Below are 48,432 nucleotides of genomic sequence, written 5' to 3'. Positions count from 1 at the left end.
GGGTTGGGCCGCGTTGCAGTTCTGATCGGCAGCCGGGCTGATTCGCGGCGTTCGATCCCGTCACGCCGGACAGCCCCCTCCCCCGCAAGCGGGAGAGGGGGTAATCCGGTGTGAGGGATAAGCCTCCTACGAAAGGGCAAACCCCGCGTAGGGTGGATGACGGCGCAGCCTCATCCACCGAAACACCCGAGGGGTCAGTGCGACTTGAGCCCCGCCGCCGTCAGTACCAGGCGCAGCACCCAGGCCACCACGCCCAGTGCCACCAGGCTGCAGGCCCAGATGCCGGCCATCCAGGCCAGCCGCTGCCAGAGCGGCTTGTTGTCCGCGGGATTGGGTTCGCGCGAGCGGCCGGGCATCAGTGGTAGCCCTCCCCCGCGCGTACCTTGCCGCGGAACACGTAGTAGCCCCAGAAGGTGTACATCAGGGTGATGGGGATGATGAACAGGGTGCCGATGAGCAGGAACAGCTGGCTCTGCGGCGGCGACGAGGCCTCCCAGATGGAAACCGCCGGCGGGATGATGTTCGGCCAGAGGCTGATGCCCAGACCGCTGTAGCCGAGGAAGATCAGCGCCAGGGTCAGCAGGAAGGGCGCGTGGTGCGAATCCTCGCGCAGGATGGCGCGCAGCAGGGCCAGGGTCACCACGCCGACCAGGATCGGCACTGGCAGGAACCAGACCAGGTTGGGCATGCTGAACCAGCGGGCGGAAATGGCCGCCTGGCTCAGCGGGGTCCAGATGCTCACCACCGCGGTAAAGGCCAGCAGCAGGAACAGCAGCGGCTTGGTCAGGCGGCGCATGGTCGCCTGCAGCGGACCCTCGGTCTTCATGATCAGCCAGGTGCTGCCCAACAGCGCATAGGCAGCGATCACGCCCAGGCCGCAGAACACCGAGAAGGGCGTCAGCCAGTCCAGCGGACCGCCGACGTACTGGCGATTTTCCACCGGGAAACCTTCGATGAAGGCACCCAGGGCCACGCCCTGGCAGAAGCTGGCCAGCAGCGAGCCGAAGATGAAGGACTTGTCCCACAGGGCTTCCTTGCCTTCCTGGACCTTGAAGCGGAATTCGAAGGCCACGCCGCGGAAGATCAGGCCGATCAGCATGAAGATCAGCGGCAGGTACAGCGCCGGCAGGATGATCGAGTAGGCCAGCGGGAAGGCGCCATAGAGCCCCGCCCCGCCGAGTACCAGCCAGGTCTCGTTGCCGTCCCAGATGGGCGCCACGGTGTTCATCATGACGTCGCGGTCTTCCTTGCCCTTGACGAAGGGAAAGAGGATGCCGATGCCCAGGTCGAAGCCGTCCATGACCACGTACATCATGAGGCCGAAGATGATGATGATCGCCCAGATCAGCGGGAGGTCGATGCCAGGGATGCCGTTCATGTGCGGTCTCCGGTCAGCTGGTCGGTGGGGTTGTCTTCTTCCAGGCCGCCATCGGCGCCGGACAGCGGACGCTTGGGATGGCGATCGGTGCCCGGGCCGCCGGAGGTGGGCAGGTCGCCTTCACCGGTGTGCGGACCCTTGCCGATCATGCGCAGCGCATAGAGGGTGCCGATGCCGAACACGGCGAAGTAGACCACCACGAAGGCCACCAGGGTGATGCTGAGCTGGGTGACGCTGTGGTTGGACACCCCGTCCTTGGTGCGCAACAGGCCGTAGACGATCCACGGCTGACGGCCCACCTCGGTGGTGAACCAGCCGGCCAGCAGGGCGATGAGACCGACCGGCCCCATGCAGGTGACCAGGCGCAGGAAGGCGCGGGTCTCGAACAGCTTGCCGCGCCAGCGCAGCCAGGCGCTCCACAGGCCGGCGGCGATCATCAGCATGCCCAGGGCGACCATGATGCGGAACGACCAGAACACCACATAGGCCGGCGGCCGGTCTTCCTTGGGGAAGTCCTTGAGCGCCGGGATCGGCTCGGTGAGGCTGTGCTTGAGGATCAGGCTGCCCAGTACCGGGATTTCCACCTTGAAGCGGGTTTCCTCGCGCTCCATATCCGGCCAGCCGAACAGGATCAGCGGGGTCGCTTCGCCCGGGGGGTTCTCCCAGTGGCCTTCCATTGCGGCGATCTTGGCCGGCTGGTGCTCCAGGGTGTTGAGGCCATGGGCGTCGCCGACGAAGGCCTGCACCGGGGCCACCAGCAGGGCCATCCACATGGCCATGGAAAACATCTTGCGCACCGCCGGGTTGTCGTTGCCGCGCAGCAGGTGCCAGGCCGCCGAGGCGCCGACCAGGAAGGCCACCGACAGGTAGGCGGCGATGGTCATGTGCGCCCAGCGGAAGGGGAAGGACGGGTTGAAGATCACCGCCAGCCAGTCCACCGGGACGATACGCCCATCGACGATCTCGTAGCCGCTCGGGGTGTGCATCCAGCTGTTGGAGGACAGGATCCAGAAGGTCGACATCAGGGTGCCGATGGCCACCATCACCGTCGAGAAGAAGTGCAGGCCGCGGCCCACGCGATTCCAGCCGAACAGCATGACGCCGAGGAAGCCGGCTTCGATGAAGAAGGCGGTCAGCACCTCGTAGGTCAGCAGCGGACCGGTCACGGCGCCTGCATAGTCGGCGAAGCCGCTCCAGTTGGTGCCGAACTCATAGGCCATCACCAGACCGGACACCACGCCCATGCCAAAGAAGATCGCGAAGATCTTCAGCCAGAAGTGATACAGATCCTTGTAGACGTGGTTGTCGGTCTTCAGCCACAGCCCTTCGAGCACGGCGAGAAAGCTCGCGGTACCGATGGACAGCGCCGGGAAGACGATGTGGAAGGACACGGTGAAGGCGAACTGGATCCGGGCGAGATCCAGGGCTTCGAGGCCGAACATAGCTTTTCCTCTCAGGCACGCCGGCCATCGAGGGTAGCCGGTCGATTTGACGCTGACCGAGGTTCGAACCTCCGCGTCGCCTGGGGTTCTAGCGGGACGCTAAAAAGGCGCCACCGCCGCTAGCCCATTGGACCAGGTCGGAAGCTGACGTGGATCAACGTCAGGCTTTAGGATAGACCTCCTCGATACATTTGCTTACGTGGTTGGATGTCGCATCGGGCAGGCTGTCGCACCCCGCAGTTGTATGACGATCAGTCCCCGGGTGGCTTAAGATGCCGCCTCTGTCCCTGCGAGCCCCAGTCATGTCCGGCGATACCCTGCAGCTGCGTCACCACCGTCCCTTCGTCGCCTTCTGGTTCGCCCGCATCTGCACCGCCGGCAGTTTCCAGATGCTCACCGTCGCCATCGGCTGGCACCTCTATTCCCTCACCGGCAACGTGCTCGATCTCGGCCTGGTGGGGCTGGTGGAATTCCTGCCGCGGGTACTGTTCATGCTGCACACCGGGCATGTCGCCGATCGCTACGACCGCCGCCGGGTCGCCGCCCTCTGCCAGACCGGCCAGGGCCTGATCGCCCTGGTGCTGCTGGTGGGCAGCCTCAATCAGGCGGTGACCCGCGAACTGATCTTCATCCTGGCCTTCTGCCTGGGTACCGCGCGCGCCTTCGAACAGCCCACCACCCAGGCGCTGCTGCCCAACATCGTGCCGCCGGCGATCTTTCCCCGCGCCATCGCCGCCGCGGCCTCGGCCATGCAGGGCGCCACCATCATCGCCCCCGCCCTGGGCGGCCTGCTCTATGCCCTGGGCGCCGCCTGGGTCTATGGCCCGGCGCTGGTGCTCTATGGCATCGCCATCCTGCTGGTCTCCAGCCTGCCGGCGCGGCAGACGCCCAGCCAGAAGGAAAAGCCGACCCTGGACAACCTGCTGGCCGGCATCCGCTTCATCAAGAGTCGCCCGGACGTGCTCGGCGCCATCTCCCTGGATCTCTTCGCCGTGCTCCTGGGCGGTGCCACCGCCCTGCTCCCGGTGTTCGCCGCCGACATCCTGCTCACCGGCCCCTGGGGCCTGGGCCTGTTGCGCTCGGCACCGGCCGTGGGCGCCCTGGGCATGTCCTTTCTGCTCGCCTACGTCAGCCTCAATCGCCACGTGGGCCGCATCATGTTCGGTTCGGTGGCGCTGTTCGGCGTCGCCACCATCGCCTTCGGACTGTCCACCTCGCTGTGGTTCTCGCTGGCCACCCTGGTGGTGCTGGGCGCCGCCGACATGGTCAGCGTGGTGATCCGCAGTTCCTTCGTCCAGCTGGAAACCCCCGATGCCATGCGCGGCCGGGTCAGTGCGGTCAACGGCCTGTTCATCGGCGCCTCCAACCAGCTCGGCGAGTTCGAGTCGGGGGTTACCGCGCACTTCTTCGGCACGGTGCCGGCGGTGGTGCTGGGGGGTGTCGGTACCCTGGTGATCACCGGGGTCTGGATGAAGCTGTTCCCCGGTCTGGCCAGGCGTGACCGGCTGACGGAGCCGCGCCAGGACAGTTGAATCCAGCCCTGCCGCCAACGGGCCATTCATACCTGGGGGATGACCGCTCGGCCCGAAGTAAACTTATCGCGCAAACCTTTAACGCAAAATGTGATCCATGTCACACACTTTGAAGCGTTGAGGTTTTCATGCGTACCCCTCTTTCCATGGCCGCCCGCCTGGGCCTGGGCTTCGGCCTGATCCTGGTGCTGATGCTGCTGATCACCCTCGTCGGCGTCCAGCGCGTCGGCGTCATCGATGACACCCTGACCGCCGTCAGCCAGGGCGCCAGCGTCAAGCAGCGCTACGCCATCAACTTCCGCGGCAGCGTGCACGACCGCGCCATCGCCATCCGCGATACGGTGCTGATCCACGACGCCGCGCCCCTGGCCAGTCGCCTGGCCGACATCGATCGGCTCAAGGCCTTCTATCGCCAGTCCGCCGAGCCCATGGATCAGCTGTTCGCCAGCCAGGGCGCCACGGCCGAGGAACAGCGCCTGCTGGCGGCCATCAAGGACATCGAAGGCACCGCCCTGCCGCTGACCGAGCGCCTGCTGCAGCTGCGCCAGGCCGGCGATCTGGAAGGCGCCCGGGTGTTCCTGCTGGAGCGCGTCTCGCCGGCCTATGTCGAGTGGCTCAAGCGCATCAATGCGCTCATCGATCACGAAGAAGCCATCGCCAGCGGCCACCTGGGCGAGGTCCGCGGCATCGCCGGCGGCTTCCGCTGGCTGATGCTGGTCACCTGCGCCCTCGCCCTGCTGCTGAGCGTCACCGTCTCCATCCTGATCATTCGCCAGATGGGTGCCACCCTGGGCGGCGAACCCCACGCCGTGGCCGCCGCCATCCGCCGGCTGGCCGAGGGCCGCCTGGACGAGCGCCCCGCCACCCGCCATCCGGACAGCGTCATGGGCACCCTGGGCAGCGCCACCGCGCACCTCGGCGAGACCATCGTCCAGGTACGCCATACCGCCAGCTCGGTCGCCGCGGCGGCAGCCCAGCTGCAAGGCACCGCCCAGACCAACCAGCGCCACACCGATGTGCAATCCAACCAGGCCCAGCACATGGCCGCCGCGGTCACCGAGCTGGCCGCCACCATCGGCGAGGTCGCCGGCTACGCGGCCCAGGCCGCCCAGGCCACCGGCAATGCCAGCGCCCAGGTGGACACCGGCAACCGGCTGGTCGCCAGCTCCGGCCAGGCCATCGGCCAGCTGGTGCAGGCCCTGGAACAGGCCAGCGTCACCGTGCAGCAAGTCTCCAGCGACAGCGCCAGCATCGAGAACATCGTCGCCGTCATCAACGGCATCGCCGAGCAGACCAACCTGCTGGCGCTGAACGCCGCCATCGAGGCGGCCCGGGCCGGCGAGCAGGGTCGCGGCTTCGCCGTGGTCGCCGACGAGGTCCGCAACCTGGCCACCCGCACCCAGGAATCGACCCGCGAGATCCGCGCCATGATCGCCACCCTCCAGGAAGGCGCCGGACGCGCCGCGGCGCAGATGGAAGAGAGTCGCGGCCAGGCCCACGAGACCGCCGAACTGACCCAGCGCGCCGTCGCGGCCCTGGCGGCCATCCAGGCGGACGTCGGCTCGGTGAACGCCATGAATGCCCAGATCGCCACCGCCGCGGCCCAGCAGACCGCCGTGGCCGAAGAGGTCAACGAGAACATCAACCGCATCCACGCGGCCACCCTGGAAACCGCCAGCGGTTCGCAGCAGATCGCCGGCGCCAGTCGCCAGCTGGCCGAATTGGCCGAGGACCTGGAGCGCCGCATGAGCCTGTTCCGCACGGCCTCGGCCTGAATATCCGGCAACGCTCGCGGGCTGAACCTAGACGCGCGCGTGACGGTCAGCAGTCAGACACCTTTTCCCGTGCAGGAGTCTGGACATGCAGCTTTCCCTCAACGGCCAGGTCGCCCTGGTCACCGGCGGCAGCTCCGGGATCGGCGCCGCCGTCGCCGAGGCCCTGGCCAAGGCCGGTGCCGCCGTCGCCATCAACTACCATTCCAGCGCCGAACCGGCCGAGGAACTGGCCAAGCGCATCCAGGACGCCGGCGGTCGCGCCATCGCCGTTGGCGGTGACGTCGGCGACGAGGCCGCGGTCCAGGCGCTGTTCGACCGCACCCTGGAAGCCTTCGGCCGGCTGGACATCCTGGTCGCCAACTCCGGCCTGCAAAAGGATGCGGCCGTGGCCGACATGTCGCTCAAGGACTGGAACACGGTGATCAACACCAACCTCACCGGGCAGTTCCTTTGCGCCCGGGCGGCGATCCGCCAGTTCCGCAAGCAGGGCCGCGACGAAAGCATCTCCCGCGCCCTGGGCAAGATCATCCATATGAGCTCGGTCCACGAGGTCATTCCCTGGGCTGGCCACGTCAACTACGCCGCCTCCAAGGGCGGGGTCAATCTGCTGATGCGCAGCCTGGCCCAGGAAGTCGCTGCCGAGGGCATTCGCGTCAACAGCATCGCCCCGGGCGCCATCGCCACCGCCATCAACGAAGAGGTGACCGGTGACGAGGCCAAGGCCCGCGAACTGCTCAAGCTGATCCCCTACAAGCGTGTCGGCCACGTCGACGACGTGGGCAATGTGGCGGTCTTTCTCGCCAGCGACCTGGCCGACTACATCGTCGGCACCACCCTGTTCGTCGACGGCGGCATGTGCCTCTATCCGGGATTCGAAGACAATGGCTGATTCCACCTCCGTGCACGCCCGCCGCAGTATCGGCGCCCACGGTGTCATCGGCGACCTGCGCACCTGCGCCCTGGTCGCCACCGACGGCACCATCGACCACTTCTGCTGGCCGAATCTGGACAGCCCCTCGGTATTCGCCGCCCTGCTCGACTCGGAAAAGGCCGGCTACTTCAGCCTGGCGCCGGTCTGGGAAGACGCCCGCGAGCAGCAGCTCTATCTGCCGGACACCAATATCCTGCAGACCCGTTGGCTGTCGGCGGAAGGCGTCGCCGAGATCACCGATCTGATGCCGGTGTGCAGCAGCGAGGACACCCAGCCGCGCATCGTCCGCCGCGTGCAGGTGGTGGCCGGACGCTGCCGCTTCCGCCTGGTCTGCGCCCCGGCCCACGACTATGCCCGCGCCGAGACCCGCGCCCGCCTGGTGGACGGCGGCGCCCTGTTCGAGGCCGCGGGCCAGCCGACCCTGCGCCTGGCGTCGAGCGTCACCCTGCAGGTGGAAGGCAACGCCGCCCTGGCCGAATTCGAACTGGAACAGGGTGAGCAGCTGGATTTCGTCTTTGGCTGCGAGAAGGACGACAAGGTCGTCGCCGGCCAGAGCGATCTCTGCTTCGAGGACACCCTGACCTACTGGACCTCCTGGGCCGCCAAGAGCCACTACCAGGGGCGCTGGCGCGAGATGGTCACCCGCTCGGCCCTGGCGCTGAAGCTGCTGACCTCCTGCAAGCACGGCTCCATCGCCGCGGCCGCCACCTTCAGCCTACCCGAAGCCCTGGGCGGTGAACGCAACTGGGACTATCGCGCCTCCTGGATTCGCGACGCCTCCTTTACCGTCTATGCCTTCATGCGCCTGGGCTACACCCAGGAAGCCAAGGACTTCACCCACTGGGTGGGCCAGTGCGTGGAAAACAGCCACAGCGCCCCGGAAAAGCTGCAGATCATGTATCGCCTGGACGGTGGCCTGGACCTGCCCGAGGAAACCCTCGACCACCTGGCCGGCTATGCCGACTCGAGTCCGGTGCGCATCGGCAATGAGGCCTACAAGCAGATCCAGCTGGACATCTATGGCGAGCTGATGGACGCCATCTACCTGTCCAACAAGTATGGCGAAGCCATCTCCCACCAGGGCTGGAAGGAGGTGGTGCGGATGATCGACCACGTCTGCGAGCACTGGAACCAGCCCGACGCCGGGATCTGGGAGATGCGCGGCGATCCCGAGCACTTCCTGCATTCGCGGCTGATGTGCTGGGTGGCCATCGACCGCGCCATGCGGCTGTCGGTCAAGCGCTCGCTGCCGATGCCCTACGAACGCTGGTACGCCGCCCGCGCCGCCATCCAGGAAGACATCTGGGATAACTTCTGGAACGCCGAGCTGGGTCATTTCACCTCGACCCGTCACGGCAAGAGCCTGGACGCCGCCCTGCTGCTGATGCCGCTGGTGCGCTTCGTCAGCGCCACCGATCCCATGTGGCTGTCCACCCTGGACGCCATCAAGACCAACCTGGCCTACGACGGCATGATCCGCCGCTACAACCCGGCGGACACGCCAGCGGACAACCTCAAGGGCGAAGAAGGCGCCTTCGTCGCCTGCTCCTTCTGGTACGTCGAATGCCTGGCCCGCGCCGGTCGCGTCGACGAAGCCCACCTGGAGTTCGAAAAGCTGCTGGGCTACGCCAACCCCCTGGGTCTCTATGCCGAGGAACTGGACAAGCGCGGCTACCCCCTCGGCAACCTGCCCCAGGCCCTGTCGCACCTGGCGCTGATCAGCACCGCCTTCTTCCTGGATCGCAAGCTGAGCGGCAAGGATCCGCAGTGGCAGCCGTAGGGCGAGCCGATGCGGCCGCCCCTGCGGGTGCAGCCCGATAGCTGATCACAATCCTGCCGGAGCGGATAAAGCCAGAAACCCACTCGGATAGCCCCCTCTCCCCTTGGGAGAGGGTTGGGGTGAGGGCACAGCGTGGTACGAAGCTACCTTCCCGATAACAGACGCAATTGTTCCAGAAGTTCGGGCAGGGCGGTAACGACGGTTTCCCAGACCACATCGAGGTTGATGTCGAAATAACCGTGGGCGATACGATTACGCATGCCTCTCATATTGCGCCACGGGATGTTTGGATGCACCTGGGTGAAGGCTTCGTCCACAGCCATGATCTTGGTTGCCGCTTCGCCGATGATGATCAGGCTCATGACCACCGCTTGCTGTGTCCGGCGGTCTTCGAGGAAGTCTTCCCGAGTGAGACCCTCAATAAAGCCCAGTGCCTCGCTGGCCGCCTGTTGCATATGAGCCAGATAGTCCGCCGTGCGATTCATATCGGTCGTGCCCCCAGCAGAACCTGCGCGCGAAAGGATCCGGGTAAATCGGCGGGGGTCACCAGATCTACCGGAACGCCCAGTAATTCCTCAAGCTCGTCCTGCAACCCTCCCAGGTCGAACAGTGTTGCCCCTGGAAGGGCATCCACCAACAGATCCAAATCGCTGCCGTCCTGATCGGTACCTTCGAGAACTGAACCGAACACTCGCGGATTGGCCACTCGAAAACGTGACGCAACATCCCGTATGACAGCTCGTTTCAGGTCCAGGACAAGAGAAGGTCGCATGGCATGACTCCAGCTAGATCAGTCCCGGAATAGTGGGTCATAGGTCGCGGCTTTACAACCGATCGGGCTACCCTCACGCCACCCGACTCTGCCCCAGCACCTCGTTGACGCAATTGGCCATGTCGTCGATATGCCAGGGTTTGGGCATGAAGCGGGTGCGGCCGGCGCCGCGGGGCACGGTGAGGCGATCGCCGGAGGTGAGGATCACCGGGATATGGGGCCAGCGTTGGGAGACCAGCTGGGCGAGGGCCTCGCCGTCGAGGCGCCCCGGCATGCGCACGTCGGTGAAGAGCACGTCGATGCGGGCGCCGTTCTGCTCCAAATAGCTCAGGGCCGCATCGGCGGTCGGCACGGCCACCACCTGCAGGTCGACCAGCGACTCCAGCGCCTCGGTGGCCAGTTCCCGCAGCAACGGCTCGTCCTCTACCAAAAGCAGTAGCGGACGATAGGAGCCGAAGGGAGAAGATGCCTGAGTCATAACCAACAGACTTTGCCAAGGGGTCGCGGTTCTGACCGCTCGGCCTGGTCTCGACCAAAGTCGACCACCGGCATAGGCAAGACCTCTAGACGGCAACTTTCAAGGCTGCGCTGACTCGAAGCGTTCACCTCAGAGGTCGCCTGTGGTATTCTTTTTTAATCGAACGATCAATTAAAAAAGCATTCTTCCCTTTGACAGTGCGCAAGGAGTCCTCATGAGTGCGACGCCCTCATCCGGCACCGTAAAACTGAATCCCCCCGCCTTCTACTGCGCGGCCGCGGTGATTCTACTGTTTTCCCTGGCCGTCATCGGCCGTCCAGAGCAGGCCGGCGCCTGGTTGCTGCAGGCGCAGACCTGGGCCGCCAATACGGTCGGCTGGTACTACCTGCTGGCCATGTCGCTCTATCTGGTGTTCGTGGTGGTCACCGCGCTGTCCGGCTACGGCAAGATCAAGCTCGGTGCCGACCACGACCAACCCGAATTCAGCTACCTGTCCTGGGCCGGCATGCTGTTCGCCGCCGGCATCAGCATCACCCTGTTCTTCTTTTGCGTCTCCGAACCCCTGACCCACTTCGCCCAGCCGCCGGCCGGCGAAGGGGGCAATCCGGCAGCCGCGCGGCAGGCCATGCAGATCCTCTTCCTGCACTGGGGCCTGCACGGCTGGGGGGTGTTCGCCCTGGTGGCCATGGCCCTGGCCTACTTCGCCTACCGCCACAATCTGCCGCTGGCCCTGCGCTCGGCGCTCTATCCGCTGATCGGCAAGCGCATCAACGGGCCCATCGGCCACGCCGTGGACGCCTTCGGCATCATCGCCACCATCTTCGGCCTGGGCGCCGACCTCGGTTTCGGCGTGCTGCACCTCAATGCCGGGCTGGACTACCTGTTCGGCATCAGCCACAGCCACTGGGTGCAACTGATCCTCATCGTGCTGATGATGGGCGCGGCCATCGCCGTCGCCGTGTCCGGCGTCGACAAGGGCGTGCGCATCATGTCCGACATCAACATGGTGCTGGCCGTCGCCCTGCTGCTGTTCGTGCTGTTCGCCGGGCCGACCCAGCACCTGCTCAATACCCTGATCCAGAACATCGGCGACTACCTCTCGGCCTTGCCGGGCAAGAGCTTCGACCTCTATGCCTATGACGAGCCCTCCGACTGGCTGGGCGGCTGGACGGTGTTCTACTGGGCCTGGTGGATCGCCTGGGCGCCCTTCGTCGGGCTGTTCATCGCGCGCATCTCGCGCGGCCGCACCATCCGTGAATTCGTCTTTGGCGTGCTGTTCATCCCGCTGGGCTTCACCCTGGCCTGGCTGTCGATCTTCGGCAACAGCGCCCTGGAACTGGTCCTTGGCCAGGGCATGACCGGCCTGGCGCAGACCGCCCTCACCGATCCGGCCATGGCCTTCTACCAGGTGCTGGAGACCTATCCGGCCAGCCGCGTGGTGATCAGCGTCGCCGTGCTGGTGAGCTTCGTCTTCTTCGTCACCTCGGCCGATTCGGGCACCGTGGTGCTCTCGACCCTGTCGTCCAAGGGCGGCGAGGCCGATGAAGACGGTCCCAAGTGGCTGCGGGTGTTCTGGGGCGCGGCCGTGGCCGTGGTCACCGGCGGCCTGCTGTTCGCCGGCAGCATGGATGCCCTGAAGTCGGCGGTGGTGCTGACCTCGCTGCCCTTCTCGGTGGTGGTGCTGCTGATGATGTGGGGCCTGCACAAGGCGCTGCACCTGGAGTCCCAGCGCCAGCGGGCGCGGCTGCACTCCCTCGCGCCGGTGGCGACCAATGGCAAGGCCCGGCACGGCGGCTGGCGCCAGCGGCTGTCCCAGGCGGTGTACTTCCCCTCGCGGGACGAGGTCTATCGTTTCATGGACAGCACCGTGCGCCCGGCCATGGAGGAGATGGTCGAGGTCTCGCGGGAAAAGGGCCTGGTGGTGGAAACCCAGTTCGATTCCACCAACGCCAATCTGCAGCTGACCATCGGCCACGGCGAAGAGCACCCCTTCATCTACCAGGTGATCATGCAGGGCTATTTCACGCCCTCCTTCGCCCGCGCCGGCATCGGCGGCCTGCACCTGAAGAATCGGCGCTACTACCGCGCCGAGGTGCACCTGACCGAGGGCAGCCAGGACTATGACCTGGTGGGCTACAACCGCGAGCAGATCCTCAACGACATGCTCGACCAGTACGAGCGCCACCTGCAGTTCCTGCATCTGGTGCGCTGACAGGGCGGTTTTTTCAGCGACTGAAAGGCCATTGAAAGCCGCAAAGGTCGTATAATCGCCTCCAGGGCCGGCCCCGAGCCGGCCCCGGGGTCGGTACGCCGCGCCGGCTCCCCGCCGTCCGGAGACCGCTTTGTCCACCCCCTCTGTCCCCTCGCCCTATCCGCCCCTGGTGCAATGGCTGGCCCTGATCCTCTGCTCCGCCCTGGTCGGCGGCGGACTCAGTTGGCTGCAGGTGCCCGCGGCCCTCTTTCTCGGTCCCATGCTGGTGGCCATCGCCTTTGGCGTCGTCGGCGCCACCATCCGCCTGCCGCGCCGGCTGTTCCAGACCGGCCAGGGCGTGGTGGGCTGCCTGATCGCCCATGCCATGACCGCCGCGGTGCTGCTCACCGTCGCCGAGCACTGGCCGGTGATGCTGCTGGCCACCGCCCTGACCGTGTTGCTAAGCCTGCTCACCGGTGCCCTGCTGGTGCGCTTCGGTGGCCTGCCGGGCAGCACCGCCGCCTGGGGCACCACGCCTGGCGCGGCAGCGGCCATGGTGGCCATGGCCGAGGAATACGGCGCCGATCCACGCATCGTCGCCACCATGCAATATGTGCGGGTCGTCTGCGTGGTGCTGATCAGTGCGCTGGTCGGCCGGTTGCTGGGCGCCGAAGGCAGCGGCACCGGCCATCAGGCCACCGTGGTCAGCCTGGACGGCCACTTCGCCGTCAATCTGGCGCTGACCCTGGCGGTGGCCCTGGCCGGCAGCTGGCTGGGCGGTCGGCTGTTTCCCGCCGGCGCCCTGCTGCTGCCCATCGCCCTGGGTACCCTGCTGCAACTCAATGGCTGGCTGGACATCACTCTGCCCCATCTGCTGCTGGCGGCGGCCTATGGCGCCATGGGCTGCTATGTGGGCCTGAGATTCGATCGGGCCACGGTCGCCTATGTCTGGCACGCCCTGCCCAAGATGATCTTCGCCTCGCTGCTGCTGATCGCGCTCTGCGCCCTGTCGGCGCTGCTGATGGCGCGGCTGATGCACGTGGACTTTCTCACCGCCTACCTGGCGACCAGTCCGGGCGGCCTGGATTCCATGGCCATCATCGCGGTGGATGCCCACGCCGATGTCGGCCTGGTACTGGCCATGCAGGCCTTGCGGCTGATCGGGGTGGTGCTGACCGGGCCGCTACTGGCCCGGCAGCTGGTCAAGCTGGCCCGCACCTGACCCGGGGTGCGGGCCTGGCACTCAGGCCGAGCGGCGGCGCTCGACCTGGGCGGTGATGTTGTAGCCTTCGGCAGCATGGCCGCGCACCACGACCCGGGCATCCGGGTAGAAACCCTTGAGGCGCTGTTCGAAGAGAAAGTAGATCTCCGCGCCGACCCGGATCTCCGCGGGATCGGTCAGGGTCAGGGAGAAATTGCGCACGGGATCGGCAGCATGCTGCGACTCGTTTTCCTCGATGCGCTGCATGGCGTCTTCGACGATCTGTTCGGCGATCTGCGACATCTGTGACCTCCTGGTCGGGGCAGTAACGGGGCGCCGTCCCGGAGACGGCTGTATCGCTAGTGACCACGGCGATGGCGCAGGGATTCGCGCGCTCTGCAAGATTCCGACGAAACTGTAGACTTGTCTGACTTTTATCCCTGTGCGGTGGCGTGAATCGGTCGACTCGCGGTCTCCTGCACACCGAGGACGAGGAAACAGCCCCGCCATGGTCGACGCCGACGACACCCCCCTTCCACCGCGCAATCCGGCCACCCAGCGCCGGGCGCTGTGGCTGCTGGTCTGCGCCGTTGCGGTGATCCTGGCACTGGAATCCTGGCAGGTGTGGCGCAACTACCAGAATGCCTTCGCCAGTGCCCGCAGCGACGTCGGCAACATCGCCGTGGCCGCCGCCCAGCACGCCGATGACGCCATCAAGGAAGCCGATTCGCTGCTGGTCAGCATTCGCGATCGCCTGGAGGATCAACCCTTCGAGCAACTGGACCGCCTGCGGGTGCATCGCCTGCTGGCGCGCCAGGCCGCCCTCCTGCCGCAACTGCACGGGTTGTTCGTCTACGATCGCGACGGCGAATGGCGGGTGACCGACAAGAGCAGCGAGCCGCCGCGGGCCAACAATGCCGATCGCGAGTATTTCCAGTTTCACCGGCAGCATCCGGCCGATGTGCTGCACGTCGGCGCGGTGATCGAGAGCCGCAGCACCCACGAGCTGATCATCCCGGTGTCGCGGCGCCTGGAAGACCGCGACGGGCGCTTTGCCGGCGTCCTGCTCGCCACCATCCGCCTGCAGTATTTCGTCGACTACTACGAGCGCTTCAAGCTGGATGCCCGGGGCGCCATCACCCTGGCGCTGGACGACGGCACCCTGATGGTCCGCCGTCCCTATGTGCCCGAGCACGTCGGCACCCCGCTGGCCACTGGCGACCTGTTTCGCCAGTACGTGAACCAGGCGCCCAACGGTACCGCCCTGGTGCGCGCCATGCTCGATGGCCAGGAGCGCCTCTATGCCTTCCAGCACCTGGAGGGCTATCCGCTGGTGGCCCTGGCCGGTATCTCCCGGCGCGACATCCTCGCCGGCTGGCGCCAGGACATGCTGAGATCGGTGACGGTGGTCGGCCTGATCATCCTCGGCATGCTGGTCTTCGGCTTTCGGCTACTCCGCGAGATCCGCGCCGGGGAGCGCAGTGCGGCAGCCCTGCGCCAGGCCCACGACGAGCTGCACCTGCTGACCCTCAAGGACAGCCTCACCGGGCTGGGCAATCGCCGCCAGTTCGACAACCTGCTGCCGGTGGAGCTGGCGCGCGCGCAGCGCAATGGCCAGCCGCTCAGCCTGCTAATGATCGACATCGATCATTTCAAGGCCTACAACGACCACTATGGCCATCCGGCGGGGGATCGCTGCCTGCAGGCGGTGGCCGGCGTGGTGGCCTCGGCGGCGCGGCGCCCGGGCGACCTGGCGGCGCGCTATGGCGGCGAGGAGATGGTCCTGCTGCTGCCCAATTGCGACGAGCACGGCGCCCAGCGCGTGGCCGCCACGGTGCAGGAACGCCTGCAGGTGCTGGAAGTGACCCATGCCACCAGTCCCTTCGGCCGCATCACCGTCAGTCTCGGCATCGCCGTGCAGCCGCCCGGGCAGACCCCGCCGCCCCAGCCCGCCGACCTGCTGGCCAGCGCCGATGCCGCGCTCTACCGGGCCAAGCACCTGGGCCGCAATCGCTCCCATCCGCCGCCGGAGGCGGACGTCAGCTAGAGCCCACTGGGCGCCGGCTAGCCCCCTTCATCCGCAGATCATGCCGCCGCGGTGGTGCACCCGGTCCTTGCCGGCGCGCTTGGCCTGATAGAGCTCGCCATCGGCCTGCTTGAGCAGATCCGAGGGCTGATAGCCCGGGGCGAGGCGCGCCACCCCGGCACTGAAGGAAAAACAGCTGCCGGTGCGGGTGTTGCTGCGGATATCGTCCAGCAGCGCCTGCAGCCGCTGCGCCAGCTGGCGCTCGTCCTCGGGCTTGAGCAGCACACCGAACTCCTCGCCGCCCAGGCGCCCGAAGCGTCCATCGGGGAAATGCCGACCGAGGATGGTCGCAGTCTCCTTGAGCACCTGATCGCCCACGTCGTGGCCGAATCTGTCGTTGATCCGCTTGAAGTCATCGATGTCGAGCATGACGAAATACCAGGATGGCGAGCCATCCCGGCAGACCTGCTCCATGTCCAGCATCAGCGCCCTGCGGTTGCTGATCCCGGTGAGGGCATCGGTTTCCGCCTGCAGCCGATAGCGTTCCTTGAGTTCCAGGGTGCTGGCGACGATGCGTACGAAGGTGGCATTGAGCAGCAGCCCCAGTGCCAGGCTGGCCCCCAGCATCACCCAGAACAGCGGCAGGGCCGCTGCGGTGATGTTGTCCAGTTCGCCATAGAACAGCAGCAGCCAGACCGCGCCGGCCGCGATGCCGTAGTCGAGCACATGGGAAAACAGAATGGTCGAGCCGAGGATGATGACGATGGCCATGGGGATCATCCAGGCATAGCCGGCCTCGCCCATGCCCAGGATCTGGAAGCGGAAGGCCAGGGCCTCGAACAGCACGAACACCAGGGCGAACAGGCGCCAGACGGCAAATCGCCGGGCGGTGGTCATGGCCAGGCAGGAGCCGATCATGCCGGCGAAGGCCAGCCAGCCCCAGGCCGGCACCCCGGCGGTCAGGAAGGGATTGATCAGCACGCTGATCAACCAGCCCAGGATGCCGGTGCTCTGCGCCAGCACATTGGGTAGTTGCAGCATCTGGCGAATGTGAGTCTGGTAAGTCATTGCACAACTCGAACGCCAAATTTAGTGGCCAACTGATATCACCTGATGCTATCCCATTCGTGGCCCGTCGTCGGCGGAAAGCGGACTCAAGAAAGACAATAGACGTCTGATCATCGCTTCGCCTTGGACAAGACCGCATAGGACCACGGCCGCACGCGAACCAGGCAAACGGACGGCGGCGAAATGACGCCACCGGTCAGCTCGTCCTGCAAACCGGCTCGTCCGGCCCGCTAAGCTCTTCGCTCGTGGATCTTCGACTAGGCTTGGCAGTGCCCAGGCCGTCGTTCATGCTTTCGACGACTCATCAGCTCCCACCATCGGTAAAGAACCAACCAGGCGCCATCATGGAAATCGATGCTCTGTTCGATCACCTGCATACCCTTCCCAGCATTCCCAAGGTGGCTCAGGAGCTGATCCAGCAGTTCGACGATCCCGACAGCAGCATCGAAGACGTCGCCCGCAATCTGGCGCTGGATCCGGTGCTTTCCGCCAAGGTCCTGCGCCTGGCCAACTCGGTGCGCTTTCGCGGCGTGCGCCCCTCGACCAGCATCGAAGGCGCGGCCATCCGCCTGGGCTTCGATGCCCTGCGCACCCTGGTCCTGGCTTCGGCGGTGACCGCCGCCTTCCGCCACAACCCCAGCTTCGATCCGCGGGATTTCTGGCAGCACAGCTTCGACGTGGCCAGCATCTGCCGCGTCCTCGCCCGCCAGGCCGGTGCCGATGCCGAGACCGCCTTCACCTGCGGCATGCTGCACAGCATCGGCGAGCTGCTGATCAGGACGGCGGCGCCCGATATCGCCGTGCGCATCGACGCCGAGCAGCGCGCCCCGGTGCCCGCCGACCAGGCCATCGGCTTCGGCTATCCGGAGGTGGGCGCCGAGCTGGCCCGTCGCTGGCAGCTGCCGGTGGTGATCCAGCATGCCATCGCCTACCAGCTGCACCCCCAGGATGCGCCGGAGGATTCCACCCAGGCGCGCATGGTCGCCCAGGCGCGATTGGTGTCCTTTGTCCTGCGTCGTCATGGCGGCATCAACGACCAGGCCAAGGCGGCCCTGGCCAATCCCCTGCTGGAAGGCGTGGATCTGGAGCTGCTGCTGGGCGAGCTGCCCGAGGTCATAGAGGCGGACAAGGCCTTTGGTACCCTGATCAACTGACCGGCCGTCCCTTGCCGGGCCAGCGCCACCGTCTGGATCACAAATCTGCCAGCCGGTCATGGCAAAAGTCGAACGGGTACCGCAAGAATCGGTCGAAGCGTTATAGCTGACAGGAGTGATTGCGATGGCCGAGCCGCTGAAGTTCACGGATGCGAACACCATTATCAAGGGCGCTTTTCAACCGATGCTGTGCGCCATGACCGCCCAGGATCCGGCGACCTTCAACGTCGAGGTCTATGCGCCCAACGGCACGGCGCTCCTGCAACGCCGCATCGCCCGGGTCGATCTGCTGGACAACTCCCTGCTGGAAGCCTTCATCTGCGACAGTCGCGCCCGTATCGAGCGGGCAACCCATGAGCGACTCGACTGGCAGGTACGCTACACCCGCGCCTCCTGAAACCGCTTCCTGCGGTCAGATGCCAACCAGCCCAAAGGCGCCGCGAGAGGCGCCTTTTGCTTGACCCTCAATCGTTAAGCACGCGCTTCTGCTGACTGCCCTGGGCCTTGGTGGCCGGGGTCTTGTCGACCTTCTTCTGGGTCGAGGGCGTGGCGCTGGAGGTGTCGTCCGCGCTGTCCCTGTTGCTGGTGTTGGAGCTGCCCGGCGCGCCTATGCCGTTGCCAGTCACCCCGGCGTCGTTGTTGTTGCTGGCGGCCAGGCTGGGACCGGCCACCAGGGCCAGGGCAGCGCTCAGGGCAAGGATCAGCGGGGTCTTGCGCATCTTGGTGTCCTCCGGCCGCGAAAGGAAGGGTGTCGCGGGCTGCACCCTGCTGGTTAGGCCAAAGGCCGGGCCAAGCGTTCCCACCTTCCTATAGACTAATGGCCATCCCCGCCGTACCTCGACAGGTGCGGCCGCCGCGTTCAGGAGTTGCCGTGAAGCACCGTTACCTCATCGTCGATCGCACCGCGCTCGATACCCCCGCGCTGTTCGACTATCTGGCCGAGGCGCCGCAGCACCGCGTCATCGTTTCCGGCGGCACGGCCGAGCAACTGTTCGCGGCGGAGCTCTGGCCGCGCCTGCGCGAACGCCTGGCGCCCCACGCCGAGCGCTTCTTCTTCGCCGATTCCAGCGGGCCGCTGCTGCAGGCCGAACTGGAAGGCCGCAAGCCCGGTCTGCTGGATCGCGAACTGACCCTGGCCTTCAAGCAGGCGGTGACCGCCGATGCCGAGGACGACCGCGTGCTGACCCGCATTCGCCGCGAATTGCTCGACACCGATGACGACTACCAGGCCAACCGCCGCATCTTTCTCAACAGCCTGCTCGGCCAGATGCGCCGCGCCCTGCCGGCGGGTGCCGTGACCGCCGGCAACTGGCAGGACGCCGTCCGCCAGGCCATCGCCGCCGCCCAGCAGGGCCTGGCCAAGGGCTTCGCCCCCGGGCTGGCCGATGCCCCCTTCAAGGTCTTTCTCAAGGCCTATCCGCTGGCGGCGCGCTATGTCGCCCAGCTCGCCGTGCTGCTGATCACCGCCGGGCGCCAGGAGAACGACGTTCTCATCGATCGCTTCGTCGCCCAGGATCCGGCGCTGGTCGCCACCCTGTTCGACGGCCTGCTGACCGAAGACGATGACCAGCGCCAGGCCTACACCGCCCTCAAGCGCACCCTGGATGCCCTGGGGACCGGTGGCCAGGCGCTGCACTGAGGGTCTAGAGGCGCTCCAGCAGCGCCGGCAGGATCACCCCGGCCGCGCCCAGCAGTTGCCAGTCGTCGCTGAAGTCCGCCGCTGGCTGCGGATCGATGCGGACCACCGTGGCGCCCTGTTGGCGCGCCACCCCCGGCAAACTGGCCGCCGGCTGCACCAGGCCGGAGGTGCCGACCACCAGGCAGAGGTCGCAGCGCTCGGCCAGGGCCCAGGCGCTGGCCAGGGCCTCTGCCGGTAGCGACTCGCCGAACCAGACCACGCCCGGCCGGGCCAGGCCGCCGCAGGCGGGACAGCGCGGCGGCGCCACGAGTTGCTCCGTCCCTTCCGGCAACGCCGGCGCCGTCAGCGAGCGCGCGCACTCGAAGCAGCGCGGCGCGTGCAGGCTGCCGTGCAGGTGGATCACCGCGCGACTGCCCGCGCGCTCATGCAGGTCGTCGACATTCTGGGTAACCAGGTGGAAGCGGCCGTGCCTGTCGCCCCACTGCGCCAGGGCGCGGTGGGCCGGGTTGGGCTGGGCGGCCAGCACCTGGGCGCGGCGTCCCTCGTACCAGCTCCAGACCCGCACCGGATCCTCGATAAAGGCCTCGGCGGTGGCCAGTTGCGCCGGGTCGAAGCGCGCCCAGAGCCCGGTCAGGGCTTCGCGAAAGGTGGCGATGCCGCTTTCCGCCGACACGCCGGCACCGGTCAGGACCAGCACCTCGTCGGCCTGGCGCAGGCGGTCGAGCAACACCGCCGGCAATGCGGCAAGACCGCTTCGACAATCGATGGGATCGGGCATGGATGCGTTGACTCCTGACATCTGCGGCAAAACAACAGGGTCTTGCGGACCGCGAAAAAGGCCAGAAGTGTGACGCTACTCGACGGATGGTGAGTCCACTCATCGTTTTCCGGGGAACTGAGGTTCACCCTTTTCGCCACAGGCCGATAATCCGGGAGTCCGCGTCCGATGTCGCTCCGACCCTAACGGTATGTGAATGAAGAAGTCCGTCGTTTCCAAGTATCCGCGCCTGCTCATCGCCGGCGCTCTGGCCCTCGTCACCGTCCTCGGCCTGGCCAGCTGGCTGTGGCTCAAGCCCGCCACGCCGGCCCCGACCGCCACCGCCATGCTCGCCAGCGTGCAGCAGGCGCCCGAACACTGGACCGGGCAGCCACGTGACCTCTCCGTGCTGCTGGCCGATCTGCGCGCCCAGGCCATCAGCGGCGCCGTGATCGGGGATCACACCCTCTACATAGACACCACCCGCGGCGAACACTATGCCGTGGCCGACAACGGCGGCCGCATCGCCGATCGCCTGCTTGCCGACTACGCCACCCAGGCCGAGCCGCTGTTCCCGGTCGCCACCTGGAGCGAATCCGGGCAGCGCCATCCCTGGCTGGACGCCCTGCTGATCAACCTGCCGGGCTATCTGCTCCTGCTGCTGCTCGCCGTGCCCCTGGCGCTGCGTTTCGCCAGCCCCTTCAAGCTGCACCGCAAGGGCACCGGCATCTCCTTCAAGGACGTGGTCGGCGCCGCCGAAGCCAAGCGGGCGCTGGAAGACGTCACCACCTGCCTGCGCAATCCCAAGGCCTTCGCTGCCCTGGGTGCCCGTCCGCCCAAGGGTGTGCTGCTGACCGGCGAACCCGGCACCGGCAAGACCCAGCTGGCCAAGGCCCTGGCCACCGAGTGCAACGCCCACTTCATCCAGGTGACCGGCAGCGACTTCTCCTCGATGTTCTTCGGGGTCGGCATCCAGAAGGTCAAGTCGCTGTTCCGCACCGCGCGCAAGAAGGCGCCCTGCATCATCTTCATCGACGAGATCGACGGCATCGGCCGCCGCGCCGAGCAGTCGCGCTCCAGCGATGCCGAGGCCAACCGCATCATCAACCAGTTCCTCACCGAGCTGGACGGCTTCGACGGCACCAGCGGCGTGCTGGTGCTGGGTGCCACCAACTTCGCCGATTCCCTGGATCCGGCGCTGCGCCGTGAAGGTCGCTTCGACCGCACCATCGCCGTGCCGCTGCCGAGCCTGGAAGACCGCCGCGCGCTGTTCGAACTCTATGCCGGCAAGCTGCCCTGCCAGGGCGAACTGGATTTGGCCGCCCTCTCCCGCGGCACCGTGGGCCTGACCCCGGCGGCCATCGCCTACATCAGCAACCACGCCGCCCTGCTGGCCGCTCGCGAGAACGCCAGCGCCGTGACCATGGCCCACTTCGTCGAGGCCATCGAGACCTGCCGCATCGGCGAGCAACCCGTCGGCGTCACCCCGCTGGGTTCGGCCGAGCGCACCCGCATCGCCGTGCACGAAGCCGGTCATGCCCTGGTCGCCGCGGTGCTCAATGTCGGTCGGGTGGAAAAGGTCACCCTGCTGCCCCGCGGCCAGGCCCTGGGCGTGACCCTGATCACCCCCACCGAAGACAAGCGCCTGCACCTGAAGTCGGAACTCGAAGGCCGCATCCAGATGCTGCTGGCCGGTCGTTGCGCCGAGCAGCTGTATTTCAACGAGGTCTCCTCGGGCGCCGCCCAGGATCTGCAGGAAGCCTCCAAGCTGGCGCTGTCCATGGTCGCCTCGCTGGGCATGGGTCCGAGCGGCTCGCTGCTCAGCCTGCAGGCCCTGCGCGATGCCGGTATCGAATTCGACGCCGCGCCCAGCATCGCCGCCGCCGATCAGCTGCTGCACAGCCTGGATCATCGCTGCCTGGCGCTGATCACCGAGCTCAAGCCGGCGCTGGACGACATCACCGACCAGCTGCTGCGCGACGAGACCATCCCCGGCAGCGCCGTGGCCGAAGCCATCGCCCGCGCCAGCGGCCTGGAAGCCTGCGGCGCCCTCAATCGCGCCCTGGCCTTCGTGCCGGAGCGTTCGACCGACCCGCGCGCGGGTGACGGCGAACGCAGCATCGCGGCCGCCTTCAAGGGCGAGTGATACCCGCGACGCCTTGCAACGAAAAAGCCCCGGTCCGCCGGGGCTTTTTCATGTCGCTTGGGCAAGCCTCAGAGGATATTGGCGTAGTCCGCCTCGATCCGATCCAGACTCAGGTGGTTGAGGAAGTTGGAGAAGCACATCCAGGCCGCCAGGGCGTTGAGGTCCTGGAATTGCGCCGGCAGGTACTTGGGCGGTACCACCACGCCTTCGTCCACCAGCTGACGCAGGATGCGCATGTCTTCCAGGGTGGTCTTGCCGCAGAACAGCAGCGGGATCTGCTCCAGCTTGCCCTTGCGCACCGCCAGCTGGATGTAGTTGTAGATCAGGATGAAGCCCTTCAGATAGGACAGGTCCTTGGTGAAGGGCAGCCCCGACGGCGTCGAGCCGCGAAACACCCGGCTGGCGTTCTGGTAGCCCGATTCCAAGTCGTAGCCCTGCTCCTGGAAGAAGCGGAAGACCTCGAGGAAATCGGCGCCGTCCTCGGCCAGGTGGATGGCGCGGGTGCGATTGGTCAGCTTGCGCAGCCGGGTCGGATAGGAGGCGAAGGCGATCACCTCCATGAGGATCGCCAGGCCTTCCTGGGTCACGGTGGACGACGGCGGGCCCTTGGCCAGAAAGGTGCAGATCGGCTGGTTCTGGCCATTGAGGGTAGTGCCGACGTGTACCAGGCCTTCATGGACCTCCAGGGCGCGGACGTCGCGCTCGTTGAACAGGGCGTCGGCGCGCACCTTGATGTAGTCGGCGCCGGCCGCGGCATCGGCGACGATGCCGTCGGACTCGAACACCCGGATGGTGCCTTCCGTCTCGCCGAACACCCGGTTGAGCCGCGCCTGCAGGATGGGCACGGCGTCCTTGGCGGTCAGGGTCTTGGGTTCGTCTTCCAGGGCGCCGCGATGGGCGATGTTGTCGAGGTAGCTGGACATCATCATGCCCAGGTCGGCCAGGGTCGGATCGCCGGCGTGGAAGGCATCCGAGGCCGCGCCATAGAGTTCCTGGGAGATCAGGCCGAAGTCCGGGGTGCCGCGCGCCTGCAGCATGCGGATCACCATGCGGTACTCGCGGCACATGCGCCTCATGATCTGGCCGACCGGATTGAACTGGCCGAGCTGGCGGGTGACCTCGCGCTCGATGCTCTGGAATTCGCCCTTGAGCGCATCGCCGTCGAAGCCTAGCGGGCGCCCCTCGTAGAAGGCGCGATCCACCGCCGGCAGGCGCTTGCCCTTGCCCTCCAGGAAGCCCTGGCGCACCCCGTCGTCCCACTTCACCGCATCGAGGATGCGGATCGGCGCCTGGGCCGCGACGATGCGGTCGGACAGCTGGCGAATGGTCTGGTGATAGGGATCGAGAAAGGGCTGGCGGGCATTCATGACGGCAACCGGGCGACGGGCAAGGCTTCAAGGATGGCCGCTGCCGCGTCTTTTGCCTAGGTTGCGCGACATCCGACCTGCCGAGTCGCCCTATTTGGCGAACAGCTGGCTCATGTCCTTGAAGGCCTTGAACTCCAGGGCATTGCCGCAGGGGTCGAAGAGAAACATGGTGGCCTGCTCGCCGACCTGGCCCTGGAAGCGGATATAGGGCTCGATGACGAACTGCGTCTCACGTGCCCGCAGACGGTCGGCCAGGGCTTCCCATTCGTCCCAGCCCAGCACGATGCCGAAGTGCGGCACCGGCACGTTGTGACCGTCCACGGCGTTGGTATGGGCCTCTTCCTGGGACGCGGTCTTGGGGTGCTCGTGGATCACCAGCTGGTGGCCATAGAAGTCGAAGTCGACCCAGTGGTCGCTGGAGCGACCCTCGGCGAGGCCGAAGACGTCGCCGTAGAAATGCCGGGCGGCGGCCAGGTCGTAGACGGGAATGGCGAGGTGAAAGGGCGACAGGGCCATGGGGGGAAATCCTGTTGAGGGGGATGCAGCCATTCTCACCCCAGGTTTTCCTGTGCATGAAGCGCATTTTCCTGCCTCCGAGCGACAAAAATTTTGTTGCTCGGCAGCCAGGCTCGCTACAGTGACCGCCCCGGACTGCAGGCCACTCCCATGCTTCGCGAATTCAAGACCCTGCTCGCCGTGGCCCGCCATGGCAGCTTTGCCGCGGCCGGGCTGCACGTGGGCCTGACGCCCTCGGCGGTGAGCGCCCAGATCCGCAACCTGGAGCAGCACCTGGGCGTGAAGCTGTTCGACCGCAATGGCCGCAGCGCCCTGCTCAATGCCGCCGGGCGTCGCGCCCTGCCGCTGGCCGAGGAAATGCTCGCCACCTATGCGCGCATGGCCGGCGCCGGCGAGGAGATCCAGGGCGAGTTGCGCATCGGCGCCATCGCCAGCGTCCAGACCGGCCTGCTGCCCGGCACCCTGGTGCGGCTGCGCCAGCAGGCGCCGCGCCTGGAGCCGCGGCTGGTGCCCGGCGTCTCGCTGGCCCTGCTCAGCCAGGTGGATGCCGGCGAACTGGATCTGGCCATCCTCATCCGCCCGCCCTTCGAACTGCCCAAGGAACTGCACGCCACCACCCTGCTGCAGGAACCCTTCGTGCTCATCGCCCCGCCGGACCTGCCCGGCGACGATCCGCGCCTGCTGCTGGAGACCCAGCCCTTCATCCGCTACGACCGCCACTCCTTTGGCGGGCGGCGGGTCAGCGCCTTTCTGCGCGAGCAGCGCCTGGCGGTGCGCCAGGTGCTCGAACTCGACGAACTCGATGCCATCGTCAAGATGGTCGAGCACGGCCTGGGCGTGGCCCTGGTGCCCTGCGCCGGCCTCTGGCTGGAGCATCCGCGGGTGCGGCGGCTGTCCCTGGGCGCCCTTACCTTCCATCGTGAATTGCAGGTCATCGCCCGCCATGCGGGGCGTGACCTGCCAGCCGTGGCATTGTTTCGCCGCTGCCTGACCGAAGCCGTGTCAGAGCCTGATTAAAGTCTCGCGAGCTAGAGACAAACAAGGCCTGGGCGGCCCCGCGAAAATAGCTGAGGAAGCGGATCGGACCCGCGCTCGGGTTTACGAGTGGTAAATGAGCATTCCGACGGGGCTGGCCTTCCAGGCCATTTTCAACGCAGTTTGGCCGACGCGCAGCAGATTTTGATCAGGCTCTTAGAACAGCTGCACCAGCAGCCAGTAGAGTGAAGCGGACAGCGCCATGGCCACCGGCAGGGTGAGCACCCAGGCCAGCAGCAGATTGCGCACCGTCGCCCACTGCAGTCCGGAACCGTTGGCGGCCATGGTCCCGGCCACCCCGGACGAGAGCACATGGGTGGTGGAAACCGGCAGGCCGAAAGCGTCCGCCGCGCCGATGGTGCCCATGGCCACCAGCTCCGCCGAGGCGCCCTGGGCATAGGTCAGGTGGGTCTTGCCGATACGCTCGCCGACCGTGATGACGATGCGCCGCCAACCGACCAGGGTGCCCAGGCCCAGGGCGATGGCCACCGCCACCTTGACCCACAGCGGGATGAAACGGGTGGCCTGGTCGATCTGCCGCTTGAATTCCCGGAGATCCTCCTGCGCCTTGGGCGCCAGCCGCGGCAGGTGCTCCTTTTCCAGCAGGCGGATGGATTCCGAAGCCAGGTACATGGCGTTGCGCACGTTGGGCATGCTTTGCGCCGGGACGTTGTTGAGGGCGCCGTACTGGCGCACCTCGCGGGCGATGTCGTCGGTGATGGCCGCGAGCGCAGGCAGCACCTCGGGATTGCTCTGCCGCTTGCGCACGAATTCCAGCAGCACCCCATGGGGATCGGCTGGTGCGGCCTGGGGCGCCGCCTGGCGCAGCCCGCTGGCGGTGACCTCGGCCACGGCGGCGAAGGCCGGCGTCGCGGTGGCGGGTACCGCTCGATTGAGCGCATAGGCGGTCGGCAGGGCACCGACCAGGATCAGCATGATCAGCCCCATGCCCTTCTGGCCGTCGTTGGAGCCGTGGGCGAAGGACACCCCGGTGCAGGTCAGGATCAGCAGGCCGCGGATCCACGGCGGCGGTGGCTCGGCGCTTTTTGGCTCCTGGTACAGCGTCTGGTCGCGCACGATCCGCTTGAGCAGCACCAGCAGCAGCGCCGCGCAGACGAAGCCGATCAGCGGTGAGAACAGCAGCGCATAGCCGACCTTGGCCACCTGGCCCCAGTCCACCCCGCTGCTGCCATCCAGGCCGCCCAGCCAGGCGTGCATCAGGCCGACGCCGATGATGGAGCCGATCAGGGTATGGGACGAGGACGCCGGCAAGCCCAGCCACCAGGTGCCGAGATTCCAGATGATGGCGGCGATGAGCAGGGCGAAGATCATGGCGAAGCCCTTGCCCGCGCCCATCTCCACCACCAGGTCCACCGGCAACAGGGCGATGACGCTGAAGGCCACCGCGCCGCTGGAGAACAGCACCCCGAGGAAGTTGCAGAAGCCGGACCAGAGCACCGCCGCATTGGGCGGCAGCGAGTGGGTGTAGATGACGGTGGCCACGGCGTTGGCGGTGTCGTGGAAGCCGTTGACGAATTCGAAGCCGAGGGCGATCACCAGCGCCAGCGCGAGGCCAGCGAAGGGCAGCCAGGTGGTGGGCGGGGACTGAGTATCGCTGACGTCGTTGTGGATACCGCCGAGGGTCACCGCCAGACCGGTCAGCAGCAGCACGATGAACAGTACGATCCGCAGCGGACCGGGTTTGCGCGAACTGTGCAGGGGATGGGACAGCGGCGACAGGGAAGCGGCTGGACTGGACGAAGGCATGGGGCGAACTCCGACACGGGATCCACCCACCCTGCGCCGCCTGCATGACGTTTTTACGTCAGCTAGGTGGCCAGACGACGGATGACCGCCACGGGCTTTTTTTCAACAGAGACCCGGCCTGCTAGGCTGGGGCTTTGCCTGAGGATCGCGTCGATGCCCCCCCGCTGGCTGCTCTGCCCTGTCTTGCTGCTGCCCCTCGCCGCTGGCGCCCTGGCCGCTGCGGAGCCTTCACCGCGCAGTTGCGCCCAGGAAATCGGGCGACAGCCGGCCCAGGCCCTGGCCACCCGCTGCCGGGCGCTCTCCCCCGCCACCCATCCGCCGTGCAACGCCGCCAACAGCTGCGCCCTGATGCAGGACGAGATCGCCCGCAGCTGCGCGCTGTTCGGCGATGGCGAAGCGGCCAGGGAGCCGGGTTGTGGTCCGCTGCCCAGCAGCGCCGAGGCGGCGGCCGCCGTGGTCCAGCGGTACTACCGGGCACTGGATGCCCGGGACTACGGCACCGCCTGGCAGCAGTGGGGCCCGGACGGCCAGCCAGGCAACAGCTACGAGAAATTCCGCCAGGGCTATGCCAGGACCCGCAGCGTGCAGGTGACCCTCGGCCAACCGGGCCCGGTCGAGGGGGCGGCCGGTTCGAGCCATGTCAGCGTCCCGGTGACGGTCAGGGCGCGCCTGGTCGACGGCACCCGCCAGACCTTCAGCGGCCGCTATCAACTACGTCGGGTCAACGACGTCGACGGCGCCTCGGCCGAGCAGCGCCGCTGGCATCTGGAAGGTGCGCAGCTGAAGGCCGAGCGTTAATCCGGTCCGATCTGCCGCAGCTGGGACAGCCGGCTGCGCGTCCGCGACATGTCGGCGATGTCGCTGTCGGCCAGGGTTTCGTCGAGGGGCGCGGCGCTGACCAGGAACAGCGCCAGGCGCCGGTCGTAGAGCACATCCACCAGATTGATGAACCGCTGCCGGGCGGCGGGACTGGCGTCGCGCAGCGGCGGCACGGCGTCCAGCAGCCAGCGCTGCCAGCTTTCGCTCAGGGTCAGGTAGTCGAGGACCGCGGTGGGGCCTTCGCAGAGATCGGCGAAGCTGAAGTGCAGCAGCCCATCCGCGGCGCTGACGGCAGGCAGGCTGCGATGCCCGACCGGTACCTCCACGCGTGTCTGCGCCAGGGGCGGCAATCCCAGCGCCTGGCGCTGTGCCGGAGTGCCAGGCCAGAGATAGGCGCCGACGCCGAAGGGATCGGGCTCGGCGGGACTGGCGCCGCGATAGTCCTGGGGACCGGCCACCGAGAGGATGTCCATGCGCGTCTCGATCAGCCTGATCGCCGGCAGGAAGCGCTCGTGGTAGAGGGGATTGGGCAGCAACCCCTCGGGCGGATAGTTGGAGGTGGTGATCAGCACCACGCCGCGGCTGAACAAGGCCTTGAACAGCCGGGTGATGAGCATGGCGTCGCCGATGTCATGCACATGGAATTCATCGAAGCAGAGCAGTCGGCAACCGTCGAGCAGTTCGTCCAGGCTGGCGGCCAGGGCATCACCGCCGGGCGGCTGGCGGAACATCCGCTCGTGCAGTTCGCGAAAGAAGGCATGGAAGTGCACCCGGCGCTTCTCGGCGAATGGCAGGGCGGCAAAGAAGCCGTCCAGCAGAAAGCTCTTGCCACGGCCTACCGGCCCCCAGAGATAGAGACTGCGTGGCGCCTGGCGGCGGAACAGCCGTGGGCGCAGGAGCTCGTCGGCAAGCTGGGCGAAACGGTCGATTGCGGCCTGTTGCGCGGCATCCAGGGTGTAGCCACGGGCTTGGGCGAGCTGAGCGAAGTGTGCCAGCACCTGCTGGGCGGGCGAAGGAGACGTCATGCAGGCGGCCAGCCGAGAAAGATAGGGCGCTAATGAAGCTACAGCCGTCGCTGCCGGTCAAGACCGGCAGCGACGGTGCACTCAGGCCGCGGCGATGAACAGGCAGAGGCAGCAGAACATGCCGCCGGCCCAGACCAGCGAGCGGCGGGTGGCATGATCGCGGATGTATAGCCAGGTGTAGGCGATACGGCTGAGCAGGAAGAGAAAAGCCCAGAAGTTGATGGTGCCCTGCTCGGCGCCACCGGTGACGTGGGCGACGATCACCGCGGCGGCGAACAGCGGATTGATCTCGAAGGCGTTCTGCTGGGCGGCGTTGGCCCGGGCCCGGGCCCCTTCCAGCTTGCCGAGAAAGCTGCGCGGATCCCGGTTGTCATCAGGCGTGAAGCCGCTGCCCTTGAACTTGGCGTAGTAGGCCGCGCCATAGGGCACGAGGTAGACGAGGAAGATGCACCAGTAGGCGAAGGTCATGTCGGCGTCCCTGGAAGTGTGAGGGTTCGCCTATCTGACCCGCCCGACCGGGAAAAATCCACTCCGCTTCAGGCAGGCGTGCGGCTGTGGGTCCAGCGCGCCATGAGCGCGGTGGCCACCGCGCAGAGCGCCAATACCGCGCACATGGGCACCACGGTGCCATTGTGCAGCGCGCCCACGCTGCTGGAGGCCAGCGCTGCGAGGATGAATTGCAGACTGCCCATCAGCGCCGAGGCACTGCCGGCATTGGCGCCCTGCCCGGCCAGGGCGCAGGCCGAGGCGTTGGGCACGATGCCGCCGAGCAGGGCGATGGCGCAGAACAGCGGGATCATCAGCACCGGCAGCGCCTTGGGCTGGAAGGCCCCGACCAGCAACAGGATCAGCCCCGCCGCGGCATAGGCGACCACCGCGCGGCGCAGCCAGAAGGCCGGTCCCTGGCGGACCACCAGGCGGGCATTGAGCTGCCCGAGCAGGATGAAGCCGGCGGCGTTGAGGCCGAAGACCCAGCCGTAGTGCTCGGGCGCGACGCCATAGAGCTCGATCAGCACGAAGGGCGAACCGGAGATGTAGGCGAACATGCCGGCCATGGCGATGCCGCCGGTCAGGGTGTGGCCGATGAAGGTGCGATCGCGCAGCAGCCGCAGGTAGTTGCGCAGGGCACCTCGCAGCGGCGGCCGCGGATGATGCGCCGGCAGGGATTCGGGCAGCCACAGCGCCACCGCGGTGCCGCAGGCGGCGGCGAAAAGCGCCAGGCTGACGAAGATCGCCTGCCAGCCAAAGGTGCTGAGCAGCAGACTGCCGGCGAAGGGCGCGATGATGGGCGCGATGCCGGTCACCAGCATGATCTGCGAAAAGGCCCGCGCCGCGGCCATCGGCTCGCAGAGATCCCGTACCACGGCCCGCGCGATCACCATGCCGGCGCAGCCGCCCAGGGCCTGGACGAAACGCGCGGCGATCAGCCAGGGCAGGCTGGGCGCCAGGGCGCAGCCCACCGACGCCAGGCAGAACAGGCCGATGCCGATCAGCAGCGGCAGGCGGCGGCCGAAGCGGTCCGCCAGGGGGCCATAGAACAGCTGGCCGCTGGCGAGACCGGCGAAATACACCGCCAGACTCAGCTGCACGTGTTCGATATCGGTGGCGAACGACCGGGCCAGCGACGGGAAGCTGGGCAGGTACATGTCGATGGCGAAGGGGGCGAAGGCCGAGAGGGCCCCGAGAATCAACAATAAGCGAAAGGTCATGAAGCCTGATCCGATGGAAGCGGAAGTGTCACGCAGTTACATACAATCATGTTTGTAAAAGCGGCGAGGCGCGCTAGACTGCGTGGCAGACCCACTGCCAGTCAGATCGCCCATGCGTCGTACGAAAGAAGAAGCCGAACAGACCCGCCAAGCCATTCTCGATGCGGCGGAAGCCCTGTTCCTGACCAATGGCGTGGCGCGTACCAGCTTGGAAATGATCGCCCGCGAATGCGGCGTCACCCGGGGTGCAGTGTACTGGCATTTCCAGAACAAGGCCCACCTGTTCCACGAAATGCTTAGCCAGATAAGGATCCCGGCCGACGAACTGACCGAGCGCCTGCGCGTCGACGGCGAGGAAGACAGCCTGCAACGGCTGTTCAAGCTGTGCATCGAAGGCATGACGAAATTCACCCAGCCCGGCCGGGAGCAGCGGGTGATGACCATCATGCTGCACCGCTGCGAATTCACCGAGGAGCTGCGCGAGGCCGAGGAGCGCGATCTGCAGTTCCTGCGGCAGTTCATCCGCATCACCGACGCCCTCTTCACCGCCCAGGCGCATCGCCTGCAGCCGGGCGTGACGCCGCAGTTGGCCAGCCGGATGCTGCACAGCCTGTTTCTCGGCACCCTCTCGGACCTGCTGCGCGACGAACAGACCTTCGCCCCGCTGCTGGCCGCCGATCAGGTGTTCACCACCTTCTTCCGCGCCATCGTGCGCGACTGGGTTCAGTCGCCGACGGTATAGCCCGCCTGCTCGATGGCCACGCGAAAGGGCGCAGCCACCTCGGCGCTGTCGATGCGCACCTCGCCCGCCTGCAGATCCACCTCCACCCGGGCGCGATTGTCCACCTTGAGGACCGCGGCCTCGATGGCGCTCACGCAGTGGGCGCAACTCATTCCGATCACCTTGATGACATGCATGGTCTGCTCCTGTCTGTCTTGACCTCTTTCTCCTGACGCCAGCGCCAGGACCGGGTTCCAGTGTTGACCTTGACCCGAGGTCAAGGTCAACACTGTTATCAGGAGGTGCCCATGCACGAATTCGAACTCTCCATCAGCGGCATGACCTGCGCGGCCTGCGCCGGTCGGGTCGAGCGCGCCCTGCAGAAGGTCCCGGCGGTCAGCGCGGCCGGCGTCAACCTGGCCAGCGAAAAGGCCCGCGTCAGCGCACCGGGTGACGCGGCGCCGGCGCTGGCCGAAGCCGTCACCGCCGCCGGCTACCGGGTGGCCGAGGCCGAGCATGACCTGGCGCTGTCCGGCATGAGCTGCGCCAACTGCGCCGGGCGGATCGAAAAGGCCCTGCGTGCGGTGCCCGGAGTGTTGGCCGCCGAGGTCAACCTGGCCAGCGAAAGAGCCCGGATCAGGACCCTGGCCGCGGTCGAGACGCAGGCGCTGATCGCCGCGGTGGAAGGCGCCGGCTACGGCGCCCAGGATCGCCGCGCCGAAGACGAGCGTTCAGCCCCGGCGCGGCAGGGGGTGCCCTGGGAGCATCTCGAATTGACCCTGGCGCTGCTGCTGACCGCACCGCTGATCCTGCCCATGCTGCTGGCGCCCTTCGGCTGGCACCTGATGCCGCCCGCCTGGCTGCAATTCCTGCTGGCGACGCCGGTGCAGTTCATCGTCGGCGCGCGCTTCTATCGCGGTGCCTGGCATGCCCTGCGCGCCCGCAGCGGCAACATGGATGTGCTGGTCGCCCTGGGCACCAGCGCCGCCTATGGGCTGAGCCTCTATCTCTGGCTGGTCAAGGACAGCCCCCATCTCTATTTCGAGACGGCGGCCATGGTCATCGCCCTGGTGCGCCTGGGCAAATACCTGGAGACCCGCGCCAAGCGCCGCACCGGCGCGGCCTTGCGCGCCCTGGAAGCCCTGCGCCCGGAAAGCGCCCGGCGCCTGGATGCGGCCGGCCAGGAAGAAGAGGTCGCCCTGAATCGCCTGCGCCTGGGCGACCGCCTGCAGCTGCGCCCGGGCGAGCGCATCCCCGCCGACGGCCGCATCCTGCAGGGCGAAAGCCAGGTGGACGAAGCCCTGCTCACCGGCGAAAGCCGCCCGGTCGCCAAGGGCCCCGGTGACGAGGTGGTGGGGGGCGCCATCAACGGCGAGGGCAATCTGCAGATCGAGGTCACCGCCCTGGGTGGCGAGACGGTGCTGGCCGGCATCATCCGCCTGGTGGAAGACGCCCAGGCCACCAAGGCGCCCATCCAGCAGCTGGTGGATCGGATCAGCCGGGTGTTCGTGCCGGTGGTGGTGAGCCTGGCCCTGGTCACCCTGCTCGGCTGGCTGCTGAGCGGCCACCCCCTGGAGCCCAGTCTGCTCGCGGCCGTAGCGGTGCTGGTCATCGCCTGCCCCTGTGCCCTGGGACTGGCCACCCCCGCCGCCCTCATGGCCGGTACCGGGGTGGCGGCGCGTCACGGCATCCTGATCAAGGACGCCGAGACCCTGGAGCGTGCCCAGGGCATCACCACCGTGGTCTTCGACAAGACCGGCACCCTGACCGCCGGCCAGTTGCGCCTCTGCCAGCTGGCCACGGCCCCCGGCATCGAGGAAGCCGACTTGCTGAGCCTGGCCGGCAGCCTGCAACGCGGCAGCGAGCATCCCCTGGCCGCGGCGGTGCTGCGGGCTTGTCGTGACCGCGGCCTGGACACCCCACCCGCCCAAGACATCCGCGCCCTGCCCGGTCGTGGCCTCCAGGGCAGCTGGCAGGGTCGCGCCTTGTTGCTGGGCAATGCGCGGCTCCTGGCCGAACAACAGCTGGACGCCGGCCCCCTGGTCGAGGCCGCTCGCGCCTGGGAAGACCAGGGGCTGACCCTGTCCTGGCTGCTGGAAGGCGGCGGCCAGCCGCGGGTGCTGGGGCTGCTGGCCTTTGGCGATGCGCTGCGCCCGGGTGCTGCCGCGGCCATCGCCCAGCTACGCTGCGATGGCATCGACAGCTGGCTGCTGACCGGTGACAACCGTGGCAGCGCCCGCCAGGTGGCCGCGGCCCTGGGCATCACCCAGTGGGAGGCCGAGGTGCTGCCCGCCGACAAGGCGGCCCTGGTGGCCCGGCTGCAGGCGACCCGGGGCGGCGTGGCCATGGTCGGCGACGGCCTCAACGACGCCCCGGCGCTGGCCGCCGCCGAACTGGGCATCGCCATGGGCTCGGGCACCGCCGCCGCGCGCCACGCGGCCGGCATCACCCTCTTGCAGGAGGACCCGCGCCAGGTCGTCGCGGCGCTGGACATCGCCCGCCGCACCCAACGCAAGATCCGCCAGAATCTGTTCTGGGCCTTCATCTACAATGTCATCGGCTTGCCGCTGGCCGCCCTGGGTCTGCTCGACCCGGTCTATGCCGGCGCCGCCATGGCCTTTTCCAGCGTCAGTGTCCTGGCCAATGCCCTGCTGCTCGGCCGCTGGCGCCCGTCCGGAGACCTCCCCTCATGAACATCGGTCAGGCCGCCAAGGCCAGCGGGCTCACCGCCAAGATGCTGCGCTACTACGAGCGGATCGGCCTGCTGGCCCCCGCCGGACGGACCGACAGCGGCTATCGCCAGTACGGCGCCGAAGACCTGCGGGTGCTGGCCTTCGTCCGCCGCTCGCGGGAGCTGGGCTTCAGTCTGGAAGAGATCCGCCAGCTGCTCAGCCTCTGGCAGGACCGGCAACGCGCCAGTGCCGACGTCAAGGCGCTGGCCAAGCGGCACATCGCCGAGCTGGATCTGAAGATCGCCGAACTGACCCGCCTGCGCAGCACCCTCGGCGAGCTGGTCTCCTGCTGCCATGGCGACGCCAGCCCCGAGTGTCCGATCCTCGATACCCTCGGCGGCTGACGCAACCGCCGAGGGCTTGTGGGGTCCATCTTTCTATCTCCCCGCTGCCGAGATCGAGTCCATGCATACCCTGCACCACTACCAGATCAGTTACCGCTTCAACGGCGAGCCCCTCACCCACGACCTGGAGAGCTTCGAGCCGGTCACCGAAGAGGAAGCCGTGCTGCAGTTGCTGATCAAGCACGTCGAGGAACCCCAGGTGGTGGTGGATGCGCCCTGGGAACGCCATGCCCAGCCGAGCATCGCCCGGCGCGCCCAGGAAGCCGGACTGAGCGACATCGAGGTCAGCCAGCGGGACTGACGGCCGGCCCGGGCGGGTGGCTTTGCGCTATAATTCCGCGCTTTTGCCCCCTTCGCCGGAGACCTTCATGACCCTGCCTCGCCTGCGCCTCAAAGCCAATGCCGACCGCCGTCTGCGCGCCGGGCACCTCTGGGTGTACAGCAACGAGGTGGACGTCGTCGCCACCCCGCTGACCGCCTTCGAGCCGGGCGATCAGGCCATCCTGGAAACCACCAGCGGCAAGCCGCTGGGCCTGGTGGCGCTGTCGCCCAACAACCTGATCTGCGCCCGCCTGTTCTCCCGCGACACCGGCTACCTGCTGGACAAGTCGCTGCTGGTGCACCGCTTCAAGGTCGCCCTGAGCCTGCGCGAGCGGCTGTTCGGCAGCCACTGCTATCGCCTGGTCTATGGCGATTCCGATTTCCTGCCGGGTCTGGTGGTGGATCGCTTCAACGACATCCTGGTGGTGCAGATCGCCTCGGCGACCATGGAGCGCCAGCGCGACGCCATCCTGGCCGCCCTGCTGCAGGTGTTCAAGCCCCACGGCGTGCTGTGGAAGAACGACGGCAGCGCCCGCGCGGCCGAGGGCCTTTCCAGCTACGTGGAAGTGGCCTATGGCGAGGTCCCCGACTGGGTGGCGCTGGAAGAGAACGGCGTGCGCTTCGAGGCGCCGGTGCGCGAAGGCCAGAAGACCGGCTGGTTCTATGACCACCGTCTGAATCGGGCGCGCCTGGCGCCCTATGTCGAAGGCAAGCGGGTGCTCGACCTGTTCAGCTACATCGGCGGCTGGGGCGTGCAGGCCGCGGCCTTTGGCGCCAGCGAGGTCATGTGCGTGGATGCCTCGGGCTTCGCCCTCGACGGCGTGGAGCGCAATGCCACCCTCAACGGCCTGGCGGAAAGGCTGGTCTGCGTCGAAGGCGATGTCTTCGAGGCGCTCAAGGAACTCAAGGCCGGCGAAGAGAAATTCGACGTCATCGTGGCCGACCCGCCGGCCTTCATCAAGAAGCGCAAGGACCTGAAGAACGGCGAGGCCGCCTATCGCCGCCTCAACGAACAGGCCATGCGCCTGCTGAACAAGGACGGCATCCTGGTCAGTGCCTCCTGTTCCATGCACCTGCCCGAAGACGACCTGCAGAACATCCTGCTCGGCAGCGCCCGCCATCTGGACCGCAACCTGCAGATCCTCGAACGCGGTGCCCAGGGCCCGGATCACCCGGTACACCCGGCGATCCCGGAGACCCGCTACATCAAGAGCCTCACCTGCCGGCTGCTGCCCAGCTGAGGCGCCAGGCAAAAAGAAAGCCGGACCAGGTCCGGCTTTTTCTTGCGTGTTCGACTGTCAGCTCAAGGCACGAATCAACTCGTCCTTCTTCATCCGCGAACGACCACGAATATCCTGCTCGGCGGCCTTCTTCACCAGTTCGTCGCGGGTCATGTCGCTGAGCGAGGTGCTGCCGCTGCGCGAACGCCGTGCCGAGGCCCGCCCGCTGTTGGGCGACTGGCCCTGCTTGGTGGCCACCGCCCGCCGTGCGGAGTCCTTGCGATCCGCGCGCTTGGCAGTACCGCTCTTGCTCTTGCCGGAGCCCGCCTTTTCACCACCGCCGGACTGCTTGTTCACCGTCGCCCAGGCCCGCGCTTCGGCTTCCTCCTTGGAGACGCCCTTTTTCTCGTAGCTCTCCTCGATGTGTTCGGCCTTACGTTCCTGTTTGTCGCTGTACTTGGACTTGTCGCCGCGGGGCATGGCAGTCTCCTGGCTAGTCTTCCGCCTTGATGGTGGCCACGTCGGCTGCCTTCACCCGGACATGACGACCCGCCACGTCGGTGAATTCATAGAAGCCGTCGGCCGTCTTGGTGTTGGGACGATCTTCGGTGATGTACTGGGTACCGTCCTGCAGGGTCACCACCGTCTCGGTGGAACAGGCCGTCAGCCCCAGCAGGGTCAGGGCCAGCAATCCACCGCTTAGCAGGCGCTTCATGGCGCTTCCGGCGAGACGCGATGGATGGACACATCGTGCAGCGCCACCAGCGCCTGACCGGACTCGATATCGGCCAGGTGGAAGCGCTCGTCGTTGATCGCATCCAGGTGCCGGCAAGCCAGTTCGCGGACCACGTCGGTGATGGGTACGTCGAGATTGCTGATACGGTCGGTATAGCTTTCGCCCAGCAACTTGTAGTGGATTTCGTATTGGCTATCGGTGTCGTCACGCATGAGAGGTCTCCGCGAAAAGGCTGCCCGACTCGGGTTATTTCTATAGAGCCCGGGCAACCAGAGCGGTTCTTTTCCGCCCGTCAGACGCCGCCGAACGGTCGTCTGTCAAGTACCGCGAACCCGCTCTAGCGCAAGAGTTCAACGCCCTGCGCGCATCTGCTGCAACAGGGTGCTGCACTGGGCGCCCTGCTCGTTGCTCGGCGCCACCAGTGCCAGCAGGCCAGCGGCCGGCGCCGCGAAGGTGGCGAGCAGTGCCGCCGCCGCGCCGCGGGCCGCCAGCGGCAGCGCCTTCACCCCTGGCGATGGATTCTTCAGGGTTCCACGCACATAGAGCGGCGAGCGCAGCGAGAAGATGCGCAGGCCCTTGCTGTGGGGATCGACGGTGAGATCCAGTCGTTCGCTCGCCAGGTTGATGGTGCCGGTGATGTTGATCAGGGCGTTCTCGGTGTCGAGCACGAAGACCTGGGGCTGCACCAGGCCCTTCTTGAAATCGAGATCGGCGACCGCGCAATTGATCTCCACCTCGTCATCGCCAAACAGCCGATCGACCAGATAGTTGCCGACGTTGAGTCCGGCGAGCTCCATCAGGCTCCGGCTGATGCGGCCGTCGTTCATCAGCAGCTTGAGTTCGCCGTTGCTGGTGCCAAGCAACGCCGCCACCGAGTTGCCAGTGCCACTCAGGGTGGCATCGCCATTGAGTTCGCCCATGCTGCGCTTCATGGTCTCCACGGTGGGGAACAGCTGGTTCAACTTGACCCGGCGCACATGCAGATCGACCCGCCCCTGCAGGGGCGTCTTGTCGCCTTCCAGGCGCACCGTGGTGTTCAGATCACCCCCGGCCACGCCGAAACGCAGGGGGTCGAGCAGCAGCACGCCATCGGTCAGGCGCACGTGGGTGTTGAGATCGGTGATCGGCAGCTGCGCGTTCTGCACGATGCGCTTGCCGGTGAAACGCACGTCCGCATCCATGGCGCGCCAGCGCTCGGTGCGGAATTCGGAGACCGGCAGGGCCTTGTCCGCCGGCTGCTTGCTGGTCTCGCCCTTGGCCGCCTGCTGTTCCTTGGTATCGGCGCCGATCAGCGGCGCCAGGTCCTCGAACAGCAGCTGATCGGAGCGCAGGGTGCCACTGAGCTTGGGCCGTGGCTTGCCGCCGGTGAACAGCACCTCGCCGTGCAGGTCGCTCTTGCCGACCCGGCCATTGAAGTCTTCGTAGCTGAAGCGCACGCCCGCCGGATCATTGAGCTTGACCGTGAGATGGCCGTCGGTGGCATAGGGCGCCGTCTCCGGCAGGGTGACCCCGGTCAGCGGATAGAGCTGCGCCAGGCTCTTGCCTTCCAACACCAGGTGCAGATCCAGGGCGCCCAGGCGCCGCGGATCGGTCAGGGTGCCAAAGACCTGGACGCGGGTCTCGCCGGCCCGGGCATCGAGCTGGATGGGGAAAGGCACATCGGCGTCCTGCAGCGCCAGCAGTCCGCCGATCTGGCCACGGCCACTGACCGGCACCTGCTTGTAGCTGCCCTCCACCGCCAGGGCGAACTGGAAGGGCTGGGTCTGCTTGACGTGGGAGCGCTGGCGCGAGGTGCCCTGCTTGCCCACCAGGTCGGCATAGGCGATGGGGGCGTCCAGGGAGGTGATCCGCGCGCGCAGCCGGGTGGCGGTCTGGGCATCGTCGAAGCCGACCTGGCCGGCGTCGAAGCCTATGGTGCCGATGTCCACGGTCCAGGCCGAGGGTTCGGCCTTGGGGTCCTTCTCGGCGGTCTCGAAGGTCCAGCTGTTGCGGCCATCGGCCAGCCGCTGGGCATTGACCACCGGCCCCGTGAGGTCGATGCGCGGGATATAGATCTGCTTGGCCAAGAGCGCCAGCGGCGAGATCCGCAGCTGCACCCGGTCGAGGTGAACGAAGGTCTTTTCCTTGGCCCAGTCCGGGTTGCCCAGGGTCAGGTCTTCGGCGGCGATGTGCGGCCAGGGAATCCAGGCGCGCCAGCCGCCCTGATCCGGCTCGCGGTGCCAGACCACGCCCAGGTTGCCCTCGATGGCGAAGGGGCGGTGCAAGGCGCTCGACACCTGCTCGTTAATGGTCGGCTTGAGCCGATTCCAGTCGAAGGTGGCGAGCACCACCACCAGCACTACGAGCAGCAGCAGGATGATTCCCAGCAGCCAGGCGAGGATCTTGCGTGGGCGCGTCATGGCCGCCTCCTTGGATTTCCGTTCCCTCTTGGGTCTGCTCAGCGCAGCGGGGTTCCCTGGATAGACATCATGTCTTGCGCTGACGCAGTGCCAGCAGCGCCACCGCCACCCCGATCAGGGTCAGCAGCAGCAGGCTGCCGCGCAGGCCCACCTGCCCCGCCACGGCGCCGATCAGCGGCGGACCGAGCAGAAAGCCGAGATAGCCGGCCGTGGCGGTCATGGCGATGCCGGCAGCCGGTGTCTCGGCCACCTGGCCGGCGGCGCTGAAGGCCGCCGGTACCACGTTGGACAGGCCCAGGCCGACCAGGGCGAAGCCGAGGATCGCGGTCCCGGGCGCCGGCAGGAGGACCGCCAGGGCCAGGCCCAGGGTCGCCAGCAGGGCACCGCCTACGATCACCCGAGGACCGCCGAAGCGGCCGCGGATGCCGTCGCCGAACAGCCGGCCCACCAGCATGGTCAGCGAAAAGGCCGCATAGCCCAGGGTGGCCACCACCGGACTCGCCCCGCCCACCTGGCCCAGGTAGACGGCGCTCCAGTCGGTCATGGCGCCTTCCAGCATCAGGCAGCCCAGCGCGATCAGCCCCAGTGCCAGCACTCGCCGATCCGGCAGGCGCAGGGCATGACTGACCGGACTGCGATCGCCTTCGTCCAGCGCCAGGGCGGCGGGCAAGGCCAGCACCAGCGCCACCAGGGCGGCGGCCAGCAGTACCGCCAGCGCCGAGGCGCCCAGGTGCAGCACCAGGGCCCCCAGGCCGGCGCCGAGAAAGCCGCCCAGGCTGAAGGCGGCATGGAAGGACGACATCAGCGGACCGTTCCAGCGGCTTTCCACATCGCTGGCATGGGCGTTCATGGCCACGTCGATCAGTCCGTTGCAGGCGCCGAGCAATAGCGCGCAGGGCAGCAGCCAGCCCAGCGACGGCGCCACCCCGGGCCCGCTCAGCACCAGCACGAAGGTCAGGATGCCCAGGCGGGTAAGGCGGCCGGTCCCTCCCAGGCGCGGCACCAGCACCCCGGCGAAGGGCATGGTCAGCAGGGCGCCGAGGGCGACCGCCAACAGCACCAGACTCAGCTGGCCGTCGCCCAGCAGCAGATCGCGCTTGAGTTCGGGAATGGCCGCCGCCCAGCCGCCGATCCCGCAGCCGTTGGCGAGAAAGACGGTAAAGGTGGCGCGGCGCTGGCGACGCAAAACGGCGGAAGTCATGGCGATCCTTGGGCTAGCGGTCGCTGGCCAGCGAATGCAGTTGCAGGCCGGCGTCACGATAGGGTTGCAGACGCTCCTCGCTCAGCCCCGGTTCCAGCACCAGGTGGTTCAGCTGATCGAGGCGGAGCACGTGATAGAAGGCCACGCTGTCGAGCTTTTCGGCGGTCACCGCGACGGCGACCTGACCGCTCTGCTCGGCCACGGCCACCTTGAATTCGGCTTCTTCCAGGTCGAAGCCGGTCACCCCGGTTTCCACCGCCAGGGCGCAGGTCCCGAGAAAGGCCAGATCGGCGCGCACGCCGCGCAGATCGCGCAGCGCCCGGGCACCCAGGCAGGCACCCGATTCCGGCGCGGCCAGGCCGCCGATCATCAGCACCCGGATGCCCGGGCGCTGCAGCAGCGCCGCGGCGATCACCGGCGCATTGGTGGCCACGGTCAGGTCGAGATCCGTGGGCAGCGCCTGGGCGATGGCCAGATTGGTCGAGCCGGCATCCAGCAACAGCAGTTGCCCGCGCTGCACCAGCCTGGCCGCGGCCAGGCCCAGCGTCTGCTTGGCCGCCTCGTCCTGGCCGATACGCGTCGGCAGCGCCTCCGGTGGCGTCAGCAGCGAGAGCGCCCCGCCATACACCCGGCGGCACAGCCCCTGGCGGGCCAGCTCACGCAGGTCGCGACGCACGCTGTCTTCGGAAATGCCCCAGGTCGCGGCCAACTCGGCGGACAGGACCCGGCCCTGTTCGCGCAGCAGGGCCAAGATCGCGGCCTGGCGTTCTTCGGGAAGGTGAATGGCAGTCATGGCTGATACTCCAAGAGGATCAGCAGATCATGCACAATCATTTACGAACGTGCAACATCATGCACTGGATGACATCTTGCTCCTGGCATCCAGCCAGCGGCCGCCAAAGACGTTGATCAGCAGGCCGAGCATGACCGCCACGCCACCCACCTCCTGCTGGAGGGTCATCTGCTCACCGAGCAACACGGCGGCCGAGGTCAGCCCCACCACCGGCACCAGCAGGGAAAAGGGCGCCACCTGGCCGGCCGGATAGCGTGACAGCAGCCGACTCCAGATGCCGTAGCCGACCAGGGTGGCGATAAAGGCCAGGTAGACGATGGCGAAGATCGAACCGGCCGACAGCGAAGTCAGCGCCGTGGCGATCTGCTCGGGACCTTCCAGTAGCAGCGACAGCAGGAAAAAGGGAATGGGCGGAATCAGGCTGCCCCAGACCACCAGGCCGAGCATGTCCACCTTGCCGATCTTCTTGGTGACGATATTGCCCAACCCCCACATGGCCGCCGCCGCCAGGGTCATCAGGAAGCCGGCCAGGGTCATGGTGACGCCATGCTCTGTACCGATCAGCAGCAGGCCCAGCGCCGCCACCAGCAGCCCGACCAGGCTCGCCCGGCGCACCTTCTCACCGAGAAAGGTCGCCGCGAATGCCAGGGTGAAGAAGGCCTGGGCCTGCAAGACCAGCGAGGCCAGCCCCGCCGGCATGCCCACGTACATGGCCGAGAACAGGAAGGCGAATTGACCCAGGGATATGGTCAAGCCGTAGGCCAGCAGCAGTCGCCAGGACACCTGGGGACGCCGCACGAAGAGGATGGCCGGAAAGGCCGCCAGACAGAATCTCAGGGTGCCCAGCAGCATGGGCGGCACGCCATGCAGGCCGAGCTTGATGACGACGAAGTTCACCCCCCAGGCCAGAATGACGACCAGTGCCAGCAACAGATCCCGGGGTGCCATCGACAACTCCTTGAACGCATTCAGATAGTTAGGCGGCTACCCTACTCCTTTGCGCCCGCGCTGCGGCGTCACAGTTGCACACAAATTCGGCCAGTCACTCTGCATGAAAAGAAAAACCGCAGCCTGGGCTGCGGTTCGTCGGGATCAGGCGCTGCGCTTGTCACGCAGGGGGTCATGGCCCCAGTTCATCAGCGACTTGCGCCAGCGCGAGTCTTCGATGTCGCCGTCCGGTCGCTGCTTGAGGTGGCGATGCACATAGCCGATGACCTTGCGCATGGCCTTGTAGTCGTCGTCTTCCAGCTCGGCCTGGCGCTTGCCCTTGAGCTCGAGGATGCGCTCACCCATGGCATGACCGACCGCCTTGCCATCGTTGGCGGCCTTGACCTTCTTGCCACCCTTGGTCATGCCCACGCCCTTGCTGGTGTCACCGCTGAGCCATTTGCGCAGCTGGCTCGGGGTCATGTTGACCACCTGCTTGAACTCGCTGCGTACCTCTTTCTTGTCGTCTTTCTTGTCGTCGTTGGAAGCCTTCTTGGTGCTCATTTTTCACCTGCCTTTTGCAACGCCTTCACCAGTTCGTCTTTCTTCATGCGCGACCGGCCCCGCACCTCGCGACGCGCCGCACGCTTCATCAGCTCGTCCTTGGTCAGACCGGCCAGGCCCGACTCACGCGCCGCCGCCGTCTTGCGCGCCACGTCGGCCGGCTGCTTGGAATGCTGCTTGCCGCGGCGCGTGTCACGGCGCTTCTTGGCGGTGGTGCGCTGGTACTCTTCCTTGCTCAGGGAGTCCCGGGCCTTTTCCGGCAGATAGCGCTCGCCGGTCTCCTCGGACTTCTTGCCGGAGCGGGTGTCCCACTTCTCGTCGGTCCACTGCTGCAGATGATTGTCCTTGCCCTTGCCGCCCTGGTATTCACCACCGCGCTTCTGATACTCCTGGGAGGCCAGTTGCGCCTTGCGCGCCGACCACTGACCGGGCTTGCCGCCCTTGTCGCCCTCGGTAATCTCTTTCTTCACCTTTTCCCAGAGTTCGGGATCGCTCTTCTTGGCCGTCGCACTCATGGCTCACCTCAGGTTGGGGGTCACTGCAGTCGCTGTCTCTAGGATGACTGTCCAACCGAAACGGGGGTTCGCGCCAGGCGACGAATGCCCCTACCCTGCGTCTTCCGGTATCCAGAGAAAGCCATGTCCCTCGCCACCCTGCTCCGCCGTCGCCTAATCCCGCTGCTCTTCGTCACCCTGCTGGTCGGGGTCGGGGTCCCCTATGGCTACTCGGAACTGGCCTATCGCGAACGCCAGTGGGTATTCAGCATCGAGCCGGGCAATGCCAGCTGGTTCACCGGCGTGCCGGAAGGCGTCCGCCAGTTCAACCTGCCGGTGCCGGACGGCCTGACCGGCACCGACTACCTGCACGCCTGGTGGTGGCCCGCCCGCCGTCCGGACGCCCCCACCCTGCTCTATCTGCACGGCACCCGCTGGAATCTCACCGCCCAGGTCCGGCGCATCGCCACCCTTCGGCAACTCGGCTATTCGGTGCTGGCCATCGACTATCGCGGCTTTGGCGAAAGTCCTGGCGACGTGCCCTCCGAACGCAGCGTCTACCAGGACGCCCGGGTCGCCTGGAAGCACCTGCAGAGCCTGCAGCCGGATCCCCGCAAGAGATACATCTACGGCCACTCATTGGGCGGCGCCGTGGCGGTGGACCTGGCCTGGCGCATCGCCGGCGACGGGGATCCCACCGGCGACTACCCCGCCGCGGCCGGTCTGATCATCGAATCCACCTTCACCACCCTGGCCGATGCCGCCTCGGCGGTGGTCGACACCCGCTTTCCCCTGCGCTGGCTGATGTCGGAGAAATTCGATTCCCTGGACAAGATCCCGGACATCCATATCCCGGTGCTCATCGTCCACGGCAGCGACGATCGCTATGTCCCTCCCCGCTTCAGCGAAGCCCTCTATGCGGCGGCCCGGCCGCCCAAGCGCCTGCTGCTGGTCCCCGGCGGGACCCACTCCAACAGCATGGTGATAGGCACGCGCGACTATGCCGCCGCCTTGCGCGAGCTGTTCGGCGGCGCGCACCTGAGCGAAGCGGAAAAGGAGGAATCATCGACGGGAGGCTAGAGACTTCCTGAAAGGCATCGACGGCGCTGATAGTCACTATCTCGCCAGTCTATTTTTTTCGAGCGGTCCTGCTCGGGATACTGAACTCACTCCAGCACAGTTTCCCCAGAGGACACCATCATGAACCTGCGTATCGCCTTCGGTTTCGCCCTGACCGCCCTGGCCCTGAACACCTTCGCCCAGGACTTCGCCTTCACCCCCAGCGCCGCCACCCAGGTCGCCGAGGAATCCAGCCAGCGCCCGCTGGGCCAGCTGATCAAGCAACAGCAGCAGCGCCTGCAGCAGCGCACCCTGGCCGAAGAATCCAGCCTGCGTCCCCTGGGTGAAGTCATCAAGCAGCAGCAACGCCAGGTGCAGGAACGCCGGATCGCCGAGGAATCCAGCCTGCGCCCCCTGGGCCAGGTGATCGAAGACCAGCAGCAGCGCCTCGGTGACGATACGGTGGCCGAAGAATCCAGCCAGCGTCCCATGGGTCGGCTGATCGACCGTCAGCAGCATCGCCTGCAGGATGATGCCCTGGCCGAAAACGGTTCGGCCCAGACCCTCGACCGCCTGATCAAGGCCGGCCAGACCCGCCAGGCCTGAGTCCTAGCCGTCCCTTCCTGCCCGGCCTTGCGCCGGGCTCGCTCAGTGGCTCTTCTCGCCACCCGGCCCGATACTGGCCGGCGCCTCCACCACCAGCTCCTGCGGCACCTCGTCGATGCGCGGATCCAGTGCCGCCGCCATCGGACTCACCGTATCCGGCATGGCCACGTGATGCAGCGGCGCCTCGTCCAGCCGGTGTTCGCCACTGACGAAGCGGGGCTGCACGAAGACGATCAAAATCACCGCATAGGCCGAGGTCAGCACATAGAAGGTGCCCGGGCCGAAATGCTCCATGGCCGCACCGGCCAGCAGCGGTCCGATACAGGCACCCACGCCATAGGTGGTCAGCAGCATCGCCGACAACTCCACGCGCCGCTCGGGCTCGACATGGTCGTTGGCAAAGGCCGTCGCCAGCGGATAGAGGGTGAACAGCAGCATGCCCGAGACGAAGCCCGCGGCCAGCAGCCAGGGATAGGGCAAGGTGATCAATCCCCACAGCGGTACCGCCGCCAGGCACAGCAACACCGCATTGGCGCGGATCAGCTTGCAGCGATCGAGGCGATCCGACAGCCAGCCCAGCGGCCACTGGGCGCAGAACCCCGCGACGATGCACAACCCTACATAGAAGCTCGATTGCGCCGTATCCAGGCCACTGCGACTGGCGAACACCGGCGCCAGGCCATAGAAGCCCCCCACCAGCAGCCCCGCGGTAAAGATGGTCACCAGGGACTGGGGCACCCGCTGCCAGAAGAAACGGATCTCCAGCGGTGCCGCCACCAGCTTGGCCGGGTGCACCCGCCGGGTCATGGCCAGGGGAATCAGGCAGGAGGCGAAGCAGATGGCCACCAGCAGCAGCGGCTTGTAGTCGAGTTGCGGATGCCAGGCCAGCAGCGCCTGGCCGATCACCAGCCCCAGGTCCACCGCCACCATGTAGCCGGCGAACACCTTGCCACGCTGGTGATTCTCCGCCTGCTCATTGAGCCAGCTCTCGATCACCATGTACTGATTCATCATCACCACGCCCATGACGAATCTCAGCGCGATCCAGACGTTCAGGTCATCGATCAGGGCATGGATGAGCACGGTGACCGTCGCCGCACCGGCGCAGGCCACATAGGAACGGATATGGCCGACACTGGCGATCAGCCGATGGCCGAACTTGCCGCCGCACACCAGCCCGAAGTAATAGGCCGCCATCAGGGCGCCGGTCCACAGGTCCCCCGCCCCCTGCTCGGTCAGTCGTAGACCGATATAGGTGGTGAAGAGACCGGAGCCGGCCAGCATCAGGAGGGTGGCGAAATAGAGCGCAGGAAAGGTAACGAGAGGGCTGAACATCAGGGATCACATGAAGAGAAACGAAAAAGCCGGAGCGGAGCAGCGGTGCTGAGCGTCGGGATGGGGGAAGGGAAAGCTGTCGAAAGCAGGTATGCCGGACTACTCCGGCTCTTGCCGCCGATTGGTCTCGGTACGCTGGCGCTGCCGCCACTGGTCCAGATAGACCACCTGGCCATGCTCGGGCTTGGCCTGATAGGCAGGCGCCGAAGCCACTACCGAATCGGCCGTCGGGCGTTCGACCTCGGGTACCACGAAGGGGGCGAATTCGACCTTGGCCAGGGTCTTGCCGAACAGGGCCAGAGAGGCGTCGAGCCGCTCCTCTCCCGTCACGGTGAATTCGAAGGAAAACAGTCGCGCCAGGCGCTTGCGTCCTTGGGCATCGGCCAGCCAGCGAAAGCGCGAGAAAGCCACGGCGCCATCGAGCAGCAGCACCTTGCGGCGGCGACACTCCTGCTCGGCCAGCAGCAGCGCGCGCTCGCGAATGCCATGGGCATGCCAGAACCACAGACCAATGCCGACCGCGCCCAGCAACAGGCAGAGATTACCTAGCGTCAGCATCTTCGCTCCTCATCGAAGGGTACCGCCGTCACTGACGCCGCGCAGCGTCACCAGATGCCGTCTCGTTCAACAGGCGAATGTTCTCACGCTCGCCTTTGTACAGCGCCAGAGGGGCGATTTCCTTACCCAGCAACGGCACCTGCTGTTGGTGCCATATGTAGTAGAAAACGTTCAGTACCACCAATAGCAGAAACAACCAACGCATCATTCGTTCTCGAGCGGACACGCCAAAGCCAATCCAGCAAACACCATATCGGGCACAATCCGCGCGCCCGGAACGACATGTTTGACCAGTTCCGCGTCACCCCCGGTCAGAAAGATCTCGCAACCTTCGGCGAACATTTCCTGAGCCAGTTCGTACTGGGTACGGACGAACCCCTTGAGCATGTACAGACACCCACGCTCCACGGCCTCGATGGTCGTGCGTCCAGGCGCCTCGTAGCGTTCACCACTGGCCCAATGTGGATCGTAGCGGATCCGACGGGTATGGGTCTGCAGTTCCCGACGCATCAACGGAATCCCCGGACAGATGAACCCTCCCTGATGCTCGCCCTGGGCATCGACCAGATCTGCGGTGACCGCCGTCCCCAGGTCCAGGACCACGCAGGCCTTGCCCTCGGCCAACTGCACCGCGGCCAGGATCACCAGCCAGCGATCCATGCCCAGACGCTGATGGTCACGATAGCCATTGCGCACGCCATTCCACAACTCGACCGGCAGGGCCTGGTGACAGGCGATGCCAAAGGTGGCGGTGAGCCGCTCCTTGAGCTGCTGGGTCTCTTCGTCGCTGCGCACGCTGACCAGCCGGCAGGCCGCCAGGGCAGGACTGTCCGACTGGGAAAGCGCCGCGATCAGGGCGTCGTCGCTGTCGACGATGCCGGTATCCACCACCTCGGCACCGGCCGCGAGCAGGCGCCACTTGATGAGGCTGTTACCGCAATCGAGTTCAAGAATCATGATCTAGGCTCAGGCTCAATTCGCCACCGCTGAATGCCTGCGTCTGACCGTCTACATGCATGAGAATAGCCCCATCTTCGGCAACTCCTGCCACTGTGCCCTGGATACAGCGAACCCCCGAAGACAGGGTTACCGCTCGACCTTGCCAGCCATGATAACGCTCCCACTCGCTGCGCAGGGCGGCGAATCCGGACCGGCGATGAATCTGCCACAGACTGTCGATTTCCCGGAGCAGCAGGCTGGCGACCTGGTTGCGGTCCTGCAGACCGCCCAAGGCCTCGGCCATGGAGATCCACGGCTGATCGATGTTGTCGGCGAGGCGCATGTTGACGTTGATGCCGATACCGATGATGGCCTGGCAGACGTCCTGCGGATCACCCGACAACTCGATGAGGATGCCGGCCAGCTTGCGCCCCCGGACCAGGACGTCGTTGGGCCACTTCAGGCAGGCGTCCTCGACGCCCAGCTGTTGCAGGGTAAGGATCACCGCCAGACCCATGGTCAGGCTCAGGGCCTGCAGTTTCTGGATCCCGCCCGGGCTGGAGACCACGGCGGTGAGATAGAGATTCTTGCCATAGGGGCTGACCCAGGCGCGGCCACGACGACCACGACCGGCCTGCTGATGCTCGGCCAGCAAGGCGAATGGCGGTTGCTGCTGCGGCAGACGGCGTTGCGCCTCGGCATTGGTGGAGTCTATGGAGGCCAGGACCGTTACCGGCCAACCGCCCTCCTGCGTGATCCGCTCGGCATCGAGCAGCGACAGGGGCTCCTCCAGGCGGTAACCCCGTCCCGGAACCTTGAACACCTCGACGCCCAAGTCATCTTCCAGCGTCTTCAGCCGCTTCCAGATGGCACTTCTGGAGACGCCCAAGGCTTCACCAAGCTCGACGCCGGAATGAAATTTTCCATCACTCAGCAGTTTCAGCAACGGCATCCCGAACTCCGTTCGACTTTCTT

The 48,432-nt window shown here is 66.8% G+C and carries 51 protein-coding genes; 20 read left to right on the top strand and 31 right to left on the bottom strand.

What is annotated here, in order from left to right; genetic code table 11:
- Window positions 1-194 precede the first annotated feature (194 nt).
- From OXS31_RS22295 to OXS31_RS22285, 3 genes are read right to left on the bottom strand one after another with little or no spacing between them, the layout of a single operon-like run.
- Window positions 195-356 carry a DUF2474 domain-containing protein gene (locus tag OXS31_RS22295; RefSeq protein ID WP_007162564.1) on the bottom strand — a complete coding sequence of 54 codons (162 nt, stop codon included), beginning with the start codon at window positions 354-356 and terminating at the stop codon, window positions 195-197.
- The gene (gene cydB / locus OXS31_RS22290) at window positions 356-1,378 is read right to left on the bottom strand and encodes a cytochrome d ubiquinol oxidase subunit II (protein WP_007162565.1); all 1,023 of its coding nucleotides are present in this window, start codon (window positions 1,376-1,378) and stop codon (window positions 356-358) included. The genes OXS31_RS22295 and cydB overlap by 1 nt, the downstream gene beginning before the upstream one ends.
- A complete protein-coding gene (locus tag OXS31_RS22285; RefSeq protein ID WP_007162566.1) occupies window positions 1,375-2,820 on the bottom strand; it encodes a cytochrome ubiquinol oxidase subunit I in 1,446 nt (481 codons plus the stop codon). Before OXS31_RS22285 ends, cydB begins: the two co-directional genes overlap by 4 nt.
- Before the next feature lie 302 nt (window positions 2,821-3,122).
- On the opposite strand from OXS31_RS22285, the gene OXS31_RS22280 reads away from it, so the two are divergent.
- The 4 genes from OXS31_RS22280 to OXS31_RS22265 all read left to right on the top strand — a co-directional run bounded on the left by OXS31_RS22280 (window position 3,123) and on the right by OXS31_RS22265 (window position 8,838).
- Complete coding sequence (locus tag OXS31_RS22280; RefSeq protein WP_007162567.1) at window positions 3,123-4,352, top strand: MFS transporter; 1,230 nt, start codon at window positions 3,123-3,125, stop codon at window positions 4,350-4,352.
- Window positions 4,353-4,480: 128 nt separating this feature from the next.
- Window positions 4,481-6,127, top strand: coding sequence for a methyl-accepting chemotaxis protein (locus OXS31_RS22275; RefSeq protein ID WP_223855408.1), 1,647 nt, complete (start codon window positions 4,481-4,483; stop codon window positions 6,125-6,127).
- 85 nt (window positions 6,128-6,212) lie between these two features.
- Window positions 6,213-7,016, top strand: coding sequence for a glucose 1-dehydrogenase (locus tag OXS31_RS22270; protein ID WP_027601332.1), 804 nt, complete (start codon window positions 6,213-6,215; stop codon window positions 7,014-7,016).
- A complete protein-coding gene (locus OXS31_RS22265; protein WP_042138229.1) occupies window positions 7,009-8,838 on the top strand; it encodes a glycoside hydrolase family 15 protein in 1,830 nt (609 codons plus the stop codon). The genes OXS31_RS22270 and OXS31_RS22265 overlap by 8 nt, the downstream gene beginning before the upstream one ends.
- Before the next feature lie 143 nt (window positions 8,839-8,981).
- Here OXS31_RS22265 and OXS31_RS22260 read toward each other — a convergent pair whose 3' ends face one another.
- From OXS31_RS22260 to OXS31_RS22250, 3 genes are all read right to left on the bottom strand, one after another.
- A complete protein-coding gene (locus tag OXS31_RS22260; RefSeq protein WP_042138231.1) occupies window positions 8,982-9,323 on the bottom strand; it encodes a DUF86 domain-containing protein in 342 nt (113 codons plus the stop codon).
- Window positions 9,320-9,610 (bottom strand): nucleotidyltransferase family protein, encoded by a 291-nt coding sequence (locus tag OXS31_RS22255; protein WP_074584988.1) that lies wholly within the window; start codon window positions 9,608-9,610, stop codon window positions 9,320-9,322. Before OXS31_RS22255 ends, OXS31_RS22260 begins: the two co-directional genes overlap by 4 nt.
- A 73-nt stretch (window positions 9,611-9,683) precedes the next feature.
- Entirely contained in the window at window positions 9,684-10,088 is a 405-nt protein-coding gene (locus tag OXS31_RS22250; protein ID WP_256203982.1) for a response regulator, read from the bottom strand.
- 247 nt (window positions 10,089-10,335) lie between these two features.
- Here OXS31_RS22250 and betT point away from each other — a divergent pair, with 247 nt between their 5' ends.
- Complete coding sequence (gene betT, locus OXS31_RS22245; RefSeq protein WP_085982657.1) at window positions 10,336-12,300, top strand: choline BCCT transporter BetT; 1,965 nt, start codon at window positions 10,336-10,338, stop codon at window positions 12,298-12,300.
- Between the two features lie 130 nt (window positions 12,301-12,430).
- Entirely contained in the window at window positions 12,431-13,501 is a 1,071-nt protein-coding gene (locus OXS31_RS22240; protein ID WP_267402091.1) for an AbrB family transcriptional regulator, read from the top strand.
- A 21-nt stretch (window positions 13,502-13,522) separates the two neighbouring features.
- Here OXS31_RS22240 and OXS31_RS22235 read toward each other — a convergent pair whose 3' ends face one another.
- A complete protein-coding gene (locus OXS31_RS22235) occupies window positions 13,523-13,783 on the bottom strand; it encodes a hypothetical protein (protein ID WP_007162574.1) in 261 nt (86 codons plus the stop codon).
- A gap of 205 nt (window positions 13,784-13,988) precedes the next feature.
- On the opposite strand from OXS31_RS22235, the gene OXS31_RS22230 reads away from it, so the two are divergent.
- A complete protein-coding gene (locus OXS31_RS22230; RefSeq protein WP_115945816.1) occupies window positions 13,989-15,527 on the top strand; it encodes a sensor domain-containing diguanylate cyclase in 1,539 nt (512 codons plus the stop codon).
- A gap of 27 nt (window positions 15,528-15,554) precedes the next feature.
- On the opposite strand, the gene OXS31_RS22225 is transcribed toward OXS31_RS22230, so the two are convergent.
- Window positions 15,555-16,574: a GGDEF domain-containing protein gene (locus tag OXS31_RS22225; protein ID WP_267402087.1), complete on the bottom strand. Its 1,020-nt coding sequence runs from the start codon at window positions 16,572-16,574 to the stop codon at window positions 15,555-15,557.
- 341 nt (window positions 16,575-16,915) lie between these two features.
- Between OXS31_RS22225 and OXS31_RS22220 the strand changes: the two genes are divergently transcribed.
- Window positions 16,916-17,728 (top strand): HDOD domain-containing protein, encoded by an 813-nt coding sequence (locus tag OXS31_RS22220; RefSeq protein WP_200893337.1) that lies wholly within the window; start codon window positions 16,916-16,918, stop codon window positions 17,726-17,728.
- 124 nt (window positions 17,729-17,852) lie between these two features.
- Complete coding sequence (locus OXS31_RS22215) at window positions 17,853-18,125, top strand: hypothetical protein (protein ID WP_007162578.1); 273 nt, start codon at window positions 17,853-17,855, stop codon at window positions 18,123-18,125.
- A gap of 67 nt (window positions 18,126-18,192) precedes the next feature.
- Here OXS31_RS22215 and OXS31_RS22210 read toward each other — a convergent pair whose 3' ends face one another.
- On the bottom strand, window positions 18,193-18,447 hold the full coding sequence (locus OXS31_RS22210) for a hypothetical protein (RefSeq protein WP_007162579.1): 255 nt from the start codon (window positions 18,445-18,447) through the stop codon (window positions 18,193-18,195).
- A gap of 152 nt (window positions 18,448-18,599) precedes the next feature.
- On the opposite strand from OXS31_RS22210, the gene OXS31_RS22205 reads away from it, so the two are divergent.
- On the top strand, window positions 18,600-19,367 hold the full coding sequence (locus OXS31_RS22205) for a hypothetical protein (RefSeq protein ID WP_007162580.1): 768 nt from the start codon (window positions 18,600-18,602) through the stop codon (window positions 19,365-19,367).
- A gap of 4 nt (window positions 19,368-19,371) precedes the next feature.
- Here the strand turns inward: OXS31_RS22205 and OXS31_RS22200 are convergent, their stop codons facing one another.
- Window positions 19,372-20,145, bottom strand: coding sequence for an NAD-dependent deacylase (locus OXS31_RS22200; RefSeq protein WP_267402083.1), 774 nt, complete (start codon window positions 20,143-20,145; stop codon window positions 19,372-19,374).
- Between the two features lie 196 nt (window positions 20,146-20,341).
- Between OXS31_RS22200 and OXS31_RS22195 the strand changes: the two genes are divergently transcribed.
- Window positions 20,342-22,270 (top strand): AAA family ATPase, encoded by a 1,929-nt coding sequence (locus OXS31_RS22195; RefSeq protein ID WP_007162582.1) that lies wholly within the window; start codon window positions 20,342-20,344, stop codon window positions 22,268-22,270.
- A 68-nt stretch (window positions 22,271-22,338) separates the two neighbouring features.
- Here OXS31_RS22195 and OXS31_RS22190 read toward each other — a convergent pair whose 3' ends face one another.
- Window positions 22,339-23,637 carry a flavohemoglobin expression-modulating QEGLA motif protein gene (locus OXS31_RS22190; protein WP_267402079.1) on the bottom strand — a complete coding sequence of 433 codons (1,299 nt, stop codon included), beginning with the start codon at window positions 23,635-23,637 and terminating at the stop codon, window positions 22,339-22,341.
- A 90-nt stretch (window positions 23,638-23,727) separates the two neighbouring features.
- Window positions 23,728-24,153, bottom strand: a complete 426-nt coding sequence (locus OXS31_RS22185) for a VOC family protein (RefSeq protein ID WP_027599066.1) — start codon at window positions 24,151-24,153, stop codon at window positions 23,728-23,730.
- A gap of 150 nt (window positions 24,154-24,303) precedes the next feature.
- On the opposite strand from OXS31_RS22185, the gene OXS31_RS22180 reads away from it, so the two are divergent.
- Window positions 24,304-25,170, top strand: coding sequence for a LysR family transcriptional regulator (locus OXS31_RS22180; RefSeq protein ID WP_027601341.1), 867 nt, complete (start codon window positions 24,304-24,306; stop codon window positions 25,168-25,170).
- 174 nt (window positions 25,171-25,344) lie between these two features.
- On the opposite strand, the gene OXS31_RS22175 is transcribed toward OXS31_RS22180, so the two are convergent.
- Complete coding sequence (locus OXS31_RS22175; RefSeq protein ID WP_267402075.1) at window positions 25,345-26,955, bottom strand: inorganic phosphate transporter; 1,611 nt, start codon at window positions 26,953-26,955, stop codon at window positions 25,345-25,347.
- A gap of 153 nt (window positions 26,956-27,108) precedes the next feature.
- On the opposite strand from OXS31_RS22175, the gene OXS31_RS22170 reads away from it, so the two are divergent.
- Window positions 27,109-27,753, top strand: a complete 645-nt coding sequence (locus OXS31_RS22170; RefSeq protein WP_267402073.1) for a hypothetical protein — start codon at window positions 27,109-27,111, stop codon at window positions 27,751-27,753.
- On the opposite strand, the gene zapE is transcribed toward OXS31_RS22170, so the two are convergent.
- The 3 genes from zapE to OXS31_RS22155 form a co-directional block, all read right to left on the bottom strand.
- Entirely contained in the window at window positions 27,750-28,799 is a 1,050-nt protein-coding gene (zapE, locus tag OXS31_RS22165) for a cell division protein ZapE (RefSeq protein WP_074584995.1), read from the bottom strand. The two genes, OXS31_RS22170 and zapE, sit on opposite strands and share 4 nt — an antisense overlap.
- Window positions 28,800-28,880: 81 nt before the next feature.
- On the bottom strand, window positions 28,881-29,267 hold the full coding sequence (locus OXS31_RS22160; RefSeq protein WP_027599071.1) for an MAPEG family protein: 387 nt from the start codon (window positions 29,265-29,267) through the stop codon (window positions 28,881-28,883).
- Between the two features lie 68 nt (window positions 29,268-29,335).
- Entirely contained in the window at window positions 29,336-30,508 is a 1,173-nt protein-coding gene (locus OXS31_RS22155) for a multidrug effflux MFS transporter (RefSeq protein ID WP_181086212.1), read from the bottom strand.
- 112 nt (window positions 30,509-30,620) lie between these two features.
- Here OXS31_RS22155 and OXS31_RS22150 point away from each other — a divergent pair, with 112 nt between their 5' ends.
- Window positions 30,621-31,250 (top strand): TetR family transcriptional regulator, encoded by a 630-nt coding sequence (locus OXS31_RS22150; protein ID WP_027599073.1) that lies wholly within the window; start codon window positions 30,621-30,623, stop codon window positions 31,248-31,250.
- Here OXS31_RS22150 and OXS31_RS22145 read toward each other — a convergent pair.
- A complete protein-coding gene (locus tag OXS31_RS22145) occupies window positions 31,232-31,426 on the bottom strand; it encodes a cation transporter (protein ID WP_115945807.1) in 195 nt (64 codons plus the stop codon). The genes OXS31_RS22150 and OXS31_RS22145 overlap by 19 nt on opposite strands.
- A 111-nt stretch (window positions 31,427-31,537) precedes the next feature.
- Here OXS31_RS22145 and OXS31_RS22140 point away from each other — a divergent pair, with 111 nt between their 5' ends.
- From OXS31_RS22140 to OXS31_RS22125, 4 genes are all read left to right on the top strand, one after another.
- A complete protein-coding gene (locus tag OXS31_RS22140) occupies window positions 31,538-33,922 on the top strand; it encodes a heavy metal translocating P-type ATPase (RefSeq protein ID WP_267402066.1) in 2,385 nt (794 codons plus the stop codon).
- Entirely contained in the window at window positions 33,919-34,305 is a 387-nt protein-coding gene (gene cueR, locus OXS31_RS22135; protein ID WP_007162594.1) for a Cu(I)-responsive transcriptional regulator, read from the top strand. The genes OXS31_RS22140 and cueR overlap by 4 nt, the downstream gene beginning before the upstream one ends.
- Before the next feature lie 61 nt (window positions 34,306-34,366).
- Window positions 34,367-34,606 (top strand): hypothetical protein, encoded by a 240-nt coding sequence (locus tag OXS31_RS22130; RefSeq protein ID WP_027601346.1) that lies wholly within the window; start codon window positions 34,367-34,369, stop codon window positions 34,604-34,606.
- Between the two features lie 67 nt (window positions 34,607-34,673).
- Window positions 34,674-35,867 (top strand): class I SAM-dependent rRNA methyltransferase, encoded by a 1,194-nt coding sequence (locus tag OXS31_RS22125; RefSeq protein WP_007162596.1) that lies wholly within the window; start codon window positions 34,674-34,676, stop codon window positions 35,865-35,867.
- A gap of 57 nt (window positions 35,868-35,924) precedes the next feature.
- Here OXS31_RS22125 and OXS31_RS22120 read toward each other — a convergent pair whose 3' ends face one another.
- From OXS31_RS22120 to OXS31_RS22080, 9 genes are all read right to left on the bottom strand, one after another.
- On the bottom strand, window positions 35,925-36,326 hold the full coding sequence (locus tag OXS31_RS22120) for a Rho termination factor N-terminal domain-containing protein (RefSeq protein ID WP_027601347.1): 402 nt from the start codon (window positions 36,324-36,326) through the stop codon (window positions 35,925-35,927).
- Between the two features lie 13 nt (window positions 36,327-36,339).
- A complete protein-coding gene (locus OXS31_RS22115) occupies window positions 36,340-36,561 on the bottom strand; it encodes a YgdI/YgdR family lipoprotein (protein WP_042138265.1) in 222 nt (73 codons plus the stop codon).
- Window positions 36,558-36,794, bottom strand: a complete 237-nt coding sequence (locus OXS31_RS22110; RefSeq protein WP_007162599.1) for a hypothetical protein — start codon at window positions 36,792-36,794, stop codon at window positions 36,558-36,560. Before OXS31_RS22110 ends, OXS31_RS22115 begins: the two co-directional genes overlap by 4 nt.
- Before the next feature lie 138 nt (window positions 36,795-36,932).
- Entirely contained in the window at window positions 36,933-38,981 is a 2,049-nt protein-coding gene (locus OXS31_RS22105) for an AsmA family protein (RefSeq protein WP_267402056.1), read from the bottom strand.
- Between the two features lie 67 nt (window positions 38,982-39,048).
- Window positions 39,049-40,182, bottom strand: coding sequence for an MFS transporter (locus tag OXS31_RS22100; protein WP_074585000.1), 1,134 nt, complete (start codon window positions 40,180-40,182; stop codon window positions 39,049-39,051).
- Between the two features lie 13 nt (window positions 40,183-40,195).
- A complete protein-coding gene (locus OXS31_RS22095) occupies window positions 40,196-40,975 on the bottom strand; it encodes a DeoR/GlpR family DNA-binding transcription regulator (protein ID WP_027601351.1) in 780 nt (259 codons plus the stop codon).
- 57 nt (window positions 40,976-41,032) lie between these two features.
- Window positions 41,033-41,923, bottom strand: a complete 891-nt coding sequence (locus tag OXS31_RS22090; RefSeq protein WP_267402054.1) for an EamA family transporter — start codon at window positions 41,921-41,923, stop codon at window positions 41,033-41,035.
- Between the two features lie 144 nt (window positions 41,924-42,067).
- Window positions 42,068-42,466 (bottom strand): DUF3140 domain-containing protein, encoded by a 399-nt coding sequence (locus OXS31_RS22085; RefSeq protein WP_007162604.1) that lies wholly within the window; start codon window positions 42,464-42,466, stop codon window positions 42,068-42,070.
- Window positions 42,463-42,981 carry a hypothetical protein gene (locus tag OXS31_RS22080; protein ID WP_007162605.1) on the bottom strand — a complete coding sequence of 173 codons (519 nt, stop codon included), beginning with the start codon at window positions 42,979-42,981 and terminating at the stop codon, window positions 42,463-42,465. The genes OXS31_RS22085 and OXS31_RS22080 overlap by 4 nt, the downstream gene beginning before the upstream one ends.
- 123 nt (window positions 42,982-43,104) lie before the next feature.
- Here OXS31_RS22080 and OXS31_RS22075 point away from each other — a divergent pair, with 123 nt between their 5' ends.
- Both OXS31_RS22075 and OXS31_RS22070 read left to right on the top strand, forming a co-directional pair.
- Window positions 43,105-44,040 carry an alpha/beta fold hydrolase gene (locus tag OXS31_RS22075; RefSeq protein ID WP_267402053.1) on the top strand — a complete coding sequence of 312 codons (936 nt, stop codon included), beginning with the start codon at window positions 43,105-43,107 and terminating at the stop codon, window positions 44,038-44,040.
- A 120-nt stretch (window positions 44,041-44,160) separates the two neighbouring features.
- Window positions 44,161-44,625 (top strand): hypothetical protein, encoded by a 465-nt coding sequence (locus OXS31_RS22070; protein ID WP_042138274.1) that lies wholly within the window; start codon window positions 44,161-44,163, stop codon window positions 44,623-44,625.
- A gap of 42 nt (window positions 44,626-44,667) precedes the next feature.
- On the opposite strand, the gene OXS31_RS22065 is transcribed toward OXS31_RS22070, so the two are convergent.
- From OXS31_RS22065 to birA, 5 genes are all read right to left on the bottom strand, one after another.
- On the bottom strand, window positions 44,668-45,960 hold the full coding sequence (locus OXS31_RS22065) for an MFS transporter (protein ID WP_027601354.1): 1,293 nt from the start codon (window positions 45,958-45,960) through the stop codon (window positions 44,668-44,670).
- Window positions 45,961-46,059: 99 nt separating this feature from the next.
- A complete protein-coding gene (locus tag OXS31_RS22060) occupies window positions 46,060-46,518 on the bottom strand; it encodes a DUF3301 domain-containing protein (RefSeq protein ID WP_007162609.1) in 459 nt (152 codons plus the stop codon).
- Window positions 46,519-46,546: 28 nt separating this feature from the next.
- Window positions 46,547-46,726, bottom strand: coding sequence for a hypothetical protein (locus tag OXS31_RS22055; RefSeq protein ID WP_037006863.1), 180 nt, complete (start codon window positions 46,724-46,726; stop codon window positions 46,547-46,549).
- A complete protein-coding gene (locus OXS31_RS22050) occupies window positions 46,723-47,475 on the bottom strand; it encodes a type III pantothenate kinase (RefSeq protein WP_267402052.1) in 753 nt (250 codons plus the stop codon). The genes OXS31_RS22055 and OXS31_RS22050 overlap by 4 nt, the downstream gene beginning before the upstream one ends.
- Window positions 47,465-48,409: a bifunctional biotin--[acetyl-CoA-carboxylase] ligase/biotin operon repressor BirA gene (gene birA, locus OXS31_RS22045; RefSeq protein ID WP_267402102.1), complete on the bottom strand. Its 945-nt coding sequence runs from the start codon at window positions 48,407-48,409 to the stop codon at window positions 47,465-47,467. The genes OXS31_RS22050 and birA overlap by 11 nt, the downstream gene beginning before the upstream one ends.
- Window positions 48,410-48,432 lie beyond the last annotated feature (23 nt).

The organism is Pseudomonas sp. GM_Psu_1 (assembly GCF_026544185.1).
Lineage (GTDB): Bacteria > Pseudomonadota > Gammaproteobacteria > Pseudomonadales > Pseudomonadaceae > Chryseomonas > Chryseomonas oryzihabitans.
The sequence above is the reverse complement of the archived record's forward strand: the minus strand, read 5'-3'. Positions and strand labels throughout refer to the sequence as shown.

Coding starts and splice junctions, on each gene's coding strand:
- OXS31_RS22235 (WP_007162574.1), bottom strand. CDS start 13,783: ATGTCGCAGATCGCCGAACAGATCGTCGAAGACGCCATGCAGCGCATC.
- OXS31_RS22095 (WP_027601351.1), bottom strand. CDS start 40,975: ATGACTGCCATTCACCTTCCCGAAGAACGCCAGGCCGCGATCTTGGCC.
- OXS31_RS22125 (WP_007162596.1), top strand. CDS start 34,674: ATGACCCTGCCTCGCCTGCGCCTCAAAGCCAATGCCGACCGCCGTCTG.
- OXS31_RS22065 (WP_027601354.1), bottom strand. CDS start 45,960: ATGTTCAGCCCTCTCGTTACCTTTCCTGCGCTCTATTTCGCCACCCTC.
- OXS31_RS22100 (WP_074585000.1), bottom strand. CDS start 40,182: ATGACTTCCGCCGTTTTGCGTCGCCAGCGCCGCGCCACCTTTACCGTC.
- OXS31_RS22195 (WP_007162582.1), top strand. CDS start 20,342: ATGAAGAAGTCCGTCGTTTCCAAGTATCCGCGCCTGCTCATCGCCGGC.
- OXS31_RS22055 (WP_037006863.1), bottom strand. CDS start 46,726: ATGATGCGTTGGTTGTTTCTGCTATTGGTGGTACTGAACGTTTTCTAC.
- OXS31_RS22285 (WP_007162566.1), bottom strand. CDS start 2,820: ATGTTCGGCCTCGAAGCCCTGGATCTCGCCCGGATCCAGTTCGCCTTC.
- OXS31_RS22270 (WP_027601332.1), top strand. CDS start 6,213: ATGCAGCTTTCCCTCAACGGCCAGGTCGCCCTGGTCACCGGCGGCAGC.
- OXS31_RS22265 (WP_042138229.1), top strand. CDS start 7,009: ATGGCTGATTCCACCTCCGTGCACGCCCGCCGCAGTATCGGCGCCCAC.
- OXS31_RS22175 (WP_267402075.1), bottom strand. CDS start 26,955: ATGCCTTCGTCCAGTCCAGCCGCTTCCCTGTCGCCGCTGTCCCATCCC.
- OXS31_RS22070 (WP_042138274.1), top strand. CDS start 44,161: ATGAACCTGCGTATCGCCTTCGGTTTCGCCCTGACCGCCCTGGCCCTG.
- OXS31_RS22200 (WP_267402083.1), bottom strand. CDS start 20,145: ATGCCCGATCCCATCGATTGTCGAAGCGGTCTTGCCGCATTGCCGGCG.
- OXS31_RS22145 (WP_115945807.1), bottom strand. CDS start 31,426: ATGCATGTCATCAAGGTGATCGGAATGAGTTGCGCCCACTGCGTGAGC.
- OXS31_RS22140 (WP_267402066.1), top strand. CDS start 31,538: ATGCACGAATTCGAACTCTCCATCAGCGGCATGACCTGCGCGGCCTGC.
- OXS31_RS22180 (WP_027601341.1), top strand. CDS start 24,304: ATGCTTCGCGAATTCAAGACCCTGCTCGCCGTGGCCCGCCATGGCAGC.
- OXS31_RS22110 (WP_007162599.1), bottom strand. CDS start 36,794: ATGCGTGACGACACCGATAGCCAATACGAAATCCACTACAAGTTGCTG.
- OXS31_RS22080 (WP_007162605.1), bottom strand. CDS start 42,981: ATGAGTGCGACGGCCAAGAAGAGCGATCCCGAACTCTGGGAAAAGGTG.
- OXS31_RS22075 (WP_267402053.1), top strand. CDS start 43,105: ATGTCCCTCGCCACCCTGCTCCGCCGTCGCCTAATCCCGCTGCTCTTC.
- OXS31_RS22155 (WP_181086212.1), bottom strand. CDS start 30,508: ATGACCTTTCGCTTATTGTTGATTCTCGGGGCCCTCTCGGCCTTCGCC.
- OXS31_RS22230 (WP_115945816.1), top strand. CDS start 13,989: ATGGTCGACGCCGACGACACCCCCCTTCCACCGCGCAATCCGGCCACC.
- OXS31_RS22170 (WP_267402073.1), top strand. CDS start 27,109: ATGCCCCCCCGCTGGCTGCTCTGCCCTGTCTTGCTGCTGCCCCTCGCC.
- cueR (WP_007162594.1), top strand. CDS start 33,919: ATGAACATCGGTCAGGCCGCCAAGGCCAGCGGGCTCACCGCCAAGATG.
- OXS31_RS22190 (WP_267402079.1), bottom strand. CDS start 23,637: ATGAATGCCCGCCAGCCCTTTCTCGATCCCTATCACCAGACCATTCGC.
- OXS31_RS22210 (WP_007162579.1), bottom strand. CDS start 18,447: ATGCGCAAGACCCCGCTGATCCTTGCCCTGAGCGCTGCCCTGGCCCTG.
- OXS31_RS22215 (WP_007162578.1), top strand. CDS start 17,853: ATGGCCGAGCCGCTGAAGTTCACGGATGCGAACACCATTATCAAGGGC.
- OXS31_RS22160 (WP_027599071.1), bottom strand. CDS start 29,267: ATGACCTTCGCCTACTGGTGCATCTTCCTCGTCTACCTCGTGCCCTAT.
- birA (WP_267402102.1), bottom strand. CDS start 48,409: ATGCCGTTGCTGAAACTGCTGAGTGATGGAAAATTTCATTCCGGCGTC.
- OXS31_RS22105 (WP_267402056.1), bottom strand. CDS start 38,981: ATGACGCGCCCACGCAAGATCCTCGCCTGGCTGCTGGGAATCATCCTG.
- cydB (WP_007162565.1), bottom strand. CDS start 1,378: ATGAACGGCATCCCTGGCATCGACCTCCCGCTGATCTGGGCGATCATC.
- OXS31_RS22130 (WP_027601346.1), top strand. CDS start 34,367: ATGCATACCCTGCACCACTACCAGATCAGTTACCGCTTCAACGGCGAG.
- OXS31_RS22050 (WP_267402052.1), bottom strand. CDS start 47,475: ATGATTCTTGAACTCGATTGCGGTAACAGCCTCATCAAGTGGCGCCTG.
- OXS31_RS22120 (WP_027601347.1), bottom strand. CDS start 36,326: ATGCCCCGCGGCGACAAGTCCAAGTACAGCGACAAACAGGAACGTAAG.
- OXS31_RS22295 (WP_007162564.1), bottom strand. CDS start 356: ATGCCCGGCCGCTCGCGCGAACCCAATCCCGCGGACAACAAGCCGCTC.
- OXS31_RS22090 (WP_267402054.1), bottom strand. CDS start 41,923: ATGGCACCCCGGGATCTGTTGCTGGCACTGGTCGTCATTCTGGCCTGG.
- OXS31_RS22280 (WP_007162567.1), top strand. CDS start 3,123: ATGTCCGGCGATACCCTGCAGCTGCGTCACCACCGTCCCTTCGTCGCC.
- OXS31_RS22085 (WP_007162604.1), bottom strand. CDS start 42,466: ATGAGCACCAAGAAGGCTTCCAACGACGACAAGAAAGACGACAAGAAA.
- OXS31_RS22115 (WP_042138265.1), bottom strand. CDS start 36,561: ATGAAGCGCCTGCTAAGCGGTGGATTGCTGGCCCTGACCCTGCTGGGG.
- zapE (WP_074584995.1), bottom strand. CDS start 28,799: ATGACGTCTCCTTCGCCCGCCCAGCAGGTGCTGGCACACTTCGCTCAG.
- OXS31_RS22250 (WP_256203982.1), bottom strand. CDS start 10,088: ATGACTCAGGCATCTTCTCCCTTCGGCTCCTATCGTCCGCTACTGCTT.
- OXS31_RS22150 (WP_027599073.1), top strand. CDS start 30,621: ATGCGTCGTACGAAAGAAGAAGCCGAACAGACCCGCCAAGCCATTCTC.
- OXS31_RS22275 (WP_223855408.1), top strand. CDS start 4,481: ATGCGTACCCCTCTTTCCATGGCCGCCCGCCTGGGCCTGGGCTTCGGC.
- OXS31_RS22255 (WP_074584988.1), bottom strand. CDS start 9,610: ATGCGACCTTCTCTTGTCCTGGACCTGAAACGAGCTGTCATACGGGAT.
- OXS31_RS22260 (WP_042138231.1), bottom strand. CDS start 9,323: ATGAATCGCACGGCGGACTATCTGGCTCATATGCAACAGGCGGCCAGC.
- OXS31_RS22225 (WP_267402087.1), bottom strand. CDS start 16,574: ATGACTTACCAGACTCACATTCGCCAGATGCTGCAACTACCCAATGTG.
- OXS31_RS22185 (WP_027599066.1), bottom strand. CDS start 24,153: ATGGCCCTGTCGCCCTTTCACCTCGCCATTCCCGTCTACGACCTGGCC.
- OXS31_RS22060 (WP_007162609.1), bottom strand. CDS start 46,518: ATGCTGACGCTAGGTAATCTCTGCCTGTTGCTGGGCGCGGTCGGCATT.